Raw genomic sequence first — 54895 nt, 5'->3', positions numbered from 1 at the left:
ACAAGAGCATGTCGGTGGTGATGGTGGCCAACAACCAGCCGGTGCCGCGGCTGCTGCGCGACTACTGCCACAGCCACAACGTGCCGCTGATGTGCAGCTCGCTGGAAAGCCCGTACCTGATGGACGTGCTGCGCATTTATCTGGCGCGCGCGCTGGCGGTGTCCACCGTGCTGCACGGCGTGTTTCTCGACGTGTTCGAGATCGGCGTGCTGATCATGGGCGATTCGGCGATGGGCAAGAGCGAACTGGCGCTGGAGCTGATCTCCCGCGGCCACGGCATGGTGGCCGACGACGCGGTGGAGCTGTACCGCATCGGCCCGGACACGCTAGAAGGCCGCTGCCCGCCGCTGCTGCGCGACTTCCTCGAAGTGCGCGGCCTCGGCATCCTCAATATCCGCACCATCTTCGGCGAAACCGCGGTGCGGCCGAAAAAAGTGCTGAAGCTGATCATCCACCTGGTCAAGGCCAACGACCAGGCGATGCAGGCGCTGGACCGGCTCAACATCCAGTCGGAAACCCAGGACATCATCGGCGTCACCGTGCGCAAAGTGGTGCTGCCGGTGGCCGCCGGCCGCAACCTGGCGGTGCTGGTGGAAGCGGCGGTGCGCAATTACATCCTGCAGTTGCGCGGCATAGACAGCACCCGCGAATTCATCGAACGCCACACCAACTTCTTGCGAGACCAGGAAAATGCGCCTGATATTGATTAGCGGCCTGTCCGGCTCCGGCAAGTCGGTGGCGCTGCGCGCGCTGGAGGATTCCGGCTTCTACTGCGTCGACAACCTGCCGGCCACCATGCTGCCCGAGGCGATGTCGCTGTACGCCGATTTCGGCTACGAACAAATCGCCATCAGCGTCGACACCCGTTCCGGCCCGTCGCTGGGCGCGCTGCCCGACGCGGTCGCGCGGATGCGCGCGCAGAACATCGACGTGCGCCTGCTGTTCCTGGAAGCCCGGACGGAAACCCTGGTCAAGCGCTTCTCCGAGACCCGCCGCCGCCACCCGCTGTCCGGCGCCGGCATCACGGTGGAGGAAAGCATACGGCTGGAGCAGGAAATGCTGGCCGAAGTGCCCGAGCTCGGCACCCGCATCGACACCAGCGAACTGTCGGCCAACGCGCTGCGCAGCTGGGTCCGCGAACTGGTGGACGCCGACGGCAGCCGGCTGATGCTGATCTTCGAGTCGTTCGGCTTCAAGCACGGCCTGCCGCAGGACGCCGACTTCGTGTTCGACGCGCGCTGCCTGCCCAACCCCTATTACGACCCGCAGCTGCGCCCGTTCACCGGCCGCGACCAACCCATCATCGACTTCTTCGCCAAACACGGCGAAGTCGCCGAAATGATCGCCGACATCGAAGCGATGGTGGCCAAATGGCTGCCCTGCTACGGCAAGGAAAACCGCAGCTACCTGACGGTGGCGGTCGGCTGCACCGGCGGCCAGCACCGCTCGGTCTACATCATCGAAAACCTGGCGCGCGCCTTCGCCGACAGGCAAGTGCTGGTGCGCCACCGCCAGCTGTACCGCGAACCCTGATCCGCCGGGGCGGCCCCGCCGTCCCGCGCTTGCCCGACGCGGGCCCCGCGCGCCCGCTGGAGAACGCTGCCGATGTCCCGTCCCAAAACCATCACCGTCGCCCTCACCGGCGCCTCCGGCCTGCCCTACGGCCTGCGCCTGATCAAAACCCTGCTCGCCGCCGGCATCCGCACCTGGGTGCTGTACTCGCAGGCCGCCCAGGTGGTGGCCAAGCAGGAAATGCAGATCACCCTGCCCTCGCGCCCGGCCGAAATGAAGGCCTGGCTGCTGCAGCGCCATGCGGCCGACCCCGCCCTGCTCGACGTGTACGGCCGCGAGGAATGGTTCGCGCCGGCGGCGTCCGGCTCCAACCCGCCGGACGCGATGGTGGTGTGCCCGTGCTCGATGGGCACGCTGGCCGCCATCCGCCACGGCATGAGCGACAATCTGATCGAACGCGCCGCCGACGTCTGCATCAAGGAGCAGCGCAAGCTGGTGCTGGTGCCGCGCGAGACGCCGCTGTCGGTGATCCACCTGGAAAACATGCTGGAGCTGGCCCGGATGGGCGTGGTGATCCTGCCGCCGGCGCCGGGCTTCTATACGCACCCCCAGAGCGTGGACGACATGGTGGACTTCGTCGTCGCCCGCATCCTGGATCAACTGGGCGTGGCGCACGAACTGACGCCGCGCTGGGGAGAAGCCGCGCCATGACCTCGCAGCACATCCTGAGCCTGGACGCGCTGCGCCGGCTGGAGCGCGCCGCCAACGCCGCCGGCCTGCAGCTGATGCGGCGCGCGGCGCTGGCCGCCGCCGATTGGATGGGCCGCCATGCCGCGCCCGGCTCGCGGCTGCTGGTCTGCGCCGGCCCCGGCAACAACGGCGGCGACGCGCTGTACGCGGCGCTGGAACTGCGTCGCCGCGGCTATCTGATAGACATCCTGCTGCCCGTCGCGCCAACCGGCGCCGACAGCCTGGCCGCGCTGCGCGAGATTCAAACCGCAGGCTTGCCGCTGCTGTCGGCACTGCCCGACGACTACCCGCCGCCGGCATGGCTGATCGACGGGCTGTTCGGCATCGGCCTCAGCCGGCCGCTGGATGAGGACTGGGGCCGGCGCATGGAGCGGCTCAACGCGCTGGGCTGCCCCACGCTCGCGCTGGACTGCCCCAGCGGCCTGGACGCCTACACCGGTCGGGCGGCCGGCCCCGCCATCCGCGCCGACCATACGCTGACTTTCCTGTGCCACAAGCCAGGCCTGTTCTGCGGCGACGGCGCCGACCTGGCCGGCGTGGTGGAGCTGGCTGAGCTGGACTGCCCGCGGCAGCTGTTCCCCGCCGCGGAAGGCGCGCTCAACGCCCCTAACGCCGCCGGCCTCGCGCGCCGGCGCGACAGCCACAAGGGCAGCTTCGGCTCGGTGGCGGTGATAGGCGGCGCGCCCGGCATGCTAGGCGCCGCGCTGCTGGCCGGCCGCAGCGCGCTGCAAGGCGGCGCCGGCAAGGTCTATCTGTGCCCGCTGGACGACAGGCTGCCGGTGGACCCGGTCGCGCCGGAACTGATGATGCGCCCGCTGGACGAAACGCCCGAGCTGCCGGCCGCCGACGTGATCGCCTTCGGCCCGGGCCTAGGCCAGCAGGAACTGGCCGGCAAACTGCTGCGGCAGGTCGCGGCGCTGCCGCAGCCGCTGGTGCTGGACGCCGACGCGCTCAACCTGCTCGCCGGCGATCCGGATGCCGCCGAACGCCTCCGCCGCCGCGCATCCCCCGCCGTGCTGACGCCGCATCCTGCCGAAGCCGCCCGCCTGCTGCAGACCGACACCGCCGCAGTGCAGCGCGACCGCGTCGGCCATGCCAGGGCGCTGGCCGCGCGCTACCGCTGCGTGGCGGTGCTCAAGGGCGCCGGCAGCCTGATCGCCCGCCCCGACGGCTATTACCTGCTCAACGCCAGCGGCGGGCCGGAACTGGCCGCCGCCGGACAAGGCGATGTGCTGACCGGCCTGATCGCCGCGCTGCTGGCCCAGGGCCTGCCGCCCTTCGAGGCCGCCGCGCTGGCCGTTCACGCGCACGGCCTCGCCGGCGACGGCTACCGCCGGGAAAACGGCGGCCCGATCGGCCTGACCGCCTCCGCCACCCCCGCCCGGATCAGCCAGGCGCTGAACCGCATGCTGGCCGGCGGCTAAACCGCGCCGACGCCGTTTTGCCGGCGCCGGCGGTTTATGTTTAAGATGGATCGGGCACCCCATCCGCGGAGACCCGATTTGTCGTCACAGAAAAAAGCCTACGCCTTCGGCCTCGCCGCCGTCCTGGCCTGGTCCACCGTGGCCAGCGCCTTCAAGCTCAGCCTGCAACACCTCAGCCCGATGCAGCTGGTGCTGTACGCCAGCGGCGCTTCGCTGCTGTCGCTGCTGTCCATCCTCGCCTGGCAAGGCCGGCTGCCGGAGCTGGCCGCGGCGCTGCGCCGCCACTGGAAAAGTTCGCTGCTGTTCGGCGCGATCAACCCTTTCGCCTACTATCTGGTGCTGTTCCAGGCCTATTCGCTGCTGCCGGCGCAGGAGGCCCAGGCCATCAACTACACCTGGGCGCTGACCATGACGCTGCTGGCGGTGCCGCTGCTCAAGCAGAAGCTCCACCCGCTGGACGCCATCGCCGCGCTGATCTGCTACCTGGGCGTGCTGGTCATCGGCACCCGCGGCCAGTTACTGGCGCTGCATTTTTCCAATCAATTGGGGGTGGCGCTGGCGCTGGCCTCGACGCTGCTGTGGGCCGGCTACTGGATCTTCAACACCCGCGACAGCCGCGAGCCGGTGCTGGGCCTGGCGCTCAACTTCGCCTTCAGCCTGCCGCTGAGCCTGGCCTGGTGCGCCTGGCATGGCCAACTGGCGCCGCCCTCCTGGCAGGGGCTGGCCGGCGCGGCCTACGTCGGCGCGCTGGAGATGGGCTTCACCTTCGTGCTGTGGCTGTCGGCGATGAAGCTGACCCGCAGCACCGCCAGCATCGCCAATCTGATTTTCCTGTCGCCGCTGCTGTCGCTGCTGCTGATCCACCTGATATTGGGCGAAGCCATCCTCGCCTCCACCCTGCTGGGCCTGGCCTTGATCCTCGGCGGCCTGGCCGTGCAGAAGCTGCCCTTGCGGCGCGCCCCGCCGCTGCCGGTGGCCGACGGTCCCGGCTGATGCCGGCATCCGCGGCGGGAACCCGGCCACGCAGAAGAAACCGAGTGTGGATCCATCATGGCAATTCCGCCCCGCTCTGCCTACGATTGATTCTGAGGGCACGAATAAACAGGCACCATGAAAAGCATCAAGACAAGGTTAATGTTATGGCTGATGGCGTGGATCACCACCATTCTGGGCAGCACGGGTCTGTATTTCTATCTTCATGACTACAGCATAGACCAGAGCGACTTCCAGACTCAGCGCGCCGCGGTGCAATCCCGTTTGTCCTTGTCGCTGCCGCACGGCATCTGGCAGCTGGACGACGAGAACGTGCGCTTGGCGCTGGACAGCGAATTGAGCTGGCCTTCGGTGATCGCCATCAACGTCAAGGGCGAAAGCGGCCTCAACCTGGGCCGGACCCGCGACAGCGGCGGCAGCCTGCGCGACATGCTGCCCAACGAGCGGCCCAAGGTGGACGACATGCTCAGCATCCCCATCGTCTACCAGGGCAAGGAGCATCTGGGCACCGCCACCGTCTACCTGTCGCACGACGCGCTGCGCGCGCGGGAAGACCAGCACCTGATCACCATCATCGCCCAGATCGTGCTGCTGGACGGCATGATCTTCTTCATCATGTCGTTCAATCTGCAGCGCTTCATCTTCCAGCCGCTGTCGCGGCTGCAGCAGGCGCTGAACACCGCCATCCGCGCGCCGGACGCCACCGGCGCGCAGATCACCCACCTGGCCGACGACGAGATCGGCGCCATCGTCAACGGCTTCAACCGCATCGTCGCCCGCACCGCCGCCGACCTGGTCAAGCGCACCGCCGCCGAAGCCGTGGCGCGCGAGGAAAAGGAAAAGGCGCAGCTGGCCTACAGCCAATTGATGGCGACGCAGGAAACGTTGGTGGAGGCGGAAAAGATGGCATCGCTGGGCAGCCTGGTGGCCGGCGTCGCCCACGAAATCAACACCCCGGTCGGCATCACGCTGACCGCCGCCTCGCACCTGGGCACCGCCACCTCGCACATCACCGGCAAGCTCGACAGCGGCAACGTCAAGAAGAGCGATTTCCAGAGCTACCTGGAAACCGCGCAGGAATGCTGCGAGCTGATACTGGCCAATTCCGAACGCGCCGCCAACCTGATCCACAGCTTCAAGCAGGTGGCGGTGGACCAGACCAGCGAGGCCAGGCGCAGCTTCCATCTGCACGACTACCTGAACGAAGTGATCACCAGCCTGAAGCCGCGCTTCAAGCACACCAAGGTGGGAATAGACATCCAGTGCGAAGAGGACATCCTGCTCGACAGCTATCCCGGCGCGCTGGCCCAGGTGCTGACCAATCTGGTGGTCAACGCGCTGGTGCACGGCTATGAAGGCGGGGAGATTGCTGGCAATATCGTCATCGAGGCCCATCGCAACGACGCCCAGCACGTGTCGCTGAACATCAGCGACAGCGGCAAGGGCATCGCGCCGGAAAACCTGAGCCGGATTTTCGAGCCCTTCTTCACCACCCGGCGCGGCAGCGGCGGCAGCGGCCTCGGCCTCAACATCGTCTACAACATCGTAAGGCAAAGGCTGGGCGGGAATATCGAGGTACACAGCGAGCAGGGACAAGGCACCCGATTCACGCTGGAAATGCCCTGCATCGCCCCCACCGTCCAGCACAAGGAGAATGTGGCATGAGCACCGAGACATTGCCTCCCGATGACGACAACTGGCTGCTGGACGACAATGACAACGAAGACAATGTCCGCCCTTCCGAGATGCGCAAGCCGTGGAAGGTGCTGATCGTCGACGATGAAAAAGACGTGCACACCGCCACCCGCATCGCGCTGCGCGGCATCAGCTACAAGGAAAGGCCGCTGGAGCTGATCAGCGCCTACAGCGGCGTCGAGGCCTTCCAGCAACTGCAGCAGCATCCGGACATCGCGCTGATCATGCTGGACGTGGTGATGGAGAGCGAGGATGCCGGCCTCAAGCTGGTGCATCGCATCCGCGGCGACCTGGGCAACGGCGTGGTGCGCATCGTTCTGCGCACCGGCCAGCCCGGCCAGGCCCCGGAGCAGGAAGTCATCCTCAATTACGACATCAACGACTACAAGACCAAGACCGAGCTCACCACCCAGAAGCTGTTCACCACCACCATCGCCTCGCTGCGCGCCTACGAGAACATGGTGTCGCTGGAGAAAAACCGCCAGGGTCTGGCCAAGATACTGGAAAGCGCGTCCGACCTGTACCAGTTGCACTCGCTGCGCGAATTCGCCTCCGGCGTGCTGCGCCAGATCAGCGCGCTGCTGGACATCGGCACCGACGGCATCCTGTGCGTGCGCAATGAGAACCACAGCGGCCGGCCAGAGCTGGAAATACTGGCGGTGTCGGGCTCCTACGAATACCTGGCCGAAGCCGGCGACCTCTCCAGCGAGCCCAAGCTGGCCGAGGTGATCCAGCGCGTGTTCCACGAAAAGCGCAGCATCTTCCAGCATCCTTACGACGTGCTGTACATCTCCTCGCGCAACCGCCGCGAATTCGCGGTGCACTTCATGCCGCAATGGCCGCTGGAAAGCGTGGAATGCGATCTGCTGGACGTGTTCTGCCAGCGCATCTCCGCCGCCTACGACAATCTCTACCTGTACAACCAGCTGCGCAGCGCCCAGGAAGCCACCGTGGTAGCGCTGGCCGACCTGGCGGAATTCCGCGACACCGACACCGGCGACCACGTGCTCAGGGTGCAGAAGCTGACCGACGCCATCGCCCAGGAGATGCTGGAGCACAACCACTATCCGGAGCTGATGACGCGCGAGTTCATGGACATGGTGGGCATGGCCAGCATCCTGCACGACATCGGCAAGGTGGCCATCCCCGACCACATCCTGCTCAAGCCCGGCAAGCTGGACCCGGAAGAGCGCGCGGTGATGGAGCAGCACGCCACCATAGGCGCGCAGATCCTCGACAAGTCGGCCAGAATGGTGGAAGGCACCAGCTATCTGTCGCTGGGTTCGGAAATCGCCGGCGGCCACCACGAACACTTCGACGGCAAGGGCTACCCGCGCCAGATCGCCGGCCAGGACATTCCGCTGTCGGCCCGCATCGTCGCCGTGATCGACGTGTTCGACGCGCTGCTCAACAAGCGCCCGTACAAGGAGCCATGGAGCATGGAAGACACGATGAAGTACATCGGCAGCCGCTCCGGCAGCCAGTTCGACCCGCTGGTGGTGGAGGCGCTGACGCGGCTGGTGAACGAGAACCGCCTGCCGGTGGCGCCGCAGCAGGAATAAGCCGCCGCGCCCATGCAAAACGGCAGCCCGGGGGCTGCCGTTTTCGCTGGCTTCGCCGCCGGCTCAGGCGACGTAGTTCAGCACGCAGACATATTGGCAGATGCTGCCGCCCAGCACGAACAAGTGCCAGATGCCGTGGCCATGGCGGATTTTCTCGTCATTGAGAAACCAGTAGATGCCGACGCTGTACAGCAGGCCGCCCAGCCCCAGCCAGAACAGGCCGCCCGGCGCCAGCGCGTCGATCAGCGGCTTGATGGCAATCAGCACCAGCCAGCCCATCACCACGTACAGAATCATCGACAGCAGGCGCGTGCGCCGCCCCAGCGTCAGCTCCTGGACGATGCCGAACAGCGCCAAGCCCCAGCTCAGGCCGAACAGCGTCCAGCCCCAGGCGCCGCGCAGCGTCACCAGCGCGAATGGCGTGTAGCTGCCGGCGATCAGCAGATAGATCGCCGAATGGTCGCACTTCTGCAAAATGGCTTTCGCCTTGCCGGTGAAGCTGTGGTACAGCGTGGAGATCAGGTACAGCGCCACCAGCGTGCCGCCGTACAGGCTGAAGCTGACGATCTTCCAGGGGTCGCCCTGCATCGCCGCCTCCACCACCAGCACCACCAATCCGGCTACCGCCAGCAAAGTGCCGGCCAGGTGGGAATAGCCGTTGAAACGTTCCCCGTGATACATGATTTTATCCTTGGGCCGGTCCGTCTTGCCGGCCTGACATCAGTGAACCCATTGGAGCCCGCAATGGCTCGCGGGTTCAATTGTCCGCCTGTTTGCGCCGCGCCGCCAGCGTCTTGCGCAAACAAAAAAAGCGGGCAGCGCCCGCTTCCGGCTATACGACGGCGGAATCAGGCGCCCAGCGAGGCCAGCACCTCGTCGCGCACGGTTTCCACCGCGCGGGTGCCATCGATTTTCACGTACTTCGGCGCCTTGGCGTCGCCGGCGGCGGCCAGCTTGCCGTAGAAGCCCACCAGCACGGCGGTCTGCTCGTGATACACGGCCAGGCGCTTCTTCACGGTGTCTTCCCGGTCGTCATCGCGCTGAACCAGGTCTTCTCCGGTCACGTCGTCCTTGCCGGCCGTTTTCGGCGGGTTGAAGGCGATGTGATAGGTGCGGCCGGAGGCCAGGTGCACGCGGCGGCCGGCCATGCGCTCGACGATGGCGGCGTCCGGCACGTCGATTTCCACCACGTAGTCGATGTCCACGCCGGCGGCGATCATCGCCTCGGCCTGAGGAATGGTGCGCGGGAAACCGTCAAACAGGAAGCCGTTGGCACAGTCGGCCTGGGCGATGCGCTCCTTGACCAGACCGATGATGATGTCGTCGCGCACCAGGCCGCCGGCATCCATGATCGCCTTGGCTTCCAGGCCCAGCGGCGTGCCGGCCTTCACCGCGGCGCGCAGCATGTCGCCGGTGGAAATTTGCGGGATTCCGAATTTCTCGCGGATGTAGTTGGCCTGGGTGCCTTTGCCGGCGCCCGGAGCGCCCAACAGGATCAATCGCATGTGTATGACTCCAGTCTGTTTGATTTATGAATTCTTTTAGCCCTCAGGCGTTCAGCAGCCGGCGCACCCGTTCCAGGTCTTCCGGCGTGTCCACCCCGGCGGCCGGCGCCTCGTCCGCCACCGCCACCATGATGGCATAACCATGCCAGAGCACGCGCAATTGTTCCAGCGCTTCGTATTGCTCCAGCGGCGCCGCCTCCAGGCCGGCATAGGCGGCGAGGAAGCCGGCGCGGTAGCCGTACATGCCGATGTGGCGGTATGCCGGCAGCCCGGCCGGCAGGCTGTCGCGACCGGCGGCGTAGGCGTCGCGGGCGTAGGGAATCGGCGCGCGGCTGAAATAGAGCGCGCGGCCATGTTTGTCCAGCGCCACTTTCACCACATTGGGATTGAAATGGTCGGCGGCGTCGTGGATGGCGTGCGCCAGCGTCGCCATCGGCGCATCGCCTGCCAGCATCAACTCGGCCAGCTGATCGATCAGCTCGGGCTGGATCAGCGGCTCGTCGCCCTGGACATTGACCACCACCGCGTCGTCGGCCAGGCCCAGCTGGGCGGCCACCTCGGCCAGGCGGTCGGTGCCGCTGGCGTGGTCGGCGCGCGTCAGCGCCGCCTCGATGCCATGCGCGGCGCAGGCGGCCAGAATGTCGGCGTGGTCGGTGGCGACGATGACGCGGCCGGCGCGGCTCTTCGCCGCCTGCTCGGCCACCCGCACCACCATCGGCTTGCCGGCGATGTCGGCCAGCGGCTTGCCCGGCAGGCGGCTGGAAGCCATCCGCGCCGGGATCACCACGGTGAAGCCGCTCATTTGACTTCTTCTTCGGGCGCCAGCTCGCGCGCTTCCGCTTCCAGCATCATCGGGATGCCGTCCTTGATCGGGAAGGCCAGACGGTCGCCCTTGCAGACCAGTTCGTCCTTGCTCTTGTCGAACAGCAACGGGCCCTTGCACAACGGGCACACCAGGATTTCCAGAAATTTAGCGTCCATGTTCCATCTTCAAGCGGGCGAGTATCCAGTCGCACAGCCCAGGCGCCAGCGTGGCCTGAACCGGCAAAACCCATAGTCTAGCACGCTGCGCCGCATCATGAAGCACGCGCTCGAGCTTGACCGCGTCCTTGCTGGTGACGATCACCGCGTCGGCGTCGGCCGGGATGTCGGCGGCGCAAAACGCGTGATGATCGGGAAAAGACAGCCGGCGCTCCACCGCGATGCCCAACCCCGCCAGCGTATCGAAAAAGCGCTCGGGATGGCCGATGCCGGCCAGCGCCACCACCTTCAAGCCGGCGAAGCCGTCGGCCTGCCGCAGCCGCGCCGCGTCGCCCAGCGCGTGGCAGGCGCCGGCGCGCAGCGTCATGTCGAAGCGCGCGAGGCCGGGCGGCAACGCCAGATCGGCGCCGGAACCATTGACCACCGCCGCGTTCACCGTCCGCAGCCGCGCCAGCGGCTCGCGCAACGGCCCATTGGGCAGCAGGCGGCCGTTGCCGACGCCGCGCCGGCCGTCCAGCACCGCGATTTCCAGATCGCGCGCCAGCCGGTAATGCTGCAGGCCGTCATCGCTCAATATCAGTTGCACATCGGGATGCCGCTCCAGCAGCAAGCGCCCGGCGGCCACCCGGTCGCGCCCCACCACCACCGGCGCGCCGGAAGCGGCCAGCAACAAGGGCTCGTCGCCGACCCGCGCCGGGTCGCCGCCCGGCAGCGCCTCCGTCGGCCCGGCGGCGCTGCCGCCGTAGCCGCGGCTGATCACGCCCGCTTTCACGCCGCGCGCGGCGAAATCCGCCAGCAGCGCCAGCGTCAGCGGCGTCTTGCCGACGCCGCCCACATTGATGTTGCCTATCACCACCACCGGAACCGGCAGTGTTTCGCTGCTTTTCCAGCCGCGGCGGAAAGCCAGCCGCCGGCCGGCGGCCAGCAGCGCAAAAAGCCCTTCCAGCGGCGCCAGAAGGGCTGTCAGCCAGCCTCGCGGCCGGTACCAGTGTCGTTCTATCAAACTCATGCCGTTTCGGGCTTCACTTCAAATTTTGGGTGGCGAAAGTCAGCTGCGACAGGCCGGCCTCGCGGGCCGCCTCCATCACCGTGATCACCGACTGGTGAGTGGAGCGGGCGTCGGCGTTGACCACCACCACCACGTCGCTCTTGCCGGCGGCGGCGGCCTTCAGCCTGGCCAGCAGGCCGGACTTGTCCGCGGCGGCGATGCGGGCGTCGTTGACCGCCATCGCGCCGTCGGCGGCCACCGCGACGCGGATCTCGACGGTCTTGTTCTTCAGCTGCTCGCCCTGCGCGCTCGGCAGATTGATCTTGAGTTCGGAGAAGCGCGAATAGGTGGTGGTGACCATCAGGAAAATCAGGATCACCAGCAGCACGTCTATCAACGGGATGAAGTTGATCTCCGGCTCTTCCCGGCCGCGGCCGCGACGAAAGTTCATGCTCAGCTCCCGTTCCGGCGCTCGCCGTGCACCACTTCCACCAGCTTGATCGCCTGCGCCTCCATCTCGACCAGCAGGCCGTCGACGCGGGAGCGGAAGAAGCGGTAGAACATCATGCTGGGAATGGCCACGATCAGGCCGAAAGCGGTGTTGTAGAGCGCGACGGAGATGCCGTGCGCCAGTTGCTGCGGATTGGCGCCGCTGCCGTTTTGCGAGCCGAAGATCTCGATCATGCCGATCACGGTGCCCAGCAGGCCCAGCAAGGGCGCCATCGCGGCGATGGTGCCCAGCGTGGTCAACAGGCGCTCCAGCTGGTAGGCCACCTGGCGGCCCTCGTCCTCGATCGACTCCTTCATCACCTCGCGGCTGCCGCTGACATTGCGCAGTCCGGCCGCGAACAGTCGGCCCAGCGGAGAATGCCGCGCCAGGCGGTGCATCAGCTCGTCGCGCAGGTCCACCCGGCGATATTCCTGCAGGGTCTGCGCCAGCAGGCCTTCCGGCACCACCACGCCGCGGCGCAAGCTGTACAAACGCTCCAGAATGATGGCCAGCGACACGACGGAAGCCGCCAGAATGGTCCAGATCGGCCAGCCGGCCGCTTCAACGATAGCCCACACAGAAGCTGTCTCCGTAGTCGATACAAACGTTAGACTTTATTACCTCAGTGGCGGCGAGGCAACCTCCAGCCGGCAAAAATTACAGCCGATTGCCGCTTTTTTGGGCATGGACTGTCGAAAGCCGCTGCCACCGGCCCATTCCGCAACTTATCCACAAGGTTATTCCGCGATTCTTGTGGATAAATTTCCGCCCTCGGCGCCGGCGCGCGCAAGTCGGCATTGACTTTGCTCAAAGCTTTGTCGACGATGCGATTATCCAAACAATCGTTTGAATTCCTATCATGAACCTGCCCATCTGGCTGATCAAGCTGCTGCTCAATCTATGGCCGCCCTTCCTCGGCGCCGGCATCCGCGTCCACCGCCTGTCTGCCGACTTCCGCCAGGCCGAAGTCAGACTGAAACTGGGCGTAGGCAACCGCAACTACGTCGGCACCCATTTCGGCGGCAGCCTGTACGCGATGACCGATCCGTTCTACATGCTGATGCTGCTGCGCCAGCTGGGCGGCGACTACTACGTCTGGGACAAGGAAGGCCGCATCGAATACATCAAGCCGGGCCGCGGCCTGGTGCGCGCCCGCTTCGAACTGAGCGACGCCTTGCTGAGCGATATCCGCGAGCAAACCGCCGATGGCGGCAAATACCTGCCCGAAATGAAGGTGGAGATACGCGACGGCGACGACGAACTGGTGGCCACCGTGCACAAGACGCTGTACATCAAACGCAAACCCGAACGCCGCCAGGCGAAGCCCATATAGAAAAAGCCGCGTTTCGCGGCTTTTTCTATATGGATTCTGGGTGCTTACTCCCCGAAGCCGCAGAAGACCTCACGCATCATCCGCAGGACTTCCAGCGTGCGGATATCCCCCACCCGGTAGTAAACGCGGTTGGCATCCTTGCGCGTGCGCAAAACTCCCTTGTCCCGCATAATGGCGAGATGCTGGGAAATATTGCTCTGGGAGGTGCCAACCTGCTCGACAATGTCTTGCACGCTCACTTCCCGGTCTTCCAGCACCGATATGATCTTCAGACGCAGCGGGTGCGACATGGCCTTCATCGCCCGCGATGTCTGTTCGATCTGGTCGTCGTTGAACAGCAAAGCTTTTCTCCTAATGTAGCGTCATTTTATTGATTTGACTGCGGGACTATAGTATCGGCAAAATCCGATACTATCAAGGTTTTCTAATATTCTGAATGCGAATGCCATGAAATCAATCACACCGGTGTTGCTATTAATCCTCGACGGCTTCGGCCACCGCACGGAAGGCGACGACAACGCCATCCTGCACGCCAACATGCCAACCTGGAACCGACTGCGCCAGCGCTACGCCTACGGCACGATCAACGCCTCGGAAAACTTTGTCGGGCTGCCTTCCGGCCAGTTCGGCAACTCCGAGGTGGGCCACCTGAACATCGGCGCCGGCCGCATCGTGCAGCAGGACATCAGCCGCATCGATTGCGACATCGAGGACGGGCATTTCGCAAACAATGACACACTGCAGCAAGCCATGAGCAAAGCTCAAGGCTCGGCGCTGCACATCCTGGGCCTGTTATCCGATGGGGGTGTGCACAGCCATGAAAACCACATCCACGCGCTGATCCGCGCCGCCCAGGCCGCCGGCGTGGCGAAAATATACGTCCACGCCTTCCTCGACGGCCGCGACACCCCGCCGCGCAGCGCCGAAACCTTCCTCAAGCGCCTGGACGCGGTACTGGCCGAATGCCCGAACGCGCGCCTGGTTTCCGTGACCGGCCGCTACTGGGCGATGGACCGCGACAAGCGCTGGGAGCGCGTCGAGCCGGCCTACCGGCTGCTGGTGGAGGGCGAAGGCCTGTTCCACGCCGAAACCGGCCTGGAAGCGCTGGCCGCCGCCTACGAGCGCGACGAGAACGACGAATTCGTCAAGGCCACCGGCATCGGCGCGCCGGTGAAGATGCAGGACGGCGACGCGCTGATCTTCATGAATTTCCGCGCCGACCGCGCCCGCCAGCTGACCACCGCGCTGACCGACCCGGCTTTCGACGGCTTCCAGGCCCGCCAGCCCAAGTTCGGCTGCTACGCCACCCTCACCAGCTACGGCGAAGCCTATTCCGCGCTGCCCACCGCCTACGCGCCGCAGAAGATCCACAACGGCATGGGCGAATACCTGTCGTCGCAAGGCCTGAAGCAGCTACGCATCGCCGAAACCGAGAAATACCCGCACGTCACCTATTTCTTCAATGGCGGCGAAGAGCAGGTCTACCCCGGCGAAGACCGCATCCTGGTGCCGTCGCCCAAGGTGGCCACTTACGATCTGCAGCCGGAAATGAGCGCCGGAGAAGTCACCGACAAAATCGTCGCCGCGATCCAGTCCGGCCAATACCAGGCCATCTTCTGCAACTACGCCAATGGCGACATGGTCGGCCACAGCGGCATCTTCGACGCCGCGGTGAAGGCGGTGGAAGCGCTGGACGGCTGCATCGAACGCTGCGTCGACGCGATGCTGGCCGCCGGCGGCGAGGTGTTGATCACCGCCGACCACGGCAACTGCGAGCAGATGTACGATGGCGCGCACCACCAGCCGCACACCCAGCACACCACCAACCAGGTGCCCTTCCTGTATATCGGCCGCCCGGCGACCATCCGCGGCGGCGGCTCGCTGCGCGACATCTCGCCGTCGCTGCTGGCGATGATGGGCCTGGAACAACCGGCCGAGATGACCGGTCAATCGCTGATCGACTTCCAATAATCGCCTCACCACGCGGCGGCCGGAACATGGCCGCCGCCATCGCCCCAAGCGAAAGAACACCAAGGGAATGAAACCTTACCTGTTGCTGGCCCTGCTGGCCGGCGCCGCCCAGGCGGCCAACACCAACGCCTCCTCCACCAGCCTGTCCGCCGCCCCGCACCAGCAGGACCTGAAAAACGTGCGCAAGGAAATCGACAGCCTGAAAAAAGACCTGGCGCAGAAACAGACGGTGCAGAAGGAAGCGCAGTCGGCGATCAAGGAGTCGGAACAGGCGATCAGCCAGACCCGGCAAACGCTGGCCACGCTGGAACAAAAGCAGAATCGCTCCGCGCAGCAGCTGGCCGACCTGAACGCGCAGATCGAGAAAAGCCGCAAGAGCCTGGCCGACGTGCGCCAGCGCGTCGGCCAGATGCTGGTGCGCCAATACAAGAACGGCCAGCACGACGCGATGAAGCTGATGTTCAACGACAGCGACCCCAACCAGAGCTCGCGCGACCTCGCCTACTACCAGCACATCGCCCGCGCCGACCAGCAACTGGCGCAGCAACTGGTGGCCCAACAGCAACAGCTGCAGGCGCTGTCCGCCCAGCTGGAGGAAGAGCTGGCGCGGCTGAACAGCCTGTCCAGCCGCAAAAGCCAGGAAAAGAGCGAGCTGGAGAAAGACAAAAGCCAGCAGCAGCAGCAACTGAACAAGGTGTCCGGCGAGATCAAGCAGGGCCAGAGCAAGCTGACCCAGCTGCAGGAGGACGAGAAGCACCTGTCCAACCTGATCGCCCAGATCAACCGCGAAATCCAGCGCCGCCGCGCCGAAGCGGCGCGCAAGGCGGCCGAAGCGCGCAAGGCCAAGCTCGCCGCCGCCCGCGAAGCCGCGCGCAAGGAAAACGAACGCCGCCGCCAACTGGCCGCGCAAGCCAAGAAACAGGGCAAGCCGGTGCCGGAAGAGGCGAAGAAGCCGGTGATCGTCAAGGAAGAGCCGGCGGAGAAAGTGGACGACGTCGCCGACGGCAGCGCCTCGGGCCGCGCCTTCGCCAGCTTGCAGGGCAAGATGAAGCTGCCGGTGGCCGGCCAGATCGCCGGCGCCTTCGGCAAGATGCGCCGCGAAGGCACCACCTGGAAAGGCATTTTTATTCGCACCGCCGGCGGCCAGCCAGTACACAGCGTGGCCGACGGCACGGTAGTATATGCCGATGAGTTGCGCGGATTCGGCAAGGCGGTGATCATCGACCACGGCGGCAATTACATGACCGTCTACACCGGCCTGTCCGCCATCGCCAAATCGTCCGGCGCCGGCGTCAAAGCCGGTGAAACACTCGGCAACACTGGAACACTGGACAATGGGGAAGCCGGACTGTACTTTGAAATCCGGCACCTCGGACGCCCCCTCAACCCGCAGGCCTGGACACGCTAAGGTGCCGGGTACGGAGAATTTGCACAGCATGAGCAGCCAAAGAATGAAGAAAATCGCCTGGTTGGTGGCAGGAGCCATGGCCGGTGGCGTACTGACCATCAGCATGCAGGCGCTGGCCGACAAGGAAGCGTCGCCGCTGCCGCTGGGCGAGCTGCGCACCTTTGTCGAGGTGTTCAGCCTGATCAAGCAAAGCTACGTCGAGCCGGTGACCGACAAGAAACTGATAGACGAAGCCATCAAGGGCATGCTCACCGGCCTGGATCCGCATTCCGACTACATGGATCCCGAGGAATTCAAGGAGCTGCGCGAAGGCACCCAGGGCGAGTTCGGCGGCCTCGGCATCGAGATCGGCGCCGAGGACGGCCTGGTCAAGGTGGTGTCCCCGATCGAGGATACCCCGGCGCAGAAGGCCGGCATCAAGAGCGGCGACCTGATCATCAAGATCGACGACACCCCGGTGCGCGGCCTGTCGCTGAACGACGCGGTGAAAAAGATGCGCGGCAAGCCGGGCAGCAAGGTCACGCTGACCATCGCCCGCAAGAGCGAGACCAAGCCGCTGATCTTCACGCTGGCGCGCGCGGTGATCAAAACCAAGAGCGTCAAATACAAGATGCTGGAGCCGGACTACGGCTACGTCCGCATCGCCCAGTTCCAGGAGCACACCGCGGAAGACTTGGCCGCCGGCCTGCAGAAGCTGTACAAGGACAACAAGCAGCCGCTGAAGGGCCTGGTGCTGGACCTGCGCGACGACCCGGGCGGCCTGCTCAACGGCGCCGTCGGCGTCGCCGCCGCCTTCCTGCCCAAGGACAAGCTGGTGGTGTACACCGAGGGCCGCACCCCGGACGCCAAGATGCGCCTGACCGCCACCCTGCAAAACTACGCCGGCATCGGCGGCAGCGACCCGCTGGCCAAATTGCCGGCCGACGCCCGCAACGTGCCGATGGTGGTGCTGGTCAACGGCGGCTCGGCCTCGGCGTCGGAAATCGTCGCCGGCGCGCTGCAGGACCAGAAACGCGCGGTGCTGGTCGGCACTCAAACCTTCGGCAAGGGCTCGGTGCAGTCCATCCTGCCGCTGGGCAGCCAGGGCGGCATCAAGCTGACCACCGCCCGCTACTTCACCCCTAGCGGCCGCTCGATCCAGGCCAAGGGCATCGTGCCGGACGTGGTGGTGGAAGACGCCACCCTCACCGCCGCCGACCAGGCGCTGCGCGTGCGCGAGGCCGATCTGGAAAACCACCTGGCCAACCCCAACGGCGACGACAAGCCGGCCAAGGCCGCCAAACCGGCGCCTAAGCTGGTGCCGCCCCCGGCCGCGCCGGAAAAGGGCAAGGAAGCGCCGGCGCCGGACGAAGCCAGCCAGTTCGGCCCGCGCGACCCGAATCCGAAGAACGACTATCAGCTGTCGCAGGGCCTGAACGTGCTGAAAGTGCAGCAAATCCTGCAAAAACGCGCCGACTGATCCTCCGCGCGCCCATTGCGACGCCGCCAGCCCAGCTGGCGGCGTTTTCGCATCCACGCCCCGCCGCGGCGAAAACTTCGCGCAGCGGCGCGGCCATTGCTGATATTCTTATCGGTTATTCCCAATCGAGTGGCCGGAGTCCGCCCATATGCTCACCCGCGAGTTTGTTCTCACCTTCCGCGAAGCCGCGCCCTACATCAATTCCTACCGCGGCAAGACCTTCGTGCTGGCCATGGGCGGCGAGAGCCTGCTTGACGGCGATTTCTCCAGCATGGCCCAGGACATCAATCTCTTGGTCAGCCTCGGCGTGCGCATCGTGCTGGTGCACGGCATCCGCCCGCAGATCGAGGCGCTGTTGAAACGCCACGGCATCGCGCGGATGTTCCACCGCGACCGCCGCGTCACCGACGCCGGCACCATGGACGTGGTCAAGCAGGCCGCCGGCGCCACCCGCCACGACGTGGAGGCCAGGCTGTCGATGGGCATGCCGCATTCGCCGATGCACGGCGCCCACCTGCGGGTGGCCGGCGGCAACTTCGTCACCGCCCAGCCCCTGGGCGTGCTGGACGGCGTGGACATGCAGTACACCGGCCAGGTGCGCCGCGTCGACGCCGCCGCCATCCGCCAGCGGCTGGACGCCGGCGAGCTGGTGCTGCTGACCCCGGTGGGCTACTCGCTGACCGGCGAAAGCTTCAACCTGGCGATGGAAGAGCTGGCCACCCACGCCGCCATCGCGCTGAAGGCAGAAAAGCTGATTTTCGTGGTGGAGGGGCGCGGCGCGGTGGAGCAGGACGGCCAGCTGATCAGCTCGCTCACCGCGCTGCAGGCCGAACAATTGCTGGAAGCGGGCAGCCTGCCGGAAGACGTGGCCGCCTACCTGCCCTACGCGATCCGCGCCACCCGCGAAGGCATTCCGCGCGCCCACTTGATCAGCCGCCACGAGGACGGCGCGCTGCTGCTGGAGCACTTCACCCGCGGCGGCAACGGCACCATGATCGCGCGCGACCCGCTGGTGCGGGTGCGCAACGCCAGCATCGACGACGTCGGCGACATCCTGGCCTTGATCCGCCCTCTGGAAGAGCAAGGCGTGCTGGTGCGCCGCAGCCGCGAGCGGCTGGAGGTGGAGATAGGCGAGTACTCGGTGCTGGAGCACGATGGCAAGATCTACGGCTGCGTGGCGATGCACCCGTTCCCGGAGGCGGAAACCGCCGAGCTGGCCTGCCTGGCGGTGTCGCCGGCCAAGCGCGACGGCGGCTTCGGCGAAATGCTGCTGCGCCATGTCGAATACCAGGCCCGCACCCGCGGCCTGCAGTCGCTGTTCGTGCTCACCACCCAGACCTCGCACTGGTTCGTCGAGCGCGGCTTCGCCGAGGCCGACAGAAGCTCGCTGCCGCTGGCGCGCCAGCAGTTCTACAATTACCAGCGCCGCTCCAAGGTGTTTGTAAAGAAGCTGTAACCGGCAACGGCCATGATGCCGCCACGGTTGGAAGGACGCGGGCTATGTGACAAAATAGCCCGTTGACCCCAATCAGAATTCAAAAGCAAGGATAGAGCCATGAGCAGAACCGTCAATTGCGTCAAGCTGGGCCGCGAAGCCGAAGGCCTCGACTTCCCGCCGCTGCCGGGCGAGTTGGGCAAGCGCGTGTACGAAAGCGTTTCCAAGGAAGCCTGGCAAGGCTGGCTGCGCTACCAGACCATGCTGATCAACGAAAACCGCCTCAGCCTGGCCGACGCCCGCGCGCGCCAGTACCTGGCCGCGCAGCTGGACGCTTATTTCTTCGGCCAGGGCGCCGACGCCCCGGCAGGCTACACCCCGCCGCAGAACTAAACCCCCGCCAAGCCCTCCAAGCGAGGGCTTTATTGTTTCCATTCACCGTAATTGGCTCGCACACCGTTATGTCACAACCGCAAGACTTGCTGCTGAATCGCGAACTGGGACTGATAGAATTCAACCGCCGCGTGCTGGCCCAGGCCGAAGACGCCAACCTGCCGCTGCTGGAACGCTTGAAATTCCTCTGCATCGTCTCCTCCAACCTGGACGAATTCTTCGAAGTGCGCGTAGCCTGGCTGCAGGACGCCGCCCACGCCACGCCGGAGCGCATCCTGGCCGACGGCAGCACCCCGGAGCAGGCGCTGGCCAAGGTGGCGCGCGCCAGCCATCAACTGGTGAAAGACCAATACGCGGTGATGAGCGAGGTGCTGTTCCCGGCGCTGCGCGAACAGGGCATCGTCTTCCTGCGCCGCGGCGAGTGGACGCAGCAGCAAAAGGACTGGGTGGAGGCCTTTTTCTTCCGCGAGCTGATGCCCATCCTGACGCCGATAGGCCTGGACCCGTCCCACCCCTTCCCCAAGGTGCTGAACAAGTCGCTGAACTTCACGGTGGAGCTGGAAGGCCGCGACGCCTTCGGCCGCGCCTCCGGCACCGCCATCGTGCAGGCGCCGCGCATCCTGCCGCGCGTGATCAAGCTGCCGGCCGAAGTATGCGAAGGCAGGCCGCACTGCTTCGTGTTCCTGTCCTCCATCCTGCACTCGCACGTGCATGAGCTGTTCCCCGGCATGACGGTGAAGGGCTGCTACCAGTTCCGCGTCACCCGCGACAGCGAACTGTCGGTCGACGACGACGACTTCAAGAACCTGCGCACCGCGCTGCAGGGCGAATTGCGCCAGCGCCAGTTCGGCGACGCGGTGCGGCTGGAAATCGCCGACACCTGCCCGCAGCACATGGAATCCTTCCTGCTCACCCAGTTCAATCTGCAGCCGCGCGACGTCTACCGCGTCAACGGCCCGGTGAACCTGGTGCGGCTGATGCAGGTGCCCGACCTGGTGGACCGCGCCGATCTGAAATTCGCGCCGTTCAGCCCCACCTTGCCGCCGCCGCTGCAGAAAAAAGCGCAGCTGTTCGAAGCCATCCGCAAGGGCGACATCCTGCTGCACCACCCGTACCAGAGCTTCCAGCCGGTGATCGACTTCCTGACCCTGGCCGCCACCGACCCGCACGTGGTGGCGATCAAGATGACGGTGTACCGCACCGGCACCGACTCGGTGCTGATGGAGTCGCTGATCGCCGCCGCCCGCGCCGGCAAGCAGGTGACGGTGGTGGTGGAGCTGATGGCGCGTTTCGACGAAGAAGCCAACATCAGCTGGGCCAGCCGGCTGGAAGATGCCGGCGCCCACGTGGTGTACGGCGTGATCGGCTACAAGGTGCACGCCAAGATGCTGATGGTGGTGCGGCGCGAGGAGCGCGGCCTGCACCGCTACGTGCACCTGGGCACCGGCAACTACCACCCGCGCACCGCCCGCCTGTACACCGACTTCGGCCTGTTGACCTGCAACGAGGAAATCGCCAGCGACGTCAACGACATCTTCGTCCAGCTGACCGGCCTCGGCCGCGCCGGCAGCCTGAAGCAGCTGTTCCAAAGCCCGTTCACGCTGCACAGCATGATCATGCAGGCGATAGAGCGCGAAACCGAGCATGCCCAGGCCGGCAAGCCGGCGCAGATCATCGCCAAGATGAACTCGCTGCTGGAGCCGCAGGTGATCCACGCGCTGTACCGCGCCAGCCAAGCCGGCGTGAAGATCCAGCTGATCGTGCGCGGCGTCTGCGCGCTGCGCCCCGGCGTGCCGGGCCTGTCGGACAACATCTCGGTCCGCTCCATCGTCGGCCGCTTCCTGGAACACCCGCGCGTGTTCTACTTCTACAACGACCACAAGGAAGACCTGCTGATGTCCAGCGCCGACTGGATGAGCCGCAACTTCTTCCGCCGCATCGAAACCTGCGTGCCCATCATCGACGGCAAGCTCAAGCGCCGCATCATCAAGGAAGCGCTGCGGCTGTATCTGGAAGACAACGTCAACAGCTGGGACATGCAGCCCGACGGCAGCTACAAGCGCCGCGGCAGCCGCGGCAAGCCGCACTGCGCGCAGCGCCAATTGCTGGAGTCCTACTCCGCCCAGCCGCAGGAAGACAAATAATGGCGATGGTGGGCTATCTGCTGGCCGTCGTCATGATGCTGGCCGGCCTGGCCGGCACCGTGCTGCCGGCCATTCCCGGCCTGCCCTTGCTGTTCGGCGGCATGCTGCTGGCCTCGTGGCTGGACAATTTCCAGCACCTCGGCGCCATCAGTCTGACCATACTCGCGGTGGTAGCGGCGCTGGGCCTGCTGATAGACTTCGTCGCCGGCCTGCTGGGCGCCAAGGCCACCGGCGCCAGCCGCCAGGCGCTGTGGGGCGCCTTCATCGGCAGCCTGGTGGGCATGTTCTTCGGCGTGGCCGGCGTGATCCTGGGGCCGCTGCTGGGCGCCATCATCGGCGAATTCATCGCCCGCAAGGATGCGTTCCAGGCCGGCAAGGTCGGCATCGGCACCTTCATCGGCTTCATCGTCGGCGCGGTGGCCAAAGTGGCCTGCGCCTTCGCGATGCTAGCCACCGCCGCGCTGGCGCTGGCGTTCTAACCCCCTGGCCATGCGGATGGCTGGGGCGGCCATCCCGGCAACGGACGCCAAGTTTTTGCTATGCTGTTGCGATCGATAGCGTCCGCCCATTCCGCCGAGGACATTCGCCATGCCGCTGCAGCACCTGATCTACGTCAGCACCGCCCGCCAGGAACTGAGCCACGCGGAGCAAGAAGCGCTGCTGGAATCCTGCGTGCGCCACAACCTGCAGAACGACATCAGCGGCGTGCTGCTGTATGGCCCCGGCAACTTCATCCAGGTGCTGGAAGGCGAAGCCGCAGCCGTCGCCGAAACCTACCAGCGCATACTGGACGACCCCCGCCACCATAACCTGATAGAAATCCTGCTCGAAGACATCGAGCAGCGCAGCTTTTCCAACTGGCGCATGGGTTTCACCCGGCTGGACGGCGACGCCATCAGCAAGCATCCCGGCTTCATCGACGTCTACGGTCCGGATTTCCTGCCCCAACGGCTGGCGCAGCGGCCGACGCTGGCGATGAACATCCTGCTGAGCTTCCGCGCCAACTGCCGCTGATCCCCTCCCCGCGCATCCCGGCCGCAGCAGGGGCGCGGATTTCGTTATAATCGACGCTTAGTCCCATCCAACCAATGTGAACGAATCCATGGCCCAATACGTGATGTCGATGCTCCGCGTGAGCAAGATCGTCCCGCCCAAGCGACAAATCATCAAGGACATTTCGCTGTCCTTCTTCCCCGGCGCCAAGATCGGCCTCCTGGGCCTGAACGGCGCGGGCAAATCCACCGTGCTGCGCATCATGGCCAACGTGGACAAGGAATACGACGGCGAAGTGCAGCACCTGGCCGGCGTCAAGATCGGCTACCTGGAGCAAGAGCCCAAGCTGGACAACGACAAGACCGTGCGCGAGGAAGTGGAAAGCGGCATGGGCGACGTGATGGGCGCGCAGAAGCGCCTGGAAGAAGTGTACGCCGCCTACGCCGAGCCGGACGCCGACTTCGACGCGCTGGCCGAAGAGCAAGCCAAGCTGGAAGCCATCATCTCCGCCGGCGCCGGCGACAACGTGGCGCTGCAGCTGGAGCTGGCCGCCGACGCGCTGCGCCTGCCGCCGTGGGACGCCAAGATCGGCCCGCTGTCCGGCGGCGAAAAGCGCCGCGTGGCGCTGTGCAAGCTGTTGCTGTCCAAACCGGACATGCTGCTGCTGGACGAGCCGACCAACCACCTGGACGCCGAGTCCGTGGAATGGCTGGAGCAATTCCTGGTGCGCTTCCCCGGCACCGTGGTGGCCGTCACCCACGACCGCTACTTCCTCGACAACGCCGCCGAATGGATTCTGGAGCTGGACCGCGGCGAAGGCATCCCGTGGAAGGGCAACTACTCGTCCTGGCTGGAACAGAAGGAAGAGCGCCTGGCGCAAGAAGCCAAGAGCGAAGGCGCCCGCATGAAGGCGATGAAGCAGGAGCTGGAATGGGTGCGCCAGAACCCGAAGGGCCGCCAGGCCAAATCCAAGGCGCGCATAGCCCGCTTTGAAGAACTGTCCAGCTACGAAACCCAGAAGCGCAACGAAACCCAGGAAATCTTCATCCCGGTGGCCGAACGCCTGGGCAATGAAGTGATCGAATTCGACAGCGTGTCCAAGGGCTTCGGCGACCGCCTGCTGATCGACAACCTGTCGTTCAAGGCTCCGCCGGGCGCCATCGTCGGCATCATCGGCCCCAACGGCGCCGGCAAATCGACGCTGTTCAAGATGATAGCCGGCAAAGAGCAGCCGGACAGCGGCAGCGTGAAGATCGGCCAAACCGTGCAGATGGCCTTCGTCGAGCAGAGCCGCGAAGGCCTGGACGGCGACAAGACCGTGTTCGAAGACGTGGCCGCCGGCGCCGACATCCTCACCGTCGGCCGCTTCGAGATGTCCAGCCGCGCCTACCTCGGCCGCTTCAACTTCAAGGGCGCAGACCAGCAGAAAAAGGTGGGCATGCTGTCCGGCGGCGAACGCGGCCGCCTGCACCTGGCCAAAACGCTGCTGAAGGGCGGCAACGTGCTGCTGCTGGACGAACCGTCCAACGACCTCGACGTGGAAACCCTGCGCGCGCTGGAAGACGCGCTGCTGGAATACGCCGGCACCGTGTTCGTGATCTCGCACGACCGCTGGTTCCTGGACCGCATCGCCACCCACATTCTGGCGGCGGAAGGCGAATCGCAATGGACTTTCTTCGACGGCAACTACCAGGAGTACGAGGCCGACAAGAAGAAACGCCTGGGCGAGGAAGGCGCCAAGCCCAAGCGCATCCGCTACAAGCCGATCAGCCGCTGATCGGCTGCCTGCACGCCATTCAGCCCCCGCTCCGCGGGGGCTTTTTGCTGAGAGCTCAATCCAGATAGCGGGACATCACCTTGGCCGCCACCCCCTCATCGCGCAATTGCTTGAGCGCCGCGCCCAGCCGCTGCGCCTCCTCCTCCGGCATGTGCTTGCCGCAAGCGAGGTAGATGCCGGTTTCCTGCAGCCGCAGAATCTCGCGTATCGGCGTCGCGCTCACGCCCTGCTTCTTCACCAGATAGCGCGCCACCGGGCTGTGCACCGCCCAGGCGTCGGCCACGCCCAGGCTCAATTCCCGATAGGCGTCTTCCGTCGTCGCCAACTCGGAAAACCCCACCTGATGCAAACGCAGCCACTCCGCCATCGACGAGCCCAGCAAGGTCACCACCCGCAAACCCTTCAGGTCGGCCAGCGTGCGGATCTGCGCCTTGCTGCCGGCGGCGACGAACAAGGACTGACTGCTGTCGTCGATCAGCCCCACCCAGCGGTATTGCCCTTCGCGCTTGGGCGAGCGGGTCAGCGGCATCAGGCAGCCGCTTTCCTCGTTCGTCACCTGCAGCTGCGCCCGTTTCCACGGCAAATCGACAAACTGTCCCCGCAGCCCGGCGCGCGCCAGCGCCTGCGACACCAGCTCCACCGCGATGCCATGCGGCGGACTCTGCGGCGTGTCGCGGATCACGAACGGCGGATAGTCCAGCGTGTACAGATTGACGACATCCCCTGCCGGCGCGGCCCAGGCCTGGCAGGAACCAAACCAGGCCAGCGCCAGCCCAACCCATTTCATCATTGCTTTCCCCATCCGCGTTCATCCGCCGCCGGCTCGGTCGCGGCTAGACGGTGATAGAATTCCGGCCATGTATTTGCGAACCCTCATTCTTTGTAGCAGCTTATGGCTGGCGGCCTGCGCCACGCCCCGCGCGGCCGACGCCCCCGCCCCCGCCGGCTATTACCGGGTGCAGTCCGGCGACACCCTGTACCGCATCGCCCGCAAGCACCGGCAAAGCGTCGGCAACCTGGCGCGCTGGAACCAGCTGTCGGACAGCTCCAACATCCAGGCCGGCCAATTGCTGCGCGTGCAGCCGCCATCCGCCGGCAAAACCGCCGGCAACGCCAGCCGCCCGCCGGCCAAACCGGCGGAAAAGCCGGCGCCGCCGCCGGCCCGGCTCGACATCAAGCTGCAGTGGCCTGCCTCCGGCGCGCTGATCGCCGGCTTCGACGGCAACCGCAACAAGGGCATAGACATCGCCGGCAACGCCGGCGACAAGGTGCAGGCCGCCGCGGCCGGCAAGGTGGCGTATGCCGGCAAGGGCATCCGCGCCTACGGCAACCTGCTGATCATCAAGCACAGCGACGACACGCTGACCGCTTACGCCCACAATCAGCAGCTGCTGGTGAACGAGGGCGATCAGGTGAGCGCGGGACAAACCATCGCCACCATGGGCGACACCGGCGCCAACCGGGTCAAGCTGCACTTCGAGCTGCGGCTGCGCGGCCAGGCGGTGGACCCGGCGCCCTATCTGCCGCCGCGCTGATCCGCGCCGCCGACGATTTCGCCCTGCTCGAAACCATAATGAAATGAAACGCACCTCGCTCCTGTTGCTCGCCGCGCTGCTGTCCGCCTGCGCCGGCCCGCGGCCGCAACCCGCGCCGGCGCCCATCGCCTCGGCGCCCGCCGTACAGCTGCCGCCCGAAACCGCCTCGCCCACCCCGGCGGCGCCCGCCTCCAATCCGGTGCCGCAAGCGCCGCCAGCCAAGGCTGCGCCTGCGCCCCGCGAGCGCATCGCCCACGCCGTGCCGTCGCAAGCGCGCGACCGCCAGGGCTGGATCGCCGACATCGACGCCGCCTTGCGCCACCTGCGGATTCCGGCCAGCGCCGACAATGTCTGCGCGCTGGCCGCGGTGATAGAACAGGAATCCAGCTGGCAGGCCGACCCGGTGGTGCCCGGCCTGCCCGGCATCGTCTGGGGCAAGATAGAAGAAAAGGCGCACCGTTACCTGGTGCCGCTGTCGGTGGTGAAAACCGCGCTGCTGAAGGGCTCGCCCAACGGCCAGAGCTATAAAGCCCGGATAGACAATCTGCGCACCGAGCGCGAGATGAACCTGTTGTTCGAGGACATGGCGCGCGAAGCCGGCAAGATGGGCCTGCCCGACATGAAAAACCCGATCCGCACCGGCGGGCCGATGCAGGTCAGCGTGGAGTTCGCCGAGGCCCACGCCAAAGTCTGGCCCTATCCCTACCCGCACAGCGACAGCATCCGCCACCAGGTATTCAGCCGCCGCGGCGGCGTCTACTTCGGCGCCGCCATCCTGCTGCAATATCCGGCGCCTTACCAGGACATGCTGTACCGCTTCGCCGACTTCAACGCCGGCCGCTACAGCAGCCGCAACGCCGCCTTCCAGGCCGCGCTGTCCCGCCTGTCCGGCCGCAAGCTGGCGCTGGACGGCGACCTGCTGAACTACCAGGGCCAAACCGCCTCCGGCAGCCAGCAGGCGGCGCTTTCGCTTTCGGGGCGGCTGGCCATGGGCGCCGCCGCCATCCAGCGCGATCTTCGGCAGGAAAAGAGCGCCGGCTTCGGCCAGACCCAGCTTTACCGCCAGGTTTTCGCGCTGGCCGACCAACAGGCCGGCCGCCCGCTGCCGCGCGCGGCCATGCCGCAGATCGACCTGAAAAGCCCCAAGATCAGCCGCAAACTCACCACCGAATGGTTCGCCAATCGGGTGGACGGCCGCTACCGGCGCTGCTTGGTACTATTGCGGCAAACCCCGGCCCCGTGATGCCAAACGCTTGATCCCGCTTTATAATTGCCAATGCGAACGGCCGGACTTTCCGGCCGTTCTCGCATTCCAGAACAGCGGGAAAACCGCAAAAATAATCAGGTAATTGCACATGCGTTCAACTTTTTCCTATTTCCGCGGCTCGCTGGCCTTCAGCGTGGCCGTGCTGGCCATCGTCGCCTGGTATGGACACGCCCAGGGCGGCGTCGAACAGGCCGGCGCCTTCCTGGTCACCGCCGCGGTGCTGGCGGTGCTGGAAACCAGCGTTTCCTTCGACAACGCGGTGGTCAACGCCACCGTGCTCAAGGCGATGAGTCCGCGCTGGCGGCAGATCTTCATGACCGTCGGCATCGCGGTGGCGGTATTCGGCATGCGCATACTGTTCCCGCTGCTGATCGTGTCGACTGCCGGCGGCGTGTCGCTGGCGGAGGCCTTCGCGGTGGCTACCAAGCAGCCGGAGCGCTACCAGCAGATCATGCACGACAGCCACCTGATGATCATGGGCTTCGGCGCCACCTTCCTGCTGATGGTGGTGATCGAATACTTCGTCCAGCATGAGAAAGATGAGCACTGGGTGCCGGGCATCGAGCCGCTGCTGGCCAGGCTGGGCAGCGTGGAAAACGCGCAGTCGCTGGTCACCATCCTGGTGGTGGCCGCCATCGCCGCGCTGCTGCCCGCCGACCAGAAAATGCCGTTCATCAGCAGCTGCTTCTGGGGCTATGTGGTGTTCATGGCGCTGCATATGTTCAAGCAGCTGTTCGGCGGGATGGATATCCAGACCGCCGCCGCCAAGAACGGCCTGATCGGCTTCGTCTATCTGGAAGTGCTGGACGCCAGTTTCTCGATGGACGGCGTGATCGCCGCCTTCGCCATCACCAACGATTTCTGGCTGATCGCCGCCGGCCTGGGCATCGGCGCGATGTTCGTGCGCTCGCTGACGCTTTACCTGGTGGAGCGCGATGTGATGAGCCAGTTCAAATACCTGGAAGTGTCCGCGTTCTGGGCGATCGCCGCGCTGGTGGCCATCATGTACGCCGCCGCGCTGCATGTCGAACTGGGGGAAGTGACGACCGGCCTGATCAGCGTCGCCATCATCGCGCTGGGCATCCTGACCAGCCTGCCCTCGCGCGGCAAGCGCTGAGCGCCGCCCGACAAACAGCAAGGCCGGGTTTCGCCGGCCTTGTTTTTCCCACGCTCCCCAAAGCCTGGCTTCAGGCCGAGGTGCTCAGCAGCGCCCCCACGCCGGCGCTGCTGCCAAATTGATTCTGCTGCAGATTATTGGTCAGGTTTTGCAGGAAGGACTGCAGCGACGATTGCGACGATTGCCCGCTGCCGCCGATTCCCAAAGCCTGCTGCAGATTCTGGAAAGCGCTGCTCAAGGTCGAGGTGGCGCTGTTCTGGGTGCCGTTGGCGATGTCCTGCAACAACTGCTGCAGATTGTTCTGCAGATTGCCGTAGCCGCCGCTGCCGGATGCCGCCGTCGTGGCGTCGCCGGACTGGTCGCTGCTGCCGGCCTCGCTGCTGCCGCTCTGGCTGCCGGATGCCGCTCCCTCCTGCTGCAAAGCCTGGAACAAGGAATGGATGAAAGCATGCACGGCCTGCTGCTGCGTTCCTCCCGTCGCATCCACCGCGCCGGTCGAGCCGGAATCTCCATCCGAGGACGAGTCCGTCCCGCTGCTGGAGGAGCCAGACTGCAGCAGCCCCGATTGCTGCAAGGCCTGCAGCACGCTTTGGGTCAACTCGCCGCCGCCGCCATGATGATGGTGTCCGCCGCCGCCCGTTCCCTGAACCGCGCCGCCGCCGGAAGATTGCCCCTGATCCGACGAAAAGCTTTCCTGGATATCCACCTGCGTGTACTGCAAAGAGATTGAGCTGTTGCCCAGAGATCCGACCGACATGATGCTCTCCTTAAAGAACTGATCCATCCGTCTCAGCATGCGCTGATATCGGTATATCGGCTTTCCGGCGCCTAGACAAATGGACAAGCTGTAAATTTATGTTAATTAAGGAAAATTCAGCCAATCTACCCGCCAAAAACGCTACAACCGGCCCGGATTCCGGACGCGCCGCGCGGCGCTGGTTTCAGTATAGCCTGGGTGTCGGCGGGGTTCAGGCGCTGGTATTGAGCAGCGAGCCGACGCCGCCGGCCGACAGCGCCTGGTCGTTCTGCAAGGTGAGCAGGTTTTGCAGAAAAGTATGCAGCGACGCCTGTTGCGACCCGCCGGTCCCGTTGCCGCTGCCCAAGGACTGCTGCAAATCCTTGAACGCCGAGGCCAGGCTGGTGGTGGCGCCGTTCTGGCTGCCGTTGCTCACATCCTGCAGCAGCTTCTGCAGATTGCTCTGGAAATCGCCGTAGCCGCTGGACGCCGGCCCCTGGCCGGCGCCGGCGGTGCTGCTGGACAGCCCTTCGGCCTGCACCGCCTGGTACACCGCGTGGACGAAAGTATGCAGCGCCTGCTGGACATTGCTGCCGGCGCTGCCCGACAGCGCGCCTATCGCATTGTTTTGCGGGCCGGCGTCGCCTGTGCGCTCGCCGGCGTTGTTGTAGTTGCCGGCGGCGGCAAGATTAAGGCCTGACTGCTGCAGCGCCAGCGCCACTTCCTGCCCGAAACCGCCGTCCGGTCCATTGTCCTGGCGGCGCGAGGCGGCTGCCTGCCCCTGGTTGCCGGACGGCGCCAGCACGCCGGGAGCGGTGGCGGGAACATATTGCGGGGCAATGGAATAACTGCCAGTCACAGACCCAAGCGACATCGCATTCTCCTTGCGCAGCTTGCAAACCCGCTAACTGTGGCTTCGCCCGGCAAGCGGCATGCCGCCGGGCGAAAAAATGGCAAATGCCAGCACAAATGCAAAATGATGGGCCGCGCATGGAAATGACATGGCGGACAATCCACTATAGGCGGGAAAAAAATGCGTCAAGGCCGGAAAACAGCGCAGATGTCGGACGGATGCCGCAAAAAGAGCGGCACCCGGGGGGGATTTAAGTAGAAACCACAGGCCGGCGTCAGCGCCCCAAACGCAATAGCAGGCCCGCCGCCAGCAGCGTGCCCAGCATCGCCACGCCATAGGTCAAGGCTTTGGCGGCCGGCCCGCCATGCACGCCGATATCGTGCAGGCTGTGGTAGATGCGGTGCGCCGCGTGCCACAACAGCAAGCTGACCAGCCCCCACAGCGCCGCCTTGCCCACCAGGCTCTGCGCCAGCGCTAGCGCGCCCTGGTAGCTGGCCGCCTTGGCCGGCAGCCAGCCCAGCGGCGCGGCGAAACCGGTGATCCACACCAGCATCGGCCCGAACAGCGCCGCCAGCATGCCGCCGGCGCCGAACAGCCCCCAGAAAATGGGCGCATGGGAACGCTTCAATTGCCGGTTTTTCATTGCGAGATCCCCCATGCGATGCCCAGCAAGGCCAGGCTGGCGAGCAGCGCGGCGATGAAGCCGCCGGCGGTGATGGCGGCGGCGGAGACGCGCTTGCCGCCGATGATCAGCGGCGGCAAGGTGCGCGGCATGATCTTGAACCAGGTGTAGCTGTGGTAGCCGATCATCAAGAACAGAATCAGGTGGCACAACACAGACCAGGGGCTGCGCAGCGCCGCGATGAAGCCGTTCCATGCCGCCTCGCCCTGGCTCAGCCGCCACAGGCCGAACAGCAGCGCAAAGGCGTAAGCGGCGACGAACAGCGCCGTCCCCTCGTGGACCATGTACTCGATGAAGTACGGGCTCTTCCGCCACCAGCCGCCCATGGGCCGGACATAAGGTCGACGCTTGTTCATTTGCACGCTCCCTTGGGACGCGCGAACCGCAGGAAATAATCCTTGGCCACCGCCGTCTTGTTCAGGTTAACCGCGTTGGCCGGGTCCACCGCCTTCGGACAGACTTCCGAGCAATAACCGACCGCGGTGCAGTTGAATACGCCCTCCTGCGCCGCCAGCAGCTCCATCCTTTGCTCGGATGCGCCGTCGCGGCTGTCCTGGTTGTAGCGGTGCAACAGCGCGATGGCGCCGGGGCCGAGGAAGTCCGGATTCAGACCGTACTGCGGACAGGCGGCGTAGCACAGCAGGCAGTTGATGCAGCCGCTGAACTGGGCGTACCAGTCCATCTGCGCCGGCGTCTGCTTGTATTCCCCCTCGGACAAGGGCTTGTCTTCCTTGGGCACGATATAGGGCGTGATGCTTTCGAGTTTCTCGATGAAATCGTCCAGCACCACCACCAGGTCGCGCTCGATGGGGAAATGATGCAACGCCTCTATTCTCACCCTGCCCGGGTAGTCGCGCAGGAAGGTCTTGCAGGCGAGCTTGGGCACGCCGTCCACCATCATGCCGCAGCTGCCGCAGATGGCCTGGCGGCAGGACCAGCGGAAGGCCAGCGTGCCATCAAGATAATCGCGGATGTATTGCAGGCCCTGCAGCACCGACATGTCGTCGCTGTACGGCACCTCGAAGCTTTGCGGCCACGGTTCGCCGTCCTGCTCCGGCCGGTAGCGCATCACTTCGATGATCATCGTCTTGTCCGTCATGCCGTCTCTCCCCGCTCCGCGGCCGCGCCCGCCGCGCCGTAAGCGCGCACGCCGGGCGGCGACGTGGTGATCTTGACCGCGCCGTAGGCGATGCGCGGCGCGGCGTCAGGCTGATGGATGGCCAGGCTGTGCTTGAGGAAGTTGGCGTCATCGCGTTGCTCATAGCCGTCCAGCCGCTGGTGGGCTCCGCGCGATTCCTTGCGCTGCAACGCCGAATGCGCGATCGCCTCGGCCACATCCAGCTGGTAGCCCAGCTCGATGGCCAGCAGCCAGTCGCTGTTCCACACGCTGGACTTGTCCTCGACGTTCAGGTAGTGGAAGCGCTGCTTCAATTCAGCCAGCTTGTCGCAGGCGGCTTGCATGCCGGCCGCGGTGCGGTAGATGCCGCAGCCTTGCTCCATCGCCTGCGCCATTTCGCCGCGGATGTCGGCGATGCGCTCCGAGCCCTGCCGGTCGCGCAGCGCCAGCAGCCGCTCCTCGGCCGCCCTGGCCTGTTCGAGCAAAGCGCCGCGCCCGGCCGGCGGGTTGTCGCGGGCGAAACGCGCGGCCGCCTCCCCCGCCGCCTTGCCGAACACCGCCAGTTCCGCCAGCGAGTTGGAGCCCAGCCGATTGGCGCCGTGGATGCCGACGCTGGAACACTCGCCGACGGCGTAAAGCCCCGGCAGCGGCGACGCGCAGCTGCCGTCCACCAGGATGCCGCCCATGGTGTAGTGGACCGCAGGACGCACCGGGATAGGCGCCTGCGCGGGATCGATGCCGAGGAACTCCTCGGCCAGCTCGCAGATCTGCGGCAAGCGCTCGCGCAGCTTGGCATGGCCCAGGTGGCGCAGGTCCAGATACACCGCCTCGCCCCATGGCCCCTGCGCGGCGCGGCCCTTCTGCTGCTCATGCCAGAAGGCCTGGCTCAGCCGATCGCGCGGGCCCAGCTCCATGAACTTGTTGCGCGGCTTGTCTTCCGCCGGCCCCAGGCCGTAGTCCTGCAAGTAGCGGTAGCCGTCCTTGTTGATCAGCACCCCTCCCTCGCCGCGGCAGGCCTCGGTGAACAGCAGGCCGGTGCGGGGCATGCAGGTCGGGTGGTACTGGACGAATTCCATGTCGCGCAAAGGCACGCCGTGGCGGTAGGCCAAGGCCATGCCGTCGCCGGTGACGATGCCGCCGTTGGTGTTCTCGCGGAACACCCGGCCGGCGCCGCCGGTGGCCATCACCACCGCGCCGGCCTCGATCAGCAAGCTTTCGCCGCTGGCGATCTCGATGGCCAGCACGCCGCGCGCCTGGCCGTCCTCGACGATCAGGTCGGCGCAGAAGTATTCGTCGAAACGCTGAATCTGCGGAAACTGGATGGAGGTCTGGAACAGCGTGTGCAGCATGTGGAAGCCGGTCTTGTCGGCGGCGAACCAGGTGCGCTCTATCTTCATGCCGCCGAAGGCGCGCACGTTGACGCTGCCGTCTTCCTTGCGGCTCCACGGACAGCCCCAGTGCTCCAGCTGCACCATTTCCTGCGGACACTGGCGGACGAAATACTCCACCACGTCCTGTTCGCACAGCCAGTCGCCGCCGGCCACGGTGTCGTGGAAGTGGGCGTCGAAGCTGTCGTGATCCTGCTTTACCGCCGCCGAGCCCCCCTCCGCCGCCACCGTGTGGCTGCGCATCGGATACACCTTGGACACCAGCGCGATCTTGAGTCCGGGATCGGCCTGCGCCGCGGCGATCGCCGAGCGCAATCCGGCGCCGCCGGCGCCGACGATCGCGATGTCGGCCTGGTAGGTTTTCATCTGCTGCCTCCTGCTGGAATCGAAACGTTTCCGGCAGGCTAGGCGAGGATGGCGAGGAGGTTCTAGACCTTGGTCAAGCGGCGGCGACTCATCTCCTGGCGGCGAGCCCGCGCCATGACTCCGGTCAAGCGCCCGCCAAACAAAACCCGCGCCAATGGGGCGCGGGTTTGAAGTGAGAGACGGCGGCGGATCAGATGCGGTAGCTGCTGCCGGTCATCACCTTGGCCGACAGCTTCATCGCCGCCTTCAAGGGCGCCGGCAATTCCGCCGCGCCCAGCTCATGCGCCATCTCGGCATGCTGCAGCTCGTCGTCGCGCATCTGGCTGACGATGGCGCGGCTTCTGGCGTCGTCGTCGGGCAGCGCACTCAGGTGGCTGTCCAGGTGCGCGCCGACCTGGCGCTCGGTTTCCTGCAAAAAGCCCAGGTTCCATTTGTCGCCCAGCACGCCGGCCGCCACCCCCAGCGCCAGCGAGCCGGTATACCACAGCGGGTTGAGCAGGCTGGGACGGCCGCCCAACTCGCGGATGCGGCGCTCGGTCCAGGCCAGGTGCTCCACCTCCTCCTGCGCCGCCTGCCGCAGCGCCTCGCGCGCGGACGGGTCGCGCGCGGTCAGCGCCTGGCCCTGGTACAAGGCCTGCGCGCACACTTCGCCGCAATGGTTGACCCGCATCAGCCCCAGCGCGTGGCGCTTGTCGGCCGCGCTCAAGTCGGCCTCGGAAATATCCTGGTCCGGATGCGCGCGCGCGCTGTGCGCCGGCGCGCACAATGTGCGCAGGCCCTTGTCCAGTTCCACGATCAATTTGTCCAGCATCGGCATGCTTCCTTGCGCGTCCATCCTTGAAGAAGGCGATTATACCTTCGCGGCACATCCAGGACAGCTGCTGATATAATCGCCGGGTCAAGCAATACCGTTCAACAACTCTCAAGGATTCCACTCCATGAATCTCGCCAGCATCGGCCCGGGCAAAGACATGCCGGGCGACTTCAACGTCGTCATCGAAATCTCCGCCAACGCCGCTCCGATCAAATACGAATTCGACAAGGACTGGAACACGCTGGTAGTGGACCGTTTCATGGGCACCTCCATGATGTACCCGGCCAACTACGGCTTCGTGCCGCAAACCCTGGCCGGCGACGGCGACCCGGTGGACGTGCTGGTGGTCACCCCGTTCCCGCTGCCGCCGGGCGTGGTGGTGCGCTGTCGCGCGCTGGGCCTGATCAAGATGGAAGACGACGGCGGCGTGGACGCCAAGCTGGTCGCCGTGCCGGTGGAAAAGCTGTGCCCGATGTACAAGTCCATCCAGAAGCTGGAAGACCTGCCGGAACTGCTGCGCCAGCAGATGGTGCACTTCTTCGAGCACTACAAGGATCTGGAAAAGGGCAAATGGGTCAAGATCCAGGGCTGGGGCACGCTGGAAGACGCCAAGACCGAACTGGTGGAAGGCATCGCTCGCTTCGGCAAATAAGCCGCCGCTCCGAGCCCAAGCCGGCCCTATGGCCGGTTTTTTTGCGCCCGCCGAATGCTGCGTTGCACAATCCGCCTGTTGCGCGGGATAATGGTTTGCCGTATTTCCCCGCATCTGCCACGCTTCTAACAGGAACCATGCCGCGCCAAGCGGCCCCACCGGCATAGACATGGCTGTTTCGTATCGCATCTCGGGACATGCTCCCCATCTTCCCTGGTTCTTGCACCGGCTAGCGGCGCGAGGACTGCCGGCCGCGTCCGCCAGCGGCCCGGCGGCGTGGCCTGCCGACTGGATCGGCATCGCGCTGGAAGACGGCTGGCTGGACCTCGGCCGGGACGGCGACGCCGCGCTGGCGCGCCGCCAGCGACAATGCGAGGACGCCGGCTTCGCCTTCATCGAACTGGGCGGCGACTGGCAGGCTCCGGCCGCCGAACATGGCTTCATGCTGCTGGCCGGCAGCCGGCAGCCGCCTGCGGGAGAGACGCTGACCCTGCTGGACGCGCTGGCGCCGCAAGCCGGCTGCTGGCTGCATTGCGGCCCGGCGCACAGCGCCCGCTTCTGCCAGCGGGTGTTCGCCGCGCTGTTGCACGCCGGCCGCGCCGCGCTGCCCTTGCCCGACGCCCAGCCGCGCGCGCTGCAATGGGAAGAAATGCTGTCCAGCCAGTGGCAATTGGCGGACAAGCTGCGCCAGCTCGCCGATGCTTACCTGATCGAACATCTGGGCCAGCGCCCGCCCTACCCGTCGCCGCTGCCGGACGAGGCGCGGCATTTCGCCGCCAACCTAGCCCGCGCCATCGCGCTGGCGCTGCCGGACAGCCAGGACTGGCCGGCCCTGCTGGAGAAACTGGCCGCCGCCCTGGCCGCCTGCCGGCCGGCCGGCAAATGAAAACCCGCCCGGCGGCTTGCGCCGCGGGCGGGTTTCGCGCTCGAGCCAGAGCGAAAAGCGGAATCAGGCCGCGCTGGTGGTGGTTTTCTTGCGGCTGACGGCGGCGCTGGCGGCCTTGGCCGAATTGGTGGCGGCCTCGACGCCGGCTTCGGCGATCTCGGCGCTAACCTTCTTGGCGGTCTTGGACACGCTTTCGAAAGCGGCGGTCGAAGTGTTCAGCAGGGTCTTCAGCGCGGCGACGGCGATGTCGGAACCGGCCGGGGCGCTCTTGGACAGGCGGTCCAGGCTGGTCTGCAGCGCCTTGCTGTTTTCGGCGATCTGCTCTTCGACGAAGCTGGACAGCTCGTTCTGGGTAAGCAGCGCGGCGTCGTAGACGTTGCGGGCGGCGGAGAAAGCCTGATCCAGCGCCGGCTGCGCCAGGCCGCTTTGCAGGTCGCTCAGCGACTTGGCGTCCTTGACTTCGCTCAGCGCCTTGAACGCTTCGGCGTTGTCGGACAGCAGCTTGCGGGACAGGTCCAGCTGCAGGCTGGCGAAGCGTTCGGCGCCGGCCAGCACGATGGAGGACAAACGGACAGCCTTGTCGAACTGTGACTGACCGAGGGCAGAGAATTCCTGGGTGGTGGTAAACATGTATTCAGCTCCTAGAATGTCGGGTAGACAACGACTCAGTGATACAGCAACAAAACTGTTGTTCCGCGCGATGTTGCATCGCAACAATCATACTGTAGCGCGCCGAGGATGCCCGGTCAAGGAAATGCTGCGCCGCACAATAAACTAAGCGGCTATTTTGACACGAGTTTTACCACAGCAAAATTCCATTATCATTACACGGAACGCCAGTGACGCCACCCGCCCGTCCGGACAGTCCATTTTGCGCCGCAACAGTCCGCTGTTGCTTGGGCGACTCACCTTCCCCGCCCGCCCGCCGCGCCAAAGCCTCATCGGCCCCGGCCGCCGTCTCGCCGCCATTGAAAGCCCGCCGTCAAGCCAGTACACTCGCGCCATAGAAGAAATCTATCTACATATAAAAGCTACCCCATGAGCCCTGTGGCCAACGCCTTTGATATCAAATCCGCCAGCCTTGACCTGCTGGCGATCCTGCTGCGCACCGACAACCTGGACGAATTGAGCCAGGCGCTGGACGCGCGCTTCGGCAACACCAGCGGCGCGCCGGCCGAAGCCTTCGTGCTCGATGTGGAAGCGCTGCCCAATCCGGCCGAGCTGGATCTGGGGCGCCTGCTGCCGCTGCTCAGCCGCCGCGGCATCCGCGCGGTGGCGCTGCGCCACCCGGACAACGCGCTGGCGGCGGTGGCCAGCCAATTCGGCCTGGCCTTCGCCAGCAGCGCCGCCTTGCCGCGTTCGGCGCAAGCGCCGCAGGAACCTGCGGCCAAGCCCGCCGTCGAACCTGCTGCTGCGCCCGCCGGCGCGATGATCGTCGACCGCCCGGTGCGGGCCGGCCAGCAGATTTACGCCAAGGGCTGCGACCTGATCGTGCTGGCGATGGTCAGCGCCGGCGCCGAAGTCATCGCCGACGGCAACATCCATGTATACGCCCCGCTGCGCGGCCGGGCGCTGGCGGGCGCGCGCGGCAACGCCGCCGCGCGCATCTTCACCCGCAGCATGGAGGCCGAACTGGTATCCATCGCCGGGGTGTACCGCACCATCGAACAGGCGCTACCCGACAGCATCCTGGGCAAGCCCTCCCAGATCTATCTTGAGAACGAGCGCCTGGTGATGGCCGCGCTCGGCGAGTAACACATTTTTCCAAAGGAAAGCCCCGTGGCAAAAATCATCGTTGTGACATCCGGCAAGGGTGGCGTAGGCAAAACCACCACCAGCGCGAGCTTCGCCTCCGGCCTGGCACTGCGCGGCCACAAGACTGCCGTGATCGACTTCGACGTCGGCCTGCGCAACCTCGACCTGATCATGGGTTGCGAGCGGCGCGTGGTCTACGACCTGATCAACGTCGTCAACGGCGAGGCCAGCCTCAACCAGGCGCTGATCAAGGACAAGAACTGCGACAACCTGTTCATCATCCCGGCCTCGCAAACCCGCGACAAGGACGCGCTGACGCTGGACGGCGTGGAAAAAGTGCTGAAAGAGCTGGCCGACAACGGCTTCGAATACATCGTCTGCGACTCCCCGGCCGGCATCGAGAAGGGCGCGCTGATGGCGCTGTACTTCGCCGACGAGGCGCTGATCGTCACCAACCCGGAAGTGTCGTCGGTGCGCGACTCCGACCGCATCCTGGGCATCCTGTCGTCCAAGTCCAAGCGCGCCGAGGAAGGCCGCGAGGCGGTGAAGGAGCACCTGCTGATCACACGCTACGCGCCGGGCCGCGTCGACAAGGGCGAGATGCTGTCGGTGGACGACGTCAAGGAAATCCTGCGAGTGCCGCTCCTGGGCGTCATTCCGGAATCGCCGAGCGTGCTGCAAGCCTCCAACTCCGGCACGCCGGCCATCCACCTGAAAGGTTCCGACGTGGCCGACGCCTATTCCGACGTGGTGGCGCGTTTCCTGGGCGAACAACGCCCGATGCGCTTCCTGGACGCCCCCAAGGTGGGCATCCTCAAGCGCCTGTTTGGAGGTTAAGCCATGTCCTTGATCGATATGATTTTCGGCAAGCGCCAAAAATCCGCCGCCATCGCCCGCGAACGCCTGCAGATCATCCTGGCCCACGAGCGCAACGGCCGCGATGCCCCCGACTATCTGCCCGCGCTGCAGCGCGAGCTGATGGAGGTGATCTCCAAATATGTCGCGGTCAACCTGGAAGACATCAAGGTGCAGGTGGAGCGCCAGGACGACTACGAAGTCCTGGAAGTCAACATCGTGCTGCCGGAACACCAACGCTAAGCCATGACGCTGACCGAACTGCGCTACATCGTGGCTGTGGCGCGCGAGCGCCACTTCGGCCGCGCGGCACAGAGCTGCTTCGTCAGCCAGCCGACGCTGTCGATCGCCATCAAGAAGCTGGAAGACGAGCTGGGCATCACCCTGTTTGAACGCGGCGGCCAGGAAGTGGCGGTCACCGAAATCGGCGAACGCATCATCGAGCAATCGCAGCGCGTGCTGGAAGAGGCCGAGGCGGTGAAGCGGCTGGCCGGCGAACACCAGAACGAGCTGGCCGGGCCGCTGAAGCTGGGGGTGATCTTCACCATCAGCCCCTACCTGCTGCCCAAGCTGATTCCGGCGCTGCGCATCCTGGCGCCGGACATGCCGCTGATCCTGGAGGAGAACTACACCTCCCGGCTGGCGGAAATGCTCAAGCGCGGCGAGGTCGACGCCATCATCGTCGCCGATCCTTTCGAGGAAACCGGCATCGAAGCCTGGCCGCTGTACGACGAGCCCTTCGTCGTCGCCACCCCCAAGGGCCACCCCTGGGAAAAGCAGCCGCAGGTCGACGCCTGCCAGCTGGCCGAGGAGAGCGTACTGCTGCTCACCCAGGGCAACTGCTTCCGCGACCAGGTGCTGCAAGCCTGCAGCGAATTGTCCAGCCGCCAGCACTTCGGCCACAATCTGGCCAGCACGCTGCAGGGCAGCTCGCTCAACACCATACGCCACATGGTGGCCAGCGGCATGGGCGTCACCGTGATGCCGGCCACCTCGGTCGGCCCCGGCGACGAAACGCTGCTCTCGGTGGTGCCGTTCAGCCAGCCGGCGCCGCAGCGGCGCGTGCTGCTGGTGACGCGCAAGCAGTTCTTCCGCAAAAAGGCGATCGACACCCTGCAGCAGGCGGTGTTCCGCTCCGGCCTGCCCGGCGTCGTCATGCTGGAGGGCGAGCCCAAGCTGCAGTGACTGGCGCAGTCGCCATCACGCCCGCTCCCGCGCCGGTTCTGCCGCCGCGGGATTTTTTTCACCATCAGGAAACGGCAGGGCAAGGCTATGAACGAACTGGCCAGCATAAAACGGAAAGCCTTCCTCTCCGCCCGCGGCTTCAAGCTGTCGCAGGCCTTCTACCGCGACATCGGCTTCTAAATGAAGCCGGACAGCCACGGCGCCGCCTGCTTCGTCCCCGGCCATTGCGGCTTGCTGCTGCAGGACTATCACCATCCGGAATTCGCCGCCAACCGCATGATGCATCTGCTGGTGGAAAACGCCGCCATCTGACGCGCCGCGACATCGCCACACGCTAACGGGCCGACATCGGCGCATTGACGGAGCCGCGGTGGCGGATGCGGGACTTCGCGCAGACCACCCCGTCCCGCGCGCTGTGGCGCATCGCGCAAAACCTCTGAGCCGCGCGGCCGGCAAGCCACCCGCTTGGCATTTAGCTGTTTGTCCGCATCGGAATAAATGCTAAAGTCATGGGTCGTTTCGCCGCAACCACCCCAACAGAGACTAGCGCCATGAACGCCAATCCCCTGCTGCAAGACTGGTCCACCCCTTACCAGTTGCCCCCGTTCGAGCTGATCCGGCCCGAGCACTTCGAACCGGCCCTCGCCGCGCTGTTCGCCGAGCACCTGGCTGAAATCGACGCGCTGGCCGCATTGGAAGAAGCGCCCAGCTTCGCCAACACCGCCGCCGCCTTCGACCGCAGCGGCCGCCGGCTGGAGCGCGCCCAGCTGCTGCTGGATAATTTGACCGCATCGGAAACCTCGGCCGAGCTGCAGGAAGTGGAACGCCGCACCGCGCCGCAGCTGGCCGAGCACAACAGCCGCATCTACATGCACGCCGGCTTCTTCGCCCGGCTGGACGCCGTCCACGCCCGCCGCGCCGAGCTGGGCCTCAGCGAGGAACAGGATCGGCTGCTGGACCTGATCCACCGCAACTTCGTCCGCGCCGGCGCCAAGCTGCAGGGCGAAGACCGCCGCCGCTACGCCGAAATCGTTTCCCGGCTGGCCGAGCTGACCACCGCCTTCGGCCAGAACGTGCTGGCCGACGAGGCCGAGTACGCGCTGCCGCTGGGCGAAAACGACCTCGCCGGCCTGCCGCCCTTCCTGCTGGACGCCGCCCGCGCCGCCGCCGAGGCCCGCGGCCTTGAGGGCTGGGCGATCACGCTGTCGCGTTCGTCCATCGTGCCCTTCCTCACCTTCTCCGCCCGCCGCGAGCTGCGCGAAGCCGCCTGGCGCGCCTGGACCGAACGCGGCGAACATGCCGAGCGCGACAATCGCCCGCTGGCGCGGGAGATTCTGGCGCTGCGCGTCGAGCAATCGCGGCTGCTGGGTTTCGACACTTTCGCCGACTACGCGATCGCCAACCGCATGGCCGGCAAGCCTGCCGCCGTGCATGCGCTGCTGGAACAGGTGTGGGAGCCGGCCAAGGCCCGCTTCGAGTCGGAAAAGGCCATGCTGCGCGAAGAGGCCGCCAGGCTCGGCGAGCCGGCCGACATCCAGCCCTGGGACTGGTTCTACCTGGCCGAGAAGGTGCGCATCGCCCGCTACGCGCTGGACGACGCCGAGATCAAGCCCTATTTCGGCCTGGAAAACATGGTGACGGCGATGTTCGACGTCGCCCGCCGGCTGTTCGGCCTCAGCTTCGCCGAGCGCCATGACCTCACGCTCTACCATCCGGACGTGCGCGCCTGGGAAGTCAGCCGCGGCGGCAAGGTGATCGGCCTGTTCCTCGGCGACAACTACGCGCGCCAAAGCAAGCGCGGCGGCGCCTGGATGCATGTCTACCGCTCGCAAGCGCGCAACGGCGGCGAAGCGCTGCCCATCGTCGTCAACAACAACAACTTCGCCAAAGCCGGCCACGGCCAGACGCTGCTGAGCTTCGACGACGTGCGCACGCTGTTCCACGAGTTCGGCCACGGCCTGCACGGCCTGCTGTCCAACGTCGAATACCGGCTGCTGGCCGGCCCCAATTCGCCGTGGGACTACGTCGAGCTTCCGTCGCAGCTGATGGAGAACTGGGCGCTGGTGCCGGAAGTGCTGGCCAAGCATGCCCTCCACGCCGAAACCGGCGCGGCCATCCCGGCCGAGCTGGTGGCCAAGATCAAGGCGGCGCGCCATTTCAACCAGGGTTTCGAAACGGTGCGCTACACCGCCTCCACGCTGATCGACCTGGCGCTGCACCAGCGCGCCGACGCGGACGGCGTCGACATCGCCGCCTTCGAAGCCGCCGAACGCGAACGGCTGGGCGTTCCGCCCGCGGCCGGCATGAATCACCGCCCGCCGCACTTCCGCCACATCTTCACCGGTCCGGAATACGCCGCCGGCTACTACGTCTACATGTGGGCGGAAGTGCTGGAGGCGGAAGCCTTCGCCGCATTCGAGGAAGCCGGCGATGCCTTCGACCCGGCGCTGGCGGACAAGCTCTATCGCCATATCTACAGCGCCGGCGACGCCGTCGAGCAGCGCGCCGCCTTCCGCGCCTTCCGAGGCCGCGACCCGCAAGCCGCGGCGATGCTGAAGAAACGCGGCCTGCAGTAAGGCCGCAGCCCACCGGGCGGGCCTCCCCCGCCCGGTGGCTTTTCCCGCGCGCGCGAATCAAGCGCGCCCAAGTGGTCCATACCTGCCGCGCCCCAGAACGGATAAAATGGCCATTCCATGAAACTAATCGTCACCCTGCAAGCATGACAAAGAAAATCGGCAAATCCATCAAGTGGCTGCTCCCGGCCATCGTCCTCCTCGCCATCGGCGCGCTGTTCTGGAAATCGCAGCAGCCTACGCACACGGCCTCGCCCCAAGACCATGTCGAAGCCAAACGAGTGGTTCCGGTTCGCTACGAAACCTATGAAAACGGCCGTTTCCCTTTCTCCCTGCCCTTTCCCAAGGGCCTGCTGGCTCCGGGAGAGGAGGCCGACAACGGCGATGGCGTGAGGCTTGTCTCGCCGGATAAACAAACCATCATGACCGCATCCGGCTCCAACAATGCCGCGGAAACCTCGCTGCAAGAGCGTTACCGGAGAGATGGACACGCGCAGTCCGAATCCGGCGAGCCACGCAAAATCGTCTTCAAAACCATCAAGAAAGATTGGTTCGTGATTTCCGGCACCGAAGGCGACAAGATCTTCTACCAGAAGACCTATCTGGTGGACGACCAATTCATGACCTTCGACATCCGCTACCCGGCCAGCCAGCGCGCGAAATGGGACCCGATCGTCGCCCACATCAGCAAGCAGTTCAAGGTGGCTCCAGGCGACATCCAGTACGAACGCTGGGACGCCAGCCAATCCCAATAGCGTCCGCCATGCAAACCGATCCCGTCGCGCAACTTGAACAATTATTCCTCCAGGCTTGCAGTCTGGGCGACCCCTGTGCCCGCTACGCCAGCTTCATCACCATCGACGAGGATGGCTTGCCCGCGTCGCGGATCGTGACGTTGCTGAGCCTGGATGCGGCGGGCATCGCGGTTTCCGTCAATGCCGCCAGCCCCAAGATCCGCCAGTGGCAAGCCAACGGCAAATGGGAGCTGGCCGGCTTCTGGCCCGCGCAGATGGTGCAATACCGCCTCAGAGGCCAGGCGATGCTGGAACAGAACGAACAGCTCAGACGCGATTGGCAGGCCAAACGCCGCGCCAGCCGGCTAGCCGACCGCTACCATCAACGCATCCGGCAGCAAAGCAGCCCGCTGCCCTCGCGCGCGGCTTTGCTGGCTGAAATGGCCCAGCTCGAACGCGAACCGGATGCCGTGTCCGACGCGCCGCCCGGCATCGCCCTGCTGCGGCTGCAGATCGACATGCTGGAGCTATGGACAGGATCGCTGGCCGACCGGCTGCACGACCGCCGCCTGTACCGCAAGGTCGCCGACGGCTGGTCAGAAACCGTGCTGGTGCCGTAATCATGAAAGGCGCATTGCAGCAAGCTGCAGATGGCCGGCCGCAACCGCGGCGGCCCGATCAGATCTCCCCTTCGCAAACCTTCACCATAAAGCAACCATCATGAGCAATCCGCTGCTGCAACACTGGGACACCCCGCACCAACTGCCGCCGTTCGACGCCATCCGCGCCGAGCACTTCGCGCCGGCCCTGCAGCAGTTGATGGCCGAACATCGCGCCGCCGTCGCCGCCATCGCCAATCAGCCGGAGCCGGCCAGCTTCGCCAACACCGTGGAGGCGCTGGACGCCGCCGCGCTGCCGCTCAAGCGCGTATCGCTGGTATTCCACAATCTGCGCAGCTCGCATTCCGATGCCGAACTGCGGGCCGCCGAGCGCGAACTGGCGCCGCAGCTGGCCGCCCACCACGGCGCCATCTGCCTGGACGAAGCGCTGTTCGCCCGGCTGGACGCGGTGCTGCGGCAAGCGCCGCAGCTGGAGTTGAACGAGGAGCAGCGCCGCCTGCTGCAGCGGCTGCATCGCGACTTCACCATGGCCGGCGCCTGTCTGCGCGGCGAAGATCGCCGCGAGTTCGCCGACGCCAACGAAGAGCTGGCCCGCCTGTCCGCGCAATTCGGCCAGAACGTGCTGGCCGACGAATCCGAATTCGTGCTGCGCCTGAGCGGCGAGGACGATCTCGCCGGCCTCCCCGCCTCGCTGCGCGCCGCCGCGGCGCAAACCGCCCGCGAGCGCGGCCTGGACGGCCATGCTGTCACGCTGGCGCGTTCGTCCGTCACCGCCTTCCTCGCCCACTCCAGCCGCGCCGACCTGCGCGAAACCGCCTGGCGCGCCTGGGTCGGACGCGGCGAACAGCCGCAACGCGACAACCGCCCGCTGATCCGCCGCATCATGGCGCTGCGCCAGCGCCAGGCCCGGCTGCTGGGCTACGCCAACTACGCCGACTACGCGCTGACCGACCGCATGGCCGGCGCGCCGGCAGCCGTCCATCGCCTGCTGGAACAGGTGTGGGCGCCCGCCAAGGCGCTGCTGGCCAGGGAAAAGCTGCAATTGCAGGCACTGGCGCGCAAACAGGGCCTGAACCCCGACATCCAGCCCTGGGACTGGCGCTACCTGGCGGAGAAGGCGCGGCTCGAGCATTACGCGCTCGACGACGCCGAAGTGAAGCCCTACTTCAGCCTGGAAAACATGCAGGCGGCGATGTTCGACGTCGCCGGCCGGCTGTTCGGCCTGAGCTTCGCCGAACGCGACGACCTGCCGCGCTATCATCCCGACGTGAAGGGCTGGGAGGTATACCGGCACGGCGAGTTGATCGGCGTGTTCCTCAGCGACAACTTCGCCCGCCCCGGCAAGTCGGGCGGCGCCTGGGCCAGCATCTACCGCGCCCAGGGCCGCAACGGCGGCCGCTCCCTGCCCATCACCGTCAACAACACCAATTTCATCAAGGGCAGCCCGACGCTGCTGAGCTTCGACGACGTGCGCACGCTGTTCCACGAGTTCGGCCACGGCCTGCACCACCTGCTGTCCGATGTGCGCTACCAGCGCCTGTCCGGCACCCAGGTGCTGCGCGACTTCGTCGAACTGCCGTCGCAGCTGCTGGAGAACTGGGCGCTGGTGCCCGAGGTGCTGGAGCGGCACGCGCGCCACGTCGAAACCGGCGCGGCGATTCCCGCGGCGCTGATCGCCCGGATCCTGGCGGCGCGCAATTTCCAGCAAGGCTACGCCACCGTGCGCTACGTCATTTCGGCGCTGCTGGATCTGGAGCTGCACCAGGCCGGCGACGGCGTCGACGACATCGCCGCTTTCGAGGACGAAGTCTGCCGCCGCCATGGCCTGCCGCCGGAAGCCGGGCTGGCCCACCGCCTGTCTCACTTCAGCCACCTGTTCAACGGCGGCTACGCGGCCGGCTATTACGTCTACCTGTGGGCCGAAGTGCTGGAGGCCGAGGCCTTCGCCGCCTTCGAAGCGCGCGGCGACGCCTTCGACGCCGAATTGGCCGACAGCCTGCGCCGGCACATTTTCAGCGTCGGCAACAGCCGCGATCCGCAGCAAGCCTTCCAGGCCTTCTGCGGCCACGCCCCCAGCGCTGGCGCCATGCTGGAAAAACGCGGTCTGGCCGGCTGAGCCGCAGCCTGGCCGCAACACCCCGCTCCCGCCCATCGGCGGGAGCATGAAAATGTCATTGAAATATTCGCTTGCTGCCAGGATACTGACGCATTCTTTACCCATGCCATGGAGTCAAGCATGCGTCACCTCGCTGCAGCCTGCCTCGCCCTCGCCGCGCTATCCGGCAGCGCCCGGGCCTTTGACCTGGGCTCGGTGCTCAATTCGGTCAACCAGGCCGTGGACACCGCCAAGAATGTCGGCAACAGCGTCTCCGGCGGCAATCCAGCCACCGGCGACGGCTCCCTGACGCCCCGGCTGAAGCTCAACCGCCCGTCGCCGGTGGGCTCGCCGCTGCTGGCCAAGCTGGACGAATACAACCATCATTACAAGGAACTGGACGAATACACCGTCTTCCTGTCGCGGCCCAACCAGAACAGCGACGGCTCGATCCGGGTGGCCAAGGCCGAGCTGCTGCGCGGCCAGGTCTACAAGGACCTGTACAACCATCCTGATTCGCAAAGCACCATGCAGGTGTGGGAAGCGTACAAAAGCCAGCTGAGCCAGGACGGCTACAAACTGGACTTCATCTGCGACAAACCTTGCGCCAACCATGTCAATCTGTGGCAGACCGCGCTGAGTTCGTCCTTCATCGTCTACGACAAATCCGACCGCTACCTGGTGGCGCACAAGGACAACACCTGGGTCAGCGTCGCCATCGGCGAAATCGGATCGCACCCGTTGTCCAGCGTCAATGTCGTGGTTCGCGGCAACTAGCCGAACGGCCGGCAGTCCCCGGAATCCAAGCTCGCGGCAGGGCGATTCCGGTTATGCTAGCAACGCAGATCAACCAACAGGGAACATCATGAGCACGACCGCAGTGACAAAGGAGGCAGAAAGCAGCCTGGACACCAGGGCTGCCGTGGAGATTTTCTTCTACGCCTACAAGGCGCTCACCACCAAGCCGGACGAAATGCTGGCCAAGCGCGGCCTGGCCCGCGTCCACCATCGCATCCTGTTCTTTGTCGCCCGCTATCCCAAGCTGTCGGTCAAGGATTTGCTGGGTTTTCTGGGCGTGACCAAGCAGGCGATCAACATCCCGCTGCGCCAGCTGCTGGAAATGGAGCTGATCTGCAGCCAGGCCGCGCCGCACGACAAGCGGGTCAAGCAGCTCAGCCTGAGCGAGGAAGGCCTGCGGCTGGAGGAAAGCCTGCACCGCGAGCAGCAGCGCCTGCTGCAGACCGCCTTCGGCGATTGCGGCGACAAGGCCACCCGCGACTGGTTTCTGATCAACGGCAAGCTGTCCGAGCACATCCTGCCCTGACGCCGCCGCATGCGAAACGGCCCGGTCGTCGCCGACCGGGCCGTTTTCCTTGCGCGGGCGGCATGCGCCCGCCGCTCATTCCACCTTGCAGTAGCAGACTTCCAGCACCTCGATGTCTTCGTCGCCGTCCGGGCCGCGGAACAGCACGCTGTCGCCTTCGCGGGCCTTCAGCAAAGCGCGCGCGATCGGCGAGATCCAGCTGATGCGGCCGCGCGGCAGGTCTATCTCGTCGACGCCGACTATCGTCAGCCGCTGCTCGGCGCCGTCGCCGCGCTGGATCAGCACCGTGGCCGAAAAGAAGATCTGATCGGTCGCCTCGCGAGTTTCCGGGTCCACCACCTCGGCGATTTCCAGCCGCTTGGTCAAAAAGCGGATGCGGCGGTCGATCTCGCGCAAGCGCCGCTTGCCGTACAGGTAGTCGCCGTTTTCCGAGCGGTCGCCGTTGCTGGCCGCCCAGTTGACCACCTGCACCATTTCCGGACGCTCGCGGTTGACCAGATGGTACAGCTCGTCCTTCAAGCGCTGCCAGCCGCCGGGCGTGATGTAGTTCTTGCTCGCCGCCGGCAAGCGCTGTTCCGATGGCAGATCGTCTTCCGCCTGGTCTTCTTCCTTGGTGAACGCCTTGCTCATGATGGTTTCCGTCTTGCTGATTGATGTCGGCGCGCGCCGCCGCCCCATTATGCCTGATCGCCGCCCTCAAGCAGCGCCAGGCAGTAAGGCAGCAACGCCTTGGGCCGCAATTTCACCGCGCAGAGCGCCGCCGCGTCCAGCCAGGCCAGCTCGTAATGGTTGTCGGCAGACAGCTTGGCCAACTCCGGCCCGCCCAGCCGCAGCATGCCGCGGTGCTCGCGCGCCACGAACACATGCTCGGTGCGGCTGCGGCCTTCCAGCACGCACAGCTTGTCGCCCAGCCAGACGTTGAGGCCGGTCTCCTCGCGCGTCTCGCGCACGCAGGCGATCGCCGGCGTCTCGTTTTTCTTGATGTTGCCGCCGGGCAGCGAGTAATAATCCTTGCCCGGCTTGATTCTGCGCATCAGCAGCAGCTTGCCGCCTTCGATGATGACGATGGCGGCGCGCTGTTTGCGCGGCTCCGCCGGCAAGGCCAGGCCGGCGTCCTGATTCTGGCCGAAATCTTCCACGCTTCCCCCCAAAACAAAACGGGCAACCGCCAATCGGCGGTCGCCCATGCTTGATCCCGCGGTCAAGCCGTCCAGCACGGACGGCGCGTCTTACTCCGGACGCGGGGTGCGCGGCTTGCGGGCCGATGCCTTGCGCTGAGCCGGCGCCTTCTTGCCGCCGGTGACGGTCAGATTCGACCATTTCATCACCGCCGCCACTTCCGCCGGGTTCAGCTCGTAGAACTGGCCGCGCTTGAGGCGCGGCGGCAGGCCGATATTGCCGAACCGCACGCGCATCAGCCGGCTGACGGTCAGGCCGAAGTGCTCGAACATCCGGCGCACTTCGCGGTTGCGGCCTTCCTTGATCACCACGTTGAACCACTGGTTGGCCGCTTCTTCCTGGCCGCCGGTCTGGAAAATGCGGTCGAAACGCGCCGGGCCATCTTCCAGCTCCACGCCCTTGACCATTTCCTTCATGATTTCCGGCGTCAGCTCGCCCATCACCCGCACCGAGTACTCGCGCTCCACTTCGAAGCTGGGGTGCATCATGCGGTTCGCCAGCTCGCCGCTGGTGGTGATCAGCAACAGGCCCGAAGTGTTGACGTCCAGGCGGCCGATGGCCACCCAGCGGCTGGACTTGGCTTGCGGCAGGCGGTCGAACACGGTGACGCGGCCTTCCGGATCGTCGCGGGTGACGATCTCGCCCTCTTCCTTGTGATACATGATCACGCGCGGCAGGCGGTCAGGCCATTTCAGTTTGATCGCGTCGCCCTTGACCATCACGCGGTCGTGCGGGCCGACCTTGTCGCCCAGATTGGCCTTCTTGCCGTTGACGGTGACCAGGCCGGCTTCGATCCATTCTTCCATTTCGCGGCGCGAGCCGACGCCGGACGAGGACAGCGCCTTCTGCAGGCGGATGGGCTCGATCTCGTTCAGATCGACGCGCACTTCCTTCAGCTTTTGCGACTTGCTCTTGATGTCCTGGCTGGGGCTGCGCAGACGCAGCTTCTTGGCCTTCTGCACCTGCTGCGGGCGGCCGCGGCCTTCGCCTTCGGGCTTGGGGCCGCGCGGCGGTTTGGCGGCGTTGCCGTCAACCGGCGCCGCCGCGTTCTTGTTGCCGAAGCGGCGCTCGTGGTCCAGCGCCACGTTGCCGTTGACGTCGCCATTGCTGTCGCGGCCGTAGACCGGCTTGCCGCGGGCGGCGGCCAGCGCCTGTTGCTCCTGTTCGCGGCGGCTCAGCTTGAACAGCGGCACGCCGTTCTGCGAAGGCACCGCGGGATTGCCATAGGCATCGCGCGGCTGGCGCGCCGGACCGTTGCGGCGGCCGTTCTGCTGGCCAGCGCCGGCTTGCTGCTGTTGCGGGAAACGGGGCTGGGCGCTTGGGCCGGACTTGCCCTGGCGCGCTTGCTGGCCCTGGTTGCGGCCGGCATTCTGACGCGGCTGTGCGGTTTCACGACCTTTGACACGCGCAACCGGTTGGCGCGCGTTGGTACGTTGTCCTTTTGTAGACATGTGTTTGCTCTTTCCATGGGAGCAACTGGCAGAAAGCTTATTCTGCGACAGGCTCTAAATTGTCCGCCTCATCGTCGAGGGGGAGATCGTCTGCGCCCGCATCGGGGCTGTCGTCTTGCAATTGGGTGTCCGGCACCACCAGTGTGCCAAGCTCCGCCAATGGCGGCAGATCGTTGAGCGAGACAAAGCTCAAATCGTCCAGAAACTTGCGCGTGGTGGCGTACAGGCCGGGACGGCCCGGCACGTCCTTGTGACCGATGACTTCGATCCAGCCCCGCTCCAGCAGGGTCTGCATCACATTGGTGGAGACGGATACGCCGCGTATCGCCTCGATGTCGCCACGGGTCACAGGTTGTTTGTAGGCGATGATCGCCAGGGTTTCCATCACCGCCCGCGAATACCGCGGCGGCTTTTCCGGATTGAGCCGGTTGAGATAGGGCGTGAATTCGGCCCTGGCGCGAAAGCGCCAGCCGGAAGCCAGCTTCACCAGCTCGATGCCGCGTCCGCGCCAGTCGCCCTGAATGTCATCCAGAATATCATTGATCAAGGCGGCCTTGACGTCTTCGGTGAACAGCTTTTTCAGCTGGGAAACCGACAACGGCTCCTGGGCCGTCAGCAAGGCTGTTTCCAGCACGATCTTCAGATATTTTAAATCGGTAATGGTGGACATTAAACCGGGGTGCCGGAGAATTACAGGGGGCTTAGCGCGGGAAGCCTCGGATTCTACACGTTTTTCGCCGCGGGTGAAACTTAATCCATCAGTCCGGCCAGCGAAGTCAGGCTGAAACGCCTGAGCACGCGGCCATCCGGCTGCGGCATGTCCTCCAGCCGCTGGCCGCCGCAAGCCTCTATGGTGCGGATGGCGGCCGGATCGTCGGCGTCGCACACCAGCACCCAATTGCCGCAGGCCGGGCTGCTGCCCAACGCCTGCACGTACTGCAGCAGCACCCGGCCGTAGCCATGGCCGCGCCACTGCGGCAACACCTCGAAGCCGATATGGCCGATCACATCCTGTATCACATCGGTTTCGCCCTGGCGCAAGCGGGCGGCGCCGATGATCTCGCCCTCGCCCGTCAGCAGAAACCAGGTCTGGCAAGGCACCCAGCCCGCCGGCAGCGACTTGCCCTGCGCATGCAGCACCACCTGGCCCAGCCAGTGGCCGGCGTCGTCCTCCAGGCCGCGGTAATATTCGAAATCCGCTTCGCGGCAGGCCTGGAAGTAACGGCGATAAGCTGACAGATGGTGCTCGCTGGCGGCTTCGATTTTCATTGGCGGCTCCCGGATCGATACTCCCATCGTAAACAGCTGCGCGGCAAGGTCAAGCCTTTTGCGCGCGCCCGCGCCGGCTATGCGACAATCTCTCCCTGACCGCAGCGAGCATTCTCATGAGCGACACCCCACAAGCCATCCTGTTGATGGGCCCCACCGCCTCCGGCAAAACCGGCCTGGCGCTGGAGCTGGCCCGCCGTTTCCCGCTGGAGATCATCAGCGTCGACTCGGCGCTGGTCTACCGCGGGATGGATATCGGCAGCGCCAAGCCCAGCCTGGCAGAAATGGCGGCCTGCCCCCACCATCTGATAGACGTGATCACCCCGCTGCAAAGCTATTCGGCGGCGCAGTTCCATGCCGACGCCAATCGCCTGATAGGCGAAATCTCCGCCCGCGGCAACATCCCGCTGCTGGTGGGCGGCACCATGCTGTATTACAAGGCGCTGCTGGAGGGCTTGTCCGATCTGCCCCAGGCCGACGCCGCGCTGCGCGCCGAGCTGGACGCCGACGCCGCGCGGCTGGGCTGGCCGGCGCTGCACGCCCGGCTGGCCGGACTGGACCCTGCCACCGCCGCCCGGCTCAATCCCAACGACGCCCAGCGCATCCACCGCGCGCTGGAGGTGTGCCTGCTGAGCGGCAGGCCGATGTCGGAACTGATCGCCCAAGGCAAGGCCGCCGCCGCCGATTTCAGACACCTGCCGCTGGCGCTGGTGCCGCGGGAGCGCGGCTGGCTGCACCAACGCATCGCGCAGCGCTTCGACATCATGCTGGAGCAAGGCTTCCTCGACGAAGTCAGCCGCCTGCGCGCCCAATATCCGGACCTGAGCCTGGACCTGCCGTCGATGCGCTGCGTCGGCTATCGCCAGGCCTGGGAACACCAGGACGGCCTGTACGACCGCCGCGAATTCATCGAACGCGGCATCGCCGCCACCCGCCAGTTGGCCAAACGCCAGCTGACCTGGACCCGCGGCCTGGACGTGATGCCGGTGGATGCCCAGCAACAAGACCTGGCCGGCTTGCTGACGGACGCGGTGGCGGACTTCCTCGCCGGCAAGCCGCCAGCCGACGCGCTACGTTTCAGCGGGCCGTTCTGAACGCCACGCAACGCGAAACGGCAGGCGCGCGCCTGCCGTTTTACATCTTCGCCCGGCAAAAGGTTCAGGGACTGGCGTTCATCCGCAGGGTATGCGTCCAATCATGGTCGCTGGCCGACACCACGCTGCTGTAGCTGGCATAGGTCATGCCCTCGCCCGGCCACGGGTTCATCATGTACAGGTAATTGCCGCCGCTGCCGGTCTGGTAACCGCGGCCGACGATGAAGTGGCCGCCGCCGCTGGTCCAGCCATAGCGGATCACGAAGGGGCGATTGGCCTGGATGTCCTGCTGCACGTGGGTCCACGACAGATAGTCGTATACCGTGTAATTGGACACGCCCCAATTCGTCAGGATGTCCTGCAGGCTGCCGTTGCCGCCGAACATATTGTTGGGGCTGTTGGCGTCGCTGTTCCAGTTGAAATTGCTGTTGCCGCAGGCGTAGTTGATGCCGAAGGCCCAGTTGACGATGGCGCATTGGCTCGGCGTCTGCTTGTACCACGCCAGCACCGCCTTGCTGGAGCCCGCCCAGCACCACTGGCTATGCTCCTGCACGGTCAAGGGGACGCCCAGCAGCTTGCTGTCGGCCTGCGCGGCGATGCTGGCCGCCAACAGCGCGGCCGCCAGCGCGGTGTTGCTCAATCGATTGCCGGTCATGGCATTCCTCCGGATCAGCGGAAACGGGAAAGGTTGTTGCGCACCGCGGCGCGCAGCGGCTCGATGAAGTCGGCGCTATCCATCAGGCCATTGCCGACGGCGCCGGCCGCCTGGGGTTTGAGCGCCAGCGACGCGTAGGCCGAGGCCAGCGCGGCGAAGCGCGGTTTGCCGCCCCCGGCCGGACTCACCTCGAGGAAGTCGGATTGCGCCTGATACACCCTGACAAAGCGGGTGTTGCTGCGTTCGGCGTTGCCATAAGCCGCCTGCAGCGACTCCAGGCTCTTGGCCAATCCGGCGGCGCCATACGATACCGCCTCCCAATGGCCACCCACCTGCTCCACCGTCACCAGGCCCACCGCCTGCTGTCGCAGATAGACGACGAAACGCCAGCTGCCGGTCGGCGCCATCAGCTGGCTGATGTCGCCGTTGCCCGCCAGCAATTGCTGCGGGTCTACGCTGTACACCGGAAAGCCGGGGCCGATGCGCAGGGCGGGCAGCTCCCGCCCGTCGGCGACATCCAGCGGGAAGCCCGCCGGCAACCTGGCGCCGAAGTCCAGCAGATTTTGCCGGGCGAATTGCGCCAGGCCGCGGCTGGCCGCGGCGGCGGCCTCCGCCGCGGTTTGCGACGAGACGGAAAACGGCGCGGGTTGCGCGCCGGCTGGCCCGCCGGCCAGGGCGGCAAGACTGAACAAGACTGCCGCGATCAAGGATTTGGACTGCATGTGTCGGCTCTCCTGGGTTGGGATGCGGTTGCCGTGCATGGCTGGATGCGGGCGGATTATGTCCGGCGCATACATTGCTAGTCATAGCGACCGCTAATCAGCAGAGCAACAATGCCAATTAGGTACAATGTTTTGATTTTTATTTTGAAACTCAATAATTTACATGAACTTGCGCGCGAAAATTAAAGCGCCCGCCCAAGTCATTCCTGCCCGGAAGGCCAGTATCGAAGCCGCCACGCCGCCACCGCCGCAAGCCGAAATCCCCCTTAGCCAAACGCGAAAAGAAAAAGCCCGCGGCCTGACGGCAGCGGGCTTTGAACGAACGATGCGGCAGCTCAGCGCGCGGCGACCAGCTTGATCTCCACCTTCCAGGCCGGATTGGCCAGCTTGGCTTCCACCGTGGCGCGGGCGGGCACGTGGCCGGCCGGCACCCAGGCGTCCCAGGCGGCGTTCATCGCGTCGTAATCGGCCAGGCTGGCCAGGAAGATGGTGACGTCGACGATCTTGCTCTTGTCGGAATCCAGTTCCTTCAACAGGGCGTCGATCTGCCCCAGCACGTTTTCCGTCTGCGCGCGGGCGTCGGCGTCGGTGTTTTCCGGCACTTGGCCGGCCAGGAAGATCAGTCCGTTGCTGACCACGGCCTCGGCCAGGCGGGCGCCCTGCTTGTGACGGTAGATGCTCATATCGTTCTCCATATGCGGTGGGTTGTCGCCGTCGATTCTAGCGGCATTGCGCTCAGCTGTCCCGCCGCGCCTGCTCCAGATCGGCGATCAGCGCCGCCTCGCCCTCGACGCCGACCGACAGCCGGATCAGGTTGTCGTGGATGCCCAGCGCGGCGCGGCGCTCGGCCGGGATGGAGGCGTGCGTCATCGCCGCCGGCAGGCACACCAGGCTTTCCACGCCGCCCAGGCTCTCCGCCAGCGCGAACAGCTTGAGCTTGGCCAGGAAGGCCTTGACGTCGCCTTTCAGGTAGAACGACACGATGCCGCCGTAGCCCTGCATCTGGCGGCGCGCCAGCTCATGCTGCGGATGGCTCTCCAGGCCCGGATACAGCACTTTTTCCACCCACGGCTGCGCTTCCAGCCAGCGCGCGACGGCCAGGCCATTGCGGTTGTGCTGCTCGATGCGCAGCGCCAGCGTGCGCAGCCCGCGCAACAC

At 65.8% G+C, this 54895-nt stretch carries 60 protein-coding genes (2 of these 60 only partly in view); 34 read left to right on the top strand and 26 right to left on the bottom strand.

What is annotated here, in order from left to right; all coding sequences use genetic code 11:
- The 7 genes from hprK to U6115_RS07735 all read left to right on the top strand — a co-directional run.
- A protein-coding gene (hprK, locus tag U6115_RS07765) for an HPr(Ser) kinase/phosphatase (protein WP_043574476.1) crosses the window boundary here: on the top strand, positions 1-710 show its 3' portion. It extends 247 nt beyond the left edge of the window; only the last 710 of its 957 coding nucleotides appear in the window; the start codon falls outside the window, past its left edge; it ends in the stop codon at positions 708-710.
- The gene (rapZ, locus tag U6115_RS07760) at positions 691-1533 is read left to right on the top strand and encodes an RNase adapter RapZ (protein ID WP_043574474.1); all 843 of its coding nucleotides are present in this window, start codon (positions 691-693) and stop codon (positions 1531-1533) included. Before hprK ends, rapZ begins: the two co-directional genes overlap by 20 nt.
- Positions 1534-1605: 72 nt before the next feature.
- Positions 1606-2223, top strand: coding sequence for a flavin prenyltransferase UbiX (locus U6115_RS07755; protein ID WP_043574472.1), 618 nt, complete (start codon positions 1606-1608; stop codon positions 2221-2223).
- Positions 2220-3686, top strand: a complete 1467-nt coding sequence (locus tag U6115_RS07750; protein WP_043574469.1) for an NAD(P)H-hydrate dehydratase — start codon at positions 2220-2222, stop codon at positions 3684-3686. Before U6115_RS07755 ends, U6115_RS07750 begins: the two co-directional genes overlap by 4 nt.
- Positions 3687-3764: 78 nt before the next feature.
- The gene (locus U6115_RS07745) at positions 3765-4679 is read left to right on the top strand and encodes a DMT family transporter (RefSeq protein WP_043574467.1); all 915 of its coding nucleotides are present in this window, start codon (positions 3765-3767) and stop codon (positions 4677-4679) included.
- A 153-nt stretch (positions 4680-4832) separates the two neighbouring features.
- Entirely contained in the window at positions 4833-6344 is a 1512-nt protein-coding gene (locus U6115_RS07740) for a sensor histidine kinase (protein WP_236849626.1), read from the top strand.
- Positions 6341-7936 (top strand): DUF3369 domain-containing protein, encoded by a 1596-nt coding sequence (locus U6115_RS07735; protein WP_043574462.1) that lies wholly within the window; start codon positions 6341-6343, stop codon positions 7934-7936. Before U6115_RS07740 ends, U6115_RS07735 begins: the two co-directional genes overlap by 4 nt.
- Before the next feature lie 63 nt (positions 7937-7999).
- Here U6115_RS07735 and trhA read toward each other — a convergent pair whose 3' ends face one another.
- From trhA to U6115_RS07700, 7 genes are all read right to left on the bottom strand, one after another.
- Positions 8000-8617, bottom strand: coding sequence for a PAQR family membrane homeostasis protein TrhA (gene trhA, locus U6115_RS07730; RefSeq protein WP_043574460.1), 618 nt, complete (start codon positions 8615-8617; stop codon positions 8000-8002).
- 167 nt (positions 8618-8784) lie between these two features.
- Positions 8785-9441 carry an adenylate kinase gene (adk, locus tag U6115_RS07725; RefSeq protein WP_043574459.1) on the bottom strand — a complete coding sequence of 219 codons (657 nt, stop codon included), beginning with the start codon at positions 9439-9441 and terminating at the stop codon, positions 8785-8787.
- A gap of 43 nt (positions 9442-9484) precedes the next feature.
- Positions 9485-10243: a 3-deoxy-manno-octulosonate cytidylyltransferase gene (gene kdsB / locus U6115_RS07720; RefSeq protein ID WP_043574458.1), complete on the bottom strand. Its 759-nt coding sequence runs from the start codon at positions 10241-10243 to the stop codon at positions 9485-9487.
- The gene (locus U6115_RS07715) at positions 10240-10422 is read right to left on the bottom strand and encodes a Trm112 family protein (RefSeq protein ID WP_043574457.1); all 183 of its coding nucleotides are present in this window, start codon (positions 10420-10422) and stop codon (positions 10240-10242) included. The genes kdsB and U6115_RS07715 overlap by 4 nt, the downstream gene beginning before the upstream one ends.
- Positions 10412-11431 (bottom strand): tetraacyldisaccharide 4'-kinase, encoded by a 1020-nt coding sequence (gene lpxK / locus U6115_RS07710; RefSeq protein WP_043574456.1) that lies wholly within the window; start codon positions 11429-11431, stop codon positions 10412-10414. Before lpxK ends, U6115_RS07715 begins: the two co-directional genes overlap by 11 nt.
- 13 nt (positions 11432-11444) lie before the next feature.
- The gene (locus U6115_RS07705; RefSeq protein ID WP_043574455.1) at positions 11445-11861 is read right to left on the bottom strand and encodes an ExbD/TolR family protein; all 417 of its coding nucleotides are present in this window, start codon (positions 11859-11861) and stop codon (positions 11445-11447) included.
- 2 nt (positions 11862-11863) lie between these two features.
- Complete coding sequence (locus tag U6115_RS07700; RefSeq protein ID WP_043574453.1) at positions 11864-12478, bottom strand: MotA/TolQ/ExbB proton channel family protein; 615 nt, start codon at positions 12476-12478, stop codon at positions 11864-11866.
- A gap of 281 nt (positions 12479-12759) precedes the next feature.
- Here U6115_RS07700 and U6115_RS07695 point away from each other — a divergent pair, with 281 nt between their 5' ends.
- Positions 12760-13233, top strand: coding sequence for a DUF4442 domain-containing protein (locus U6115_RS07695; protein WP_043574451.1), 474 nt, complete (start codon positions 12760-12762; stop codon positions 13231-13233).
- Positions 13234-13277: 44 nt separating this feature from the next.
- Here U6115_RS07695 and U6115_RS07690 read toward each other — a convergent pair whose 3' ends face one another.
- Positions 13278-13574, bottom strand: a complete 297-nt coding sequence (locus tag U6115_RS07690) for an ArsR/SmtB family transcription factor (RefSeq protein WP_043574449.1) — start codon at positions 13572-13574, stop codon at positions 13278-13280.
- Between the two features lie 106 nt (positions 13575-13680).
- Here U6115_RS07690 and gpmI point away from each other — a divergent pair, with 106 nt between their 5' ends.
- The 9 genes from gpmI (at position 13681) to ettA (ending at position 24813) form a co-directional block, all read left to right on the top strand.
- Positions 13681-15204, top strand: a complete 1524-nt coding sequence (gpmI, locus tag U6115_RS07685) for a 2,3-bisphosphoglycerate-independent phosphoglycerate mutase (RefSeq protein ID WP_043574446.1) — start codon at positions 13681-13683, stop codon at positions 15202-15204.
- 67 nt (positions 15205-15271) lie between these two features.
- The gene (locus U6115_RS07680; protein WP_043574444.1) at positions 15272-16612 is read left to right on the top strand and encodes a murein hydrolase activator EnvC family protein; all 1341 of its coding nucleotides are present in this window, start codon (positions 15272-15274) and stop codon (positions 16610-16612) included.
- Between the two features lie 28 nt (positions 16613-16640).
- Positions 16641-18071, top strand: a complete 1431-nt coding sequence (locus tag U6115_RS07675) for a S41 family peptidase (RefSeq protein WP_280637325.1) — start codon at positions 16641-16643, stop codon at positions 18069-18071.
- A 148-nt stretch (positions 18072-18219) separates the two neighbouring features.
- Positions 18220-19527, top strand: a complete 1308-nt coding sequence (gene argA, locus U6115_RS07670) for an amino-acid N-acetyltransferase (protein WP_043574442.1) — start codon at positions 18220-18222, stop codon at positions 19525-19527.
- A gap of 99 nt (positions 19528-19626) precedes the next feature.
- Complete coding sequence (locus tag U6115_RS07665; RefSeq protein ID WP_043574441.1) at positions 19627-19899, top strand: oxidative damage protection protein; 273 nt, start codon at positions 19627-19629, stop codon at positions 19897-19899.
- A gap of 68 nt (positions 19900-19967) precedes the next feature.
- The gene (ppk1, locus tag U6115_RS07660; RefSeq protein WP_043574440.1) at positions 19968-22043 is read left to right on the top strand and encodes a polyphosphate kinase 1; all 2076 of its coding nucleotides are present in this window, start codon (positions 19968-19970) and stop codon (positions 22041-22043) included.
- Entirely contained in the window at positions 22043-22522 is a 480-nt protein-coding gene (locus U6115_RS07655; RefSeq protein ID WP_043574439.1) for a DUF456 domain-containing protein, read from the top strand. Before ppk1 ends, U6115_RS07655 begins: the two co-directional genes overlap by 1 nt.
- 109 nt (positions 22523-22631) lie before the next feature.
- Complete coding sequence (locus U6115_RS07650; protein WP_052258012.1) at positions 22632-23057, top strand: BLUF domain-containing protein; 426 nt, start codon at positions 22632-22634, stop codon at positions 23055-23057.
- 88 nt (positions 23058-23145) lie between these two features.
- Positions 23146-24813 (top strand): energy-dependent translational throttle protein EttA, encoded by a 1668-nt coding sequence (gene ettA / locus U6115_RS07645; protein WP_043574775.1) that lies wholly within the window; start codon positions 23146-23148, stop codon positions 24811-24813.
- A 55-nt stretch (positions 24814-24868) separates the two neighbouring features.
- On the opposite strand, the gene U6115_RS07640 is transcribed toward ettA, so the two are convergent.
- Positions 24869-25603: a substrate-binding periplasmic protein gene (locus U6115_RS07640; RefSeq protein WP_052258011.1), complete on the bottom strand. Its 735-nt coding sequence runs from the start codon at positions 25601-25603 to the stop codon at positions 24869-24871.
- A gap of 67 nt (positions 25604-25670) precedes the next feature.
- Here U6115_RS07640 and U6115_RS07635 point away from each other — a divergent pair, with 67 nt between their 5' ends.
- The 3 genes from U6115_RS07635 (at position 25671) to U6115_RS07625 (ending at position 28732) form a co-directional block, all read left to right on the top strand.
- Entirely contained in the window at positions 25671-26348 is a 678-nt protein-coding gene (locus U6115_RS07635) for a peptidoglycan DD-metalloendopeptidase family protein (protein ID WP_043574438.1), read from the top strand.
- A 43-nt stretch (positions 26349-26391) separates the two neighbouring features.
- Positions 26392-27591, top strand: a complete 1200-nt coding sequence (locus U6115_RS07630; protein WP_043574435.1) for a DUF1615 domain-containing protein — start codon at positions 26392-26394, stop codon at positions 27589-27591.
- 112 nt (positions 27592-27703) lie between these two features.
- Complete coding sequence (locus U6115_RS07625; RefSeq protein ID WP_043574429.1) at positions 27704-28732, top strand: DUF475 domain-containing protein; 1029 nt, start codon at positions 27704-27706, stop codon at positions 28730-28732.
- 70 nt (positions 28733-28802) lie between these two features.
- On the opposite strand, the gene U6115_RS07620 is transcribed toward U6115_RS07625, so the two are convergent.
- From U6115_RS07620 to coq7, 7 genes are all read right to left on the bottom strand, one after another.
- A complete protein-coding gene (locus U6115_RS07620) occupies positions 28803-29489 on the bottom strand; it encodes a hypothetical protein (RefSeq protein WP_146008355.1) in 687 nt (228 codons plus the stop codon).
- 211 nt (positions 29490-29700) lie between these two features.
- Positions 29701-30342, bottom strand: coding sequence for a hypothetical protein (locus tag U6115_RS07615; RefSeq protein WP_146008356.1), 642 nt, complete (start codon positions 30340-30342; stop codon positions 29701-29703).
- A 253-nt stretch (positions 30343-30595) separates the two neighbouring features.
- A complete protein-coding gene (gene frdD, locus U6115_RS07610; RefSeq protein WP_080770207.1) occupies positions 30596-30964 on the bottom strand; it encodes a fumarate reductase subunit FrdD in 369 nt (122 codons plus the stop codon).
- Positions 30961-31359 (bottom strand): fumarate reductase subunit C, encoded by a 399-nt coding sequence (locus U6115_RS07605; protein WP_043574423.1) that lies wholly within the window; start codon positions 31357-31359, stop codon positions 30961-30963. The genes frdD and U6115_RS07605 overlap by 4 nt, the downstream gene beginning before the upstream one ends.
- Positions 31356-32102 carry a succinate dehydrogenase/fumarate reductase iron-sulfur subunit gene (locus tag U6115_RS07600; protein ID WP_043574417.1) on the bottom strand — a complete coding sequence of 249 codons (747 nt, stop codon included), beginning with the start codon at positions 32100-32102 and terminating at the stop codon, positions 31356-31358. The genes U6115_RS07605 and U6115_RS07600 overlap by 4 nt, the downstream gene beginning before the upstream one ends.
- Complete coding sequence (gene frdA, locus U6115_RS07595; RefSeq protein WP_043574416.1) at positions 32099-33874, bottom strand: fumarate reductase (quinol) flavoprotein subunit; 1776 nt, start codon at positions 33872-33874, stop codon at positions 32099-32101. Before frdA ends, U6115_RS07600 begins: the two co-directional genes overlap by 4 nt.
- 190 nt (positions 33875-34064) lie before the next feature.
- Complete coding sequence (gene coq7, locus U6115_RS07590) at positions 34065-34685, bottom strand: 2-polyprenyl-3-methyl-6-methoxy-1,4-benzoquinone monooxygenase (protein ID WP_043574413.1); 621 nt, start codon at positions 34683-34685, stop codon at positions 34065-34067.
- A 127-nt stretch (positions 34686-34812) separates the two neighbouring features.
- Here coq7 and ppa point away from each other — a divergent pair, with 127 nt between their 5' ends.
- Positions 34813-35340: an inorganic diphosphatase gene (gene ppa, locus U6115_RS07585; protein WP_043574411.1), complete on the top strand. Its 528-nt coding sequence runs from the start codon at positions 34813-34815 to the stop codon at positions 35338-35340.
- Positions 35341-35509: 169 nt separating this feature from the next.
- Entirely contained in the window at positions 35510-36226 is a 717-nt protein-coding gene (locus U6115_RS07580; protein WP_146008357.1) for a hypothetical protein, read from the top strand.
- A 63-nt stretch (positions 36227-36289) separates the two neighbouring features.
- On the opposite strand, the gene U6115_RS07575 is transcribed toward U6115_RS07580, so the two are convergent.
- Complete coding sequence (locus U6115_RS07575) at positions 36290-36856, bottom strand: phasin family protein (protein WP_043574408.1); 567 nt, start codon at positions 36854-36856, stop codon at positions 36290-36292.
- Positions 36857-37264: 408 nt separating this feature from the next.
- On the opposite strand from U6115_RS07575, the gene minC reads away from it, so the two are divergent.
- From minC to U6115_RS07520, 11 genes are all read left to right on the top strand, one after another.
- Positions 37265-37981, top strand: a complete 717-nt coding sequence (gene minC, locus U6115_RS07570) for a septum site-determining protein MinC (RefSeq protein ID WP_043574407.1) — start codon at positions 37265-37267, stop codon at positions 37979-37981.
- A 24-nt stretch (positions 37982-38005) separates the two neighbouring features.
- Positions 38006-38818, top strand: a complete 813-nt coding sequence (gene minD / locus U6115_RS07565) for a septum site-determining protein MinD (protein WP_043574406.1) — start codon at positions 38006-38008, stop codon at positions 38816-38818.
- Positions 38819-38821: 3 nt separating this feature from the next.
- Positions 38822-39079, top strand: a complete 258-nt coding sequence (gene minE, locus U6115_RS07560) for a cell division topological specificity factor MinE (RefSeq protein ID WP_043574404.1) — start codon at positions 38822-38824, stop codon at positions 39077-39079.
- A gap of 3 nt (positions 39080-39082) precedes the next feature.
- Positions 39083-40021, top strand: a complete 939-nt coding sequence (locus U6115_RS07555; RefSeq protein WP_043574401.1) for a LysR substrate-binding domain-containing protein — start codon at positions 39083-39085, stop codon at positions 40019-40021.
- Between the two features lie 180 nt (positions 40022-40201).
- On the top strand, positions 40202-40333 hold the full coding sequence (locus tag U6115_RS07550) for a VOC family protein (protein ID WP_255361843.1): 132 nt from the start codon (positions 40202-40204) through the stop codon (positions 40331-40333).
- Positions 40334-40572: 239 nt separating this feature from the next.
- Positions 40573-42597, top strand: a complete 2025-nt coding sequence (locus tag U6115_RS07545; RefSeq protein ID WP_043574399.1) for a M3 family metallopeptidase — start codon at positions 40573-40575, stop codon at positions 42595-42597.
- 143 nt (positions 42598-42740) lie between these two features.
- Positions 42741-43349, top strand: coding sequence for a hypothetical protein (locus tag U6115_RS07540; protein WP_043574397.1), 609 nt, complete (start codon positions 42741-42743; stop codon positions 43347-43349).
- Positions 43350-43357: 8 nt separating this feature from the next.
- Complete coding sequence (locus U6115_RS07535) at positions 43358-43948, top strand: pyridoxamine 5'-phosphate oxidase family protein (protein WP_043574392.1); 591 nt, start codon at positions 43358-43360, stop codon at positions 43946-43948.
- 100 nt (positions 43949-44048) lie between these two features.
- On the top strand, positions 44049-46064 hold the full coding sequence (locus tag U6115_RS07530) for a M3 family metallopeptidase (protein ID WP_043574388.1): 2016 nt from the start codon (positions 44049-44051) through the stop codon (positions 46062-46064).
- A 120-nt stretch (positions 46065-46184) separates the two neighbouring features.
- A complete protein-coding gene (locus tag U6115_RS07525) occupies positions 46185-46820 on the top strand; it encodes a hypothetical protein (protein WP_043574386.1) in 636 nt (211 codons plus the stop codon).
- Positions 46821-46908: 88 nt separating this feature from the next.
- A complete protein-coding gene (locus U6115_RS07520; protein WP_047236749.1) occupies positions 46909-47367 on the top strand; it encodes a MarR family winged helix-turn-helix transcriptional regulator in 459 nt (152 codons plus the stop codon).
- A 75-nt stretch (positions 47368-47442) separates the two neighbouring features.
- On the opposite strand, the gene greB is transcribed toward U6115_RS07520, so the two are convergent.
- From greB to U6115_RS07495, 5 genes are all read right to left on the bottom strand, one after another.
- The gene (greB, locus tag U6115_RS07515) at positions 47443-47997 is read right to left on the bottom strand and encodes a transcription elongation factor GreB (RefSeq protein ID WP_043574385.1); all 555 of its coding nucleotides are present in this window, start codon (positions 47995-47997) and stop codon (positions 47443-47445) included.
- 47 nt (positions 47998-48044) lie between these two features.
- Positions 48045-48506: an NUDIX domain-containing protein gene (locus U6115_RS07510; RefSeq protein WP_052258010.1), complete on the bottom strand. Its 462-nt coding sequence runs from the start codon at positions 48504-48506 to the stop codon at positions 48045-48047.
- A gap of 90 nt (positions 48507-48596) precedes the next feature.
- Positions 48597-49997 (bottom strand): pseudouridine synthase, encoded by a 1401-nt coding sequence (locus U6115_RS07505; protein ID WP_047236748.1) that lies wholly within the window; start codon positions 49995-49997, stop codon positions 48597-48599.
- Positions 49998-50034: 37 nt separating this feature from the next.
- Positions 50035-50667 carry an SMC-Scp complex subunit ScpB gene (scpB, locus tag U6115_RS07500; protein WP_043574383.1) on the bottom strand — a complete coding sequence of 211 codons (633 nt, stop codon included), beginning with the start codon at positions 50665-50667 and terminating at the stop codon, positions 50035-50037.
- 80 nt (positions 50668-50747) lie between these two features.
- Positions 50748-51266 (bottom strand): GNAT family N-acetyltransferase, encoded by a 519-nt coding sequence (locus tag U6115_RS07495; protein ID WP_043574381.1) that lies wholly within the window; start codon positions 51264-51266, stop codon positions 50748-50750.
- A 116-nt stretch (positions 51267-51382) separates the two neighbouring features.
- Here U6115_RS07495 and miaA point away from each other — a divergent pair, with 116 nt between their 5' ends.
- Entirely contained in the window at positions 51383-52360 is a 978-nt protein-coding gene (gene miaA / locus U6115_RS07490; RefSeq protein ID WP_043574379.1) for a tRNA (adenosine(37)-N6)-dimethylallyltransferase MiaA, read from the top strand.
- A gap of 64 nt (positions 52361-52424) precedes the next feature.
- Here the strand turns inward: miaA and U6115_RS07485 are convergent, their stop codons facing one another.
- The 4 genes from U6115_RS07485 to U6115_RS07470 form a co-directional block, all read right to left on the bottom strand.
- Positions 52425-53015, bottom strand: coding sequence for a C39 family peptidase (locus tag U6115_RS07485; RefSeq protein WP_043574377.1), 591 nt, complete (start codon positions 53013-53015; stop codon positions 52425-52427).
- Positions 53016-53029: 14 nt separating this feature from the next.
- On the bottom strand, positions 53030-53737 hold the full coding sequence (locus tag U6115_RS07480) for a hypothetical protein (protein WP_080509582.1): 708 nt from the start codon (positions 53735-53737) through the stop codon (positions 53030-53032).
- A gap of 335 nt (positions 53738-54072) precedes the next feature.
- Positions 54073-54420 carry a RidA family protein gene (locus tag U6115_RS07475; protein WP_043574375.1) on the bottom strand — a complete coding sequence of 116 codons (348 nt, stop codon included), beginning with the start codon at positions 54418-54420 and terminating at the stop codon, positions 54073-54075.
- A 52-nt stretch (positions 54421-54472) separates the two neighbouring features.
- Positions 54473-54895: the final stretch of a trans-sulfuration enzyme family protein gene (locus tag U6115_RS07470; RefSeq protein WP_043574373.1), read on the bottom strand. 720 nt of this gene lie beyond the right edge of the window; the window shows 423 of its 1143 coding nt (coding positions 721-1143); the start codon falls outside the window, past its right edge; the stop codon is at positions 54473-54475.

This window comes from Chromobacterium subtsugae (genome assembly GCF_035919665.1).
GTDB classification, from domain to species: domain Bacteria; phylum Pseudomonadota; class Gammaproteobacteria; order Burkholderiales; family Chromobacteriaceae; genus Chromobacterium; species Chromobacterium subtsugae.
Note: the sequence above shows the minus strand (reverse complement) of the source record. Positions and strands in the feature narration are given on the sequence as shown.

Bases quoted from the DNA above. Each gene is read 5' to 3' on its own strand.
- rapZ (WP_043574474.1), top strand. From the start codon at position 691: ATGCGCCTGATATTGATTAGCGGCCTGTCCGGCTCCGGCAAGTCGGTG.
- U6115_RS07755 (WP_043574472.1), top strand. From the start codon at position 1,606: ATGTCCCGTCCCAAAACCATCACCGTCGCCCTCACCGGCGCCTCCGGC.
- U6115_RS07750 (WP_043574469.1), top strand. From the start codon at position 2,220: ATGACCTCGCAGCACATCCTGAGCCTGGACGCGCTGCGCCGGCTGGAG.
- U6115_RS07740 (WP_236849626.1), top strand. From the start codon at position 4,833: ATGGCGTGGATCACCACCATTCTGGGCAGCACGGGTCTGTATTTCTAT.
- U6115_RS07735 (WP_043574462.1), top strand. From the start codon at position 6,341: ATGAGCACCGAGACATTGCCTCCCGATGACGACAACTGGCTGCTGGAC.
- trhA (WP_043574460.1), bottom strand. From the start codon at position 8,617: ATGTATCACGGGGAACGTTTCAACGGCTATTCCCACCTGGCCGGCACT.
- adk (WP_043574459.1), bottom strand. From the start codon at position 9,441: ATGCGATTGATCCTGTTGGGCGCTCCGGGCGCCGGCAAAGGCACCCAG.
- kdsB (WP_043574458.1), bottom strand. From the start codon at position 10,243: ATGAGCGGCTTCACCGTGGTGATCCCGGCGCGGATGGCTTCCAGCCGC.
- U6115_RS07715 (WP_043574457.1), bottom strand. From the start codon at position 10,422: ATGGACGCTAAATTTCTGGAAATCCTGGTGTGCCCGTTGTGCAAGGGC.
- lpxK (WP_043574456.1), bottom strand. From the start codon at position 11,431: ATGAGTTTGATAGAACGACACTGGTACCGGCCGCGAGGCTGGCTGACA.
- U6115_RS07705 (WP_043574455.1), bottom strand. From the start codon at position 11,861: ATGAACTTTCGTCGCGGCCGCGGCCGGGAAGAGCCGGAGATCAACTTC.
- U6115_RS07695 (WP_043574451.1), top strand. From the start codon at position 12,760: ATGAACCTGCCCATCTGGCTGATCAAGCTGCTGCTCAATCTATGGCCG.
- gpmI (WP_043574446.1), top strand. From the start codon at position 13,681: ATGAAATCAATCACACCGGTGTTGCTATTAATCCTCGACGGCTTCGGC.
- U6115_RS07680 (WP_043574444.1), top strand. From the start codon at position 15,272: ATGAAACCTTACCTGTTGCTGGCCCTGCTGGCCGGCGCCGCCCAGGCG.
- U6115_RS07675 (WP_280637325.1), top strand. From the start codon at position 16,641: ATGAGCAGCCAAAGAATGAAGAAAATCGCCTGGTTGGTGGCAGGAGCC.
- argA (WP_043574442.1), top strand. From the start codon at position 18,220: ATGCTCACCCGCGAGTTTGTTCTCACCTTCCGCGAAGCCGCGCCCTAC.
- U6115_RS07665 (WP_043574441.1), top strand. From the start codon at position 19,627: ATGAGCAGAACCGTCAATTGCGTCAAGCTGGGCCGCGAAGCCGAAGGC.
- ppk1 (WP_043574440.1), top strand. From the start codon at position 19,968: ATGTCACAACCGCAAGACTTGCTGCTGAATCGCGAACTGGGACTGATA.
- U6115_RS07655 (WP_043574439.1), top strand. From the start codon at position 22,043: ATGGCGATGGTGGGCTATCTGCTGGCCGTCGTCATGATGCTGGCCGGC.
- U6115_RS07650 (WP_052258012.1), top strand. From the start codon at position 22,632: ATGCCGCTGCAGCACCTGATCTACGTCAGCACCGCCCGCCAGGAACTG.
- ettA (WP_043574775.1), top strand. From the start codon at position 23,146: ATGGCCCAATACGTGATGTCGATGCTCCGCGTGAGCAAGATCGTCCCG.
- U6115_RS07640 (WP_052258011.1), bottom strand. From the start codon at position 25,603: ATGATGAAATGGGTTGGGCTGGCGCTGGCCTGGTTTGGTTCCTGCCAG.
- U6115_RS07635 (WP_043574438.1), top strand. From the start codon at position 25,671: ATGTATTTGCGAACCCTCATTCTTTGTAGCAGCTTATGGCTGGCGGCC.
- U6115_RS07630 (WP_043574435.1), top strand. From the start codon at position 26,392: ATGAAACGCACCTCGCTCCTGTTGCTCGCCGCGCTGCTGTCCGCCTGC.
- U6115_RS07625 (WP_043574429.1), top strand. From the start codon at position 27,704: ATGCGTTCAACTTTTTCCTATTTCCGCGGCTCGCTGGCCTTCAGCGTG.
- U6115_RS07620 (WP_146008355.1), bottom strand. From the start codon at position 29,489: ATGTCGGTCGGATCTCTGGGCAACAGCTCAATCTCTTTGCAGTACACG.
- U6115_RS07615 (WP_146008356.1), bottom strand. From the start codon at position 30,342: ATGTCGCTTGGGTCTGTGACTGGCAGTTATTCCATTGCCCCGCAATAT.
- frdD (WP_080770207.1), bottom strand. From the start codon at position 30,964: ATGAAAAACCGGCAATTGAAGCGTTCCCATGCGCCCATTTTCTGGGGG.
- U6115_RS07605 (WP_043574423.1), bottom strand. From the start codon at position 31,359: ATGAACAAGCGTCGACCTTATGTCCGGCCCATGGGCGGCTGGTGGCGG.
- U6115_RS07600 (WP_043574417.1), bottom strand. From the start codon at position 32,102: ATGACGGACAAGACGATGATCATCGAAGTGATGCGCTACCGGCCGGAG.
- frdA (WP_043574416.1), bottom strand. From the start codon at position 33,874: ATGAAAACCTACCAGGCCGACATCGCGATCGTCGGCGCCGGCGGCGCC.
- coq7 (WP_043574413.1), bottom strand. From the start codon at position 34,685: ATGCTGGACAAATTGATCGTGGAACTGGACAAGGGCCTGCGCACATTG.
- ppa (WP_043574411.1), top strand. From the start codon at position 34,813: ATGAATCTCGCCAGCATCGGCCCGGGCAAAGACATGCCGGGCGACTTC.
- U6115_RS07580 (WP_146008357.1), top strand. From the start codon at position 35,510: ATGGCTGTTTCGTATCGCATCTCGGGACATGCTCCCCATCTTCCCTGG.
- U6115_RS07575 (WP_043574408.1), bottom strand. From the start codon at position 36,856: ATGTTTACCACCACCCAGGAATTCTCTGCCCTCGGTCAGTCACAGTTC.
- minC (WP_043574407.1), top strand. From the start codon at position 37,265: ATGAGCCCTGTGGCCAACGCCTTTGATATCAAATCCGCCAGCCTTGAC.
- minE (WP_043574404.1), top strand. From the start codon at position 38,822: ATGTCCTTGATCGATATGATTTTCGGCAAGCGCCAAAAATCCGCCGCC.
- U6115_RS07555 (WP_043574401.1), top strand. From the start codon at position 39,083: ATGACGCTGACCGAACTGCGCTACATCGTGGCTGTGGCGCGCGAGCGC.
- U6115_RS07550 (WP_255361843.1), top strand. From the start codon at position 40,202: ATGAAGCCGGACAGCCACGGCGCCGCCTGCTTCGTCCCCGGCCATTGC.
- U6115_RS07545 (WP_043574399.1), top strand. From the start codon at position 40,573: ATGAACGCCAATCCCCTGCTGCAAGACTGGTCCACCCCTTACCAGTTG.
- U6115_RS07540 (WP_043574397.1), top strand. From the start codon at position 42,741: ATGACAAAGAAAATCGGCAAATCCATCAAGTGGCTGCTCCCGGCCATC.
- U6115_RS07535 (WP_043574392.1), top strand. From the start codon at position 43,358: ATGCAAACCGATCCCGTCGCGCAACTTGAACAATTATTCCTCCAGGCT.
- U6115_RS07530 (WP_043574388.1), top strand. From the start codon at position 44,049: ATGAGCAATCCGCTGCTGCAACACTGGGACACCCCGCACCAACTGCCG.
- U6115_RS07525 (WP_043574386.1), top strand. From the start codon at position 46,185: ATGCGTCACCTCGCTGCAGCCTGCCTCGCCCTCGCCGCGCTATCCGGC.
- U6115_RS07520 (WP_047236749.1), top strand. From the start codon at position 46,909: ATGAGCACGACCGCAGTGACAAAGGAGGCAGAAAGCAGCCTGGACACC.
- greB (WP_043574385.1), bottom strand. From the start codon at position 47,997: ATGAGCAAGGCGTTCACCAAGGAAGAAGACCAGGCGGAAGACGATCTG.
- U6115_RS07505 (WP_047236748.1), bottom strand. From the start codon at position 49,997: ATGTCTACAAAAGGACAACGTACCAACGCGCGCCAACCGGTTGCGCGT.
- scpB (WP_043574383.1), bottom strand. From the start codon at position 50,667: ATGTCCACCATTACCGATTTAAAATATCTGAAGATCGTGCTGGAAACA.
- U6115_RS07495 (WP_043574381.1), bottom strand. From the start codon at position 51,266: ATGAAAATCGAAGCCGCCAGCGAGCACCATCTGTCAGCTTATCGCCGT.
- miaA (WP_043574379.1), top strand. From the start codon at position 51,383: ATGAGCGACACCCCACAAGCCATCCTGTTGATGGGCCCCACCGCCTCC.
- U6115_RS07485 (WP_043574377.1), bottom strand. From the start codon at position 53,015: ATGACCGGCAATCGATTGAGCAACACCGCGCTGGCGGCCGCGCTGTTG.
- U6115_RS07480 (WP_080509582.1), bottom strand. From the start codon at position 53,737: ATGCAGTCCAAATCCTTGATCGCGGCAGTCTTGTTCAGTCTTGCCGCC.
- U6115_RS07475 (WP_043574375.1), bottom strand. From the start codon at position 54,420: ATGAGCATCTACCGTCACAAGCAGGGCGCCCGCCTGGCCGAGGCCGTG.